Source organism: Heyndrickxia acidiproducens DSM 23148, assembly GCF_000374345.1.
Lineage (GTDB): Bacteria > Bacillota > Bacilli > Bacillales > Bacillaceae_C > Weizmannia > Weizmannia acidiproducens.
The window spans coordinates 1-45,275 of sequence record NZ_KB894002.1 but is presented as its reverse complement, the minus strand read 5'-3'; the positions used below and the strand labels follow the sequence as shown (position 1 = coordinate 45,275).

Sequence of the window (45,275 nt, the reverse complement as noted above, 5' to 3'; positions counted from 1 at the left end):
CATCAACAAGATTTGTACCCACTGTCTACTTTACGGAGCACAAAACAGGCATCGAATCATTGACGATCATATGGTAAAACGTGTGATTGAAGGGGAACTTTCGTGAAATGACAATGATTTAAATTTAAGTATTAAACTCATAGGGGAAGCCACAATAAAGCGCAAACTGGCTTCCCCCTTAATTGACAACAATTCCGTCAATTTCTGGACAAATAACACCGTCAATTTCCTGCCATTTTGGGGCGCCAGTAACACCCGAAACTTTTTGCAAAATCAACGAGTGCTTTGCCATAGTTTTTATACTGATAGTTTGGCAGTACCTCAAGTTTCCATAGCTCCAGAAACTTTTGAGGGGGGTCAAAATATAAATCATACTTGGCATCCCGTTCATACAGGCTCATCCTGGCTACCAGTTTATCGGCAAAATAAATGCCGTAAAATGGTGAATCACAATTATCTTCTATTATATTATCCTGTAAATCTTCGAGCATGGACAGTTCCTGCGCGCCGTACTCTTTGAACTGTTTAAATTCTTCAAGTGTTTTGTAGTTGATTTTCAATTTTTCCACTTTATATGGCATCACAATTCCCCCATCCCGTGTTCATGGCCCTTTTCGTTCGATCAATGCGCCTTGTCACCAAGTTGCTTATAAAAAACCTGTTGATACAATCATTATATAACAATCAGGTATGGAAATTAAAGAATTACGTGTAAGCGATCGCATAAAATGATTTTATGCGCTGTTTACCGCCTGCAGGGCTGGAAAACCGCTGCCGGTTGCAAGCGCCCTCTGCAGGATGGTAAAGGGTCTGGAACAGCAAAAACAGAGCAGGCTTTTTTTCTTTTTGAGGCAAAGATGCTATACTCAATGGGAAATCTATGACGACATAGAAAGGAAGAATCATTGGATGGAACTGGAAAACCTTTCAATTCCAGCAACGAATCGGTTTGCTTCCCTTTACTTAGAACAAAAACCCCCTGTAAAGGATTTTTTTCATTACGATATCATGGCCCCTTCTGTTTTTCGAAGAAGATTGGAAGATATACAGAAAAGAACGTTTAACCGGGAAAGACTTGCGGATTGTATAGAACAATATATGAAGAAATTCAGCATCACCCCGGAAGTGCGGCAGTCCCTGCAAAAACTCAGACAGCAGAATGCCGTGGTTGTAATCGGCGGCCAGCAGGCGGGGCTGTTAACTGGCCCGCTCTATACAATTCATAAACTGGTTTCAGTCATCCAGCTGGCGCAAAAGCAGGAGCAGGCTTTGCATTTACCGGTGGTGCCCGTATTTTGGATTGCCGGGGAAGATCATGACTACCTGGAAGTCAATCATGTCTATGTAGAGGAAGAAAGAAATTTATTGAAAGTAAGTTATGCAGAGGGACCGCTGCAGAAAAAAATGATTTCCGATACAAAACTTGATCCGGCCCATCTCAAAAAATGGATACATAAAGTGTTTGAACATTTTGGTGAAACCGCGCACACCAGGACAGTGCTGTCAAAACTGGATGCCATTGCAGACCGTGCGGAAAATATGACCGAAGCTTTTGCCATGACAGTTCATGAGCTTTTCCATGCTTACGGCGTCCTGCTGATTGATTCCGCTGATCCAAAGCTGCGGAAACTGGAAACCCCTTTTTTTGAAAAAATTATCGATCACTTCGATGAAATTACAGAAGCGGTGCACGCACAGCAGGAAGAAATCGCGCGCTACGAGTTTCCAAAAGCCATTGACATTTCCGCTGATGCATTGAATCTTTTCTATTACGATGGGCATGAGCGAATCTTATTGGAATATAACCGCGCAAAAAACGGTTTTTCAGGGAAAAATGGGCGTGTATTTTTCACGAAAGCGGAACTGCTTGCCTTATGCAGTTCCAAGCCGGAAGTGCTGAGCAACAATGTGGTTACCCGCCCGCTTATGCAGGAATGGCTGTTTCCGACGTTAGCCTTTATTGGCGGCCCCGGGGAAATTGCCTACTGGGGCGAATTGAAACAGGTGTTTGAACAGTTTGGTTTCAGCATGCCGCCCTTGGTGCCGCGCCTTAATATCACGCTTTTGGAACGTTCGGTACAAAGCGACATCGAAGAGCTGGCACTCGATACCGGGGCGGTTTTGAAGCGGGGGACAACTGAAGAACGGCAGCAATATTGGGATGCCATTAAAGATGACACGCTTGAGGGCCTGATCAGAGAAACAGAAACGATGCTATCCTCCCAGTATGACAAAATTCTTGCAGCCATCGGAAAAGGGCTGCAGCCGCTTGCCCGTAAAAATCTCAGCTTTCATCTCGGGCAGCTGGCATTTTTGGAAAGAAAAGCAAACGAAGAAATCAAGAGAAAGCATGATGTGATGCTTGAAAAATATGCGCGCATTGAACGCGCACTGCGGCCGGAGGGTACGCCGCAGGAACGGGTGTGGAATGTGTTTTATTTCATCAATCAATACGGCGGCGAATTTATCAATGCGCTGATGTCACTCGATTATACGTTTGACGGCACGCATAAACTGATCCGCATTTAACCGGCTTCTTTTTTCGAGCCGGTTTTTTTCGTGCTGGAAAGAAGGAGATTTCAAGCTTTGGGAGAATATAAAAATATAGGTGGTGAAAGGTGGGGGATTGTGGTAAATTATTAATATGAAGTGGGAGGTCGCAAAGGCTATGTTCATGGGAGAGTACCGTCACAACATTGATATCAAAGGCCGGCTGATTGTCCCGGCGAAATTCCGTGAACAGTTAGGCGACACCTTTGTCATCACCCGCGGGCTCGACCGCTGCGTTTTCGGCTATCCCATGGAAGAATGGAAACAAGTTGAAGAAAAATTAAAATCCCTCCCATTAACCAAAAAAGATGCCCGCGCATTTACAAGGTTCTTTTTCTCGGGGGCGACCGAATGCGAGCGGGACAAGCAGGGGCGCATTAATATCCCGGCGCCGCTTCTTCAGTACGCTCAGTTGGAAAAAGAATGTGTCGTGCTGGGGGTTTCCAATCGAATTGAGATTTGGAGCAAGGAATTGTGGGAAGAATATTTTTCAAAATCAGAGGACTCTTTTGCGGAGATCGCAGAGAATCTTATCGATTTTGATCTATAGCCATTTCGATTGGATAGGTGATACGTATGTTTGAACACACAACTGTCTTATTAAAAGAGACAGTCGACGGCTTAAACGTGCAGCCGGACGGCATTTATGCGGACTGTACGCTCGGCGGCGGCGGCCATAGTGAATACTTGCTTTCAAAATTATCGCACAAGGGCCATGTTTATGCTTTCGACCAGGATGAAACAGCAATCGCCCATGCAAAACAAAAATTACAGCGCTATGAAAACCAAATCACATTTATCAAAAGCAATTTCCGGTTTTTGAAAGAAGAATTGGAGAATCTGGGTGTAAATGGTGTTGACGGGGTTTTATACGATTTAGGGGTATCAAGCCCGCAGCTGGACACACCGGAACGCGGATTCAGCTACCATTATGACGCGCCACTTGATATGAGGATGGACCTGGATGCGGCTTTAACAGCGTACGATGTTGTGAATGAATGGCCGTATGAGGATTTGGTCCGCATCTTTTTCCGGTACGGGGAGGAGAAATTCTCCAAGCAGATTGCCCGCAAAATAGAGGCACACCGGAAAAAAGAACTGATTCAAACAACTGGCCAGCTTGCTGATATCATTAAAGAAGCGATACCGGCGCCGGCGCGAAGAAAGGGCGGCCATCCTGCCAAACGGGTTTTCCAGGCGATCCGTATAGCTGTCAATGACGAACTGGGCGCATTTGAGGATTCGCTGACGGCGGCCATTTCCCTGTTGAACCCGCATGGCAGAATCAGTGTCATTACGTTCCACTCATTGGAAGATCGGATCTGCAAAACGATTTTTAAAGAGAAAAGCCGTATGAAAGACCTGCCGCATGGGCTGCCGGTGATTCCGGAAGGTTATGAACCGGAGTTAAAATTAATCACGAGAAAACCAATTGTTCCAAGCGAGAAAGAGTTGGAAATCAACAACCGGTCAAGATCGGCCAAACTGCGCATCGCAGAAAAATGTTAAAAATTCAGGAGGAGGGAGCTTATTGAGTAATTTAGCCAGACAACCCAAAACATCTTCGGAAACGCAGACGCAGAAACAGGTTGAAGTTCAGCAGCAGCCTTTAAAAAGAAGAGCGCAGATCACTTTAGGGGAAAAAATCATCGCAAGTATTTTTGCCTTATTTGTCGTGTTTATGGCCGTCAAAATTATCTCAACGGAAGCTGCCATCTACAATGTCAATAAATCGATTGAAGATACGAAAACAACGATCAATAGCAAAAATAAAGCCGTCGATGATTTGAAAATGCAGGTAAGTGATTTAAGCCGGTATGACCGCATCTACAAAAAAGCCAAAGAACTTGGATTAAAGCTTGATGAAAATAATGTCAAGGTTGTTGAAAATAAATGAGATCCAAAAAACTGAATACAAATAAGGGGGCAGCGATATTATTTATAATATTCGGTCTGCTCTTTTTTATCTTAATCGTGCGTTTTTTAACCATTCAGATTACGGGTCAAGTGGATGGCAAAGTACTGGCTGCAAAAGCCGCACAAAAGTACATGCGGACCAATGTGATTGAAGCCAGCCGGGGAAATATTTACGACAGCCAGGGGGAAGTGATTGCCGAAAATGTGGTCTCCTACAAATTAGTGGCGATCTTAAGCCCGAAAGCAACGATTGACCCCAGCCATCCGAAGCATGTGACCCATCCCCGAAAAGCAGCTGAAGAATTGGCTAAATATATCGATATGCCGGAATCGCAAATTTACGATTTGCTGACCAGAAAAGGAAAGTACCAAGTCGAGTTTGGAAAAGCCGGGCAGGACATTTCCTATGATTTAAAAAACAAAATTGAAAAACTAAAGCTTCCCGGCATTACGTTCGAGGCCAGTTCCAAACGTGCCTATCCCAACGGCTCATTTGCCTCCCATCTGGTCGGCTATGCGCAAAAAAACGGCGACAATGGCCAGCTGCAAGGCAAGATGGGCATTGAACAAAGCTTGAATCGTGTCCTGCAGGGGAAAGATGGAAAAATCCGCTATGAAGGGGATTTTTGGGGGTATATTTTGCCAAATTCAAGCAATCAAGTAACAAAACCGAAAAATGGTGAAAATGTCTACCTCACGATTGATAAAAAAATCCAATCTTTTTTGGAAGACGCAATGAGCAAAGTACAGAAAGAATACAATCCGAAAAAGATGATCGTTGTCGTGGCCGATCCGAAAACAGGGAAGATCTTAGGGATGGGGCAGCGGCCGGACTTTGATCCCGAAACCAAAACAGGCCTGAATAATTCCTGGCATAATGAAGCGGTAGAGACGGCCTATGAACCGGGATCAACAATGAAAATTTTCACGTTGGCAGCAGCCGTCCAGGAAGGCGTTTTTAATCCGAATGCTACCTATAAATCCGGGGAGTTCCATGTTAAGAACGTCCCAAATCCGATTAAAGACCATAACGGCGGCGTTGGCTGGGGCAGGATTACCTTCCTTGAGGGCCTGCAGCGCTCGTCCAATGTCGCATTTGCCACGCTGCTTGATTCAATTAAACAGGATAAGTTTAAGCAGTATTTAAAAGCATTTGGTTTCGGGCAGCAGACAAAGATCGGCCTGCCAAATGAAGCTTCCGGGAAAATCCTCTATCAATATCCGGTCGAACGGTATACAACTACATTCGGCCAGGGCACGACCGTCACCGCCTTGCAGATGGTACAGGCGGCAACGGCAGTCGCCAATGACGGGAAAATGATGAAACCCTATGTGGTCGATAAAATTGTTCATCCCGCTACCGGGAAAGTAATCAAAGCCAAACCGGTTGTTGCGGGAAATCCGATTACAGCAGCAACCGCTAAAAAGGTACGTGATTATTTGCGGACGGTTGTGACAAACAAAAAAACAGGAACCGGCACCGCCTATAATATCCCGGGGTATTCTGTTACCGGCAAAACCGGTACCGCGCAAATCCCGAATCCAAACGGGAGCGGTTATTTATACGGGACAGACAATTATATTTTTTCTTTTTTGGGCATGGCGCCAAAGAATGATCCGAAGTTAATCGTCTATGCGGTTGTCCAGCAGCCGCATTTAAAAGCCGGCAAGCTCGGATCAGAACCGGTCAAGGAATTGTTCAACCCGGTGATGAAAAACAGCCTGCAGTACTTAAACATTAAACCGGGAAAAATGGAAACCGTAAAGGCAGCTACGCTTCCGGATTTAACCGGCACAGGCGTTTCAGAAGCGGCTGAAAAAGTAAAGGAATTGCAACTCACGCCGGTTGTATTGGGGGACGGCGATACTGTGCAAACACAGCTGCCGGCTAAAGAAAAGAAGATGCTGCAAAACGAAAAAGTGCTGCTCAAAACCAATGGATCCGAAACCGTCCCTGATTTTAAAGGCTGGGCAAAGCGTGATGTAATGAATGCAGCCAAACTGTTGGGGCTGAAACTGAACATGAACGGCGAAGGTTACGCAGTCTCGCAAAGCATCACCGCAAGATCGAAAGTAAAACCGGATCAAACGCTCACTGTGCAATTTAAAAAACCATAACGGAACAATCCATGGCAAGCCTGGAATTTCAGGGCTTGCCTTTTGTGTGCGCTGAAATAGTTGCCCGCTGCCAAATTCCCGGTCTGAAGCCGTTTCACCGCCGCGCGTCCCATAGAGGTACTATGTGGAAAAGTACAAGCATATAATCTGGCATACAGAAAAAATGTCCATTCTGGTATTGGCTTATTCAACGCTGCAGTAGATAAAAAGCTGATTACGGGGCTGAAAACATAGGCAGACAGTACGAGTGAGGAGGCGCGGTTTTGAAGCGTGTATCAAATGTAACGGTAAGAAAACGGCTTGTTTTTGTACTACTTTTCGGAATCGTGATATTCAGTATTATCGACGCCAGGTTGGGGTATGTACAATTTGCTTTAGGCGATATGCTGACAAACAGGGCAAAAGAACTTTGGAGCAGGAGCATTCCTTTTGAAGGGGAACGCGGGAAAATTGAGGATCGGAACGGGGTGGCAATTGCGTCCAATCAAAGCGCACCGACGATTTTTGTGCTCCCCAGACAGATCAAAGACCCGGCAGAAACGGCTGAAAAACTCGGGCTGGCGTTAGGTACCGACAAAGAAAAAATTTATAAGGAAATTACGAAAGCCACTTTGATTGTCAGGATCAAAGAAGGGAGAAAAATATCCAACGAAAAAGCGAATACTGTGCGTAATTTAAGATTGCCCGGCGTATATATTGCGGAGGATTCCAAACGATACTATCCGTTTGGGCGGTACTTATCCCATGTTCTCGGTTTTACCGGTTCAGATAACCAGGGCCTGACCGGTCTGGAACTGTATTATGATGATGTGCTGAGCGGAAAAAAAGGGGCGGTGGAGTTTTATACCGATGCGAAAGGCAAGCAGAAAATGTCGGATATGTCGGATGAATATGAAGCGCCGAAAGACGGCCTGGATTTAAAACTAACGGTCGATACAAAAGTACAAACGATTATTGAACGGGAATTGGACAATGCGGAAAAGAAATACCACCCTGATGGCTTGATTGCCATTGCCATGAATCCGAACACCGGTGAACTTCTCGGCATGTCAAGCCGGCCGACCTACCAGCCGGACAAATATAGAAATGTATCACAGGAAGTATATAACCGCAATCTCCCAATATGGAGCACATATGAGCCGGGGTCTACATTTAAAATCATTACGCTTGCGGCCGCACTTGAAGAAAAGAAAGTTGACTTGGAAAAAGATAAGTTTTACGATTCCGGCGCTGTGGAAGTCGGCGGGTCGACGCTGCATTGTTGGAAAAGGGGAGGCCATGGCAGTGAGACCTTCCTCGAAGTGGTTCAAAATTCCTGCAACCCGGGTTTTGTGGAATTAGGGGAAAGACTGGGGAAAAAGGCGCTATTTGATTATATCCACAATTTTGGCTTCGGAAAAAGGACCGGCGTCGATCTTTCGGGTGAAGCTTCCGGGATTTTGTTTAACCTGAACCGTGTCGGTCCGGTCGAATTGGCGACGACTGCTTTCGGGCAGGGGGTATCCGTGACGCCGATCCAGCAGGTAGCCGCAGTGTCGGCAGCAGTGAACGGCGGGATTCTATACAAACCGTATATTGCTAAGGAACTGGTGGATCCCTCAACAGGAGAAGTGGTGATGCGGAAGACGCCTGTTGCCAAGAAAAGGGTGATCTCGGAAAACACATCGAAACAAATCCGCTATGCGCTGGAAACGGTTGTTGCGCAGGGTACCGGTAAAAATGCCTATGTCGACGGTTACCGGGTCGGCGGAAAAACAGGGACTGCCCAGAAAGCAAAAAACGGGCGTTATTTGGAAAACAACTACGTGCTGTCTTTTATCGGGTTTGCGCCTGCCAACAATCCGAAAATTGTCGTTTATCTGGCTGTTGATAACCCGAAAAACACAGTCCAGTTCGGGGGCCAGGTCGCTGCGCCGATCGCCGGCACGATTATCGGCGACAGCCTGCGTGCGATGGGTGTAAAGCCAAGCAAGAATCAAATAGAAAAAGAAAAGAGTTATTTCGAAACACCTTCCGTCAAAGTCCCCAATTTAATCGGGCAGTCAAAAGATGAGATCGTCAACGGCTACTACGATTTTAAACTGGATATCAGCGGCAGCGGCAGCAAAGTCGTCAAACAGTCCCCGGAACCCGGCACAAAAGTCGAAGAGGGCTCGACGATCAGGCTACTGATGAAATAAGAAAAAACAACATCGTGCGCGCCCACTGCGATTGGAAAGGCTTATAGCGCGTGGACCTGTGGCAGTTCGAAATGATCTCGCCACCGGGCCCGCCCTTTGACTTTACTGACAGCAGGTTAGCCTGATACGATTTTTCCTGTCGCCGGCGCCTTTTTTTGGGGAGCTTTAAACACCATGAAAAAATGGAAAGGCTTTAGCGAAAACTTTTTTAAAATATCTCCTGTGCTTCATAGCTTAATGGGCTATTTTTATGTAAAATAGAAAGGGACTGTGTTAGAATGGCAACTTGAGTTACATTGCTTGCTGCAGGAAGGGTTGAAATGAAATGAAATTACATACATTAATACGCGCGCTGCCGTTTGCACATCTACCAAAAGAAAATCCTGAAATTAGCGGCCTCGCCCAGGATAACCGGCTTGTAACAGAAAACAGCCTGTTTATCTGCATCAAAGGCTGGACGGTTGACGGGCATGAATTTGCCAAAGATGCCGTTGCAAGAGGAGCTGCGGCTGTTTTGGCAGAAAAGCCGATGGAGCTCGGTGTTCCGGTCATTGTTGTAAAAGACACAAAACGGGCAATGGCGATTCTATCGGATGTTTTTTACGGCCAGCCTTCACGCCAATTGCATATGGTCGGCATTACCGGCACGAACGGGAAAACAACAACAAGCCATATTATTGAAAAAATCTACCGTGACGCGGGCAGATGCACCGGCCTGATCGGCACCATGTATATGAAAATCGGTGATGAAACCTTTAAAACCAAAAATACAACTCCGGACAGCTTAACCTTGCAAAAAACTTTCCATGAAATGGTGGAAAAACATGTAACAGACTGTGTCATGGAGGTATCTTCCCATGCGCTCATTCAGGGCAGGGTACATGGCTGTGATTACGATATTGCGGTATTTACAAATCTTACGCAGGACCATCTCGATTATCACAAGACAATGGCGGAATACCGGCGCGCCAAGAGTTTATTATTTTCGCAACTAGGCAATTCTTATAATCAAAACAAACCGAAATATGCCGTTTTAAATGCGGATGATCCGGCCTCAAAGGAATTTGAACAAGTGACGGCAGCGCCGGTCGTTACTTATGGGATTGATGCGCCTGCCGACTTCATGGCGAAAAATATTGACATGCATGCGCACGGTACCACTTTTACGCTTGTCACACCGTATGAAGAACAGGAAGTGAATCTGCAGCTGGTTGGAAAATTCAGCGTGTATAATGTGCTGGCTGCGGTTGCTGCGGGCTGTATCTCCAATGTTCCGCTTTCCTCGATTGTGAAATCAGTGGAAGAAATGGAAGGCGTCAGGGGCCGCTTTGAACTTGTAAAAGGCGGACAGGATTTTACGGTGATTGTGGATTATGCCCATACCCCTGACAGCCTTGAAAATGTATTGAAAACTGTACAGCAGTTCGCAAAGAAAAAAATCTTTGTTGTTGTCGGCTGCGGCGGGGACCGCGATAAAACAAAACGTCCGGTCATGGCAAAAATTGCCTGTCAATATGCAACCGATGCAATTTTTACATCGGATAATCCGCGCAGCGAAGACCCGCTTGAAATCCTGCGCGAAATGGAAGCAGGCGTAAAAGGATTGGCATATGATGTCATTCCCGACCGCAGGGAAGCGATTAAAACAGCTGTCAGCCGCGCGCAGAAAGGGGATGTTGTCATCATTGCCGGAAAAGGCCATGAGACTTATCAGATCATTGGTAGTGAAGTACATGATTTTGATGACAGAAAAGTAGCGCTGGACATGATAAAGGAGCGGTGAAGCCATTGTTATCTTACGGGGACGTCTATCGTCATTTCAGTCACATCCGCGGCGTAAAAGATTTGGAAATGCACTTTCAAACTGTCTGCATATTTGCTGATGAAAGGCAGCCGAAGGGATTATACATCCCGCTTGCCGGAAAAGCGGATATAAACCGGGCGATTGAAAACGGAGCAATTGCGGCGCTTTGGCAAAAAGATGTGCCGGTTCCCCGCAACATTCCCAATGATTTTCCGCTTTTTGCAGCGGATAATCTTGCCGGCGGATTTTTAAAGGTCATGCAGCATTATATAAATCAATTAGAAAGTAAGGATCGTGAAATGAAGACATCATTTATTTTTTATGCACCGGATGGCAAATCCGAACCTTATACATATGACTTGTCAGCAGCAAGTACGCGGCAGTTACTGGCTCGTGCTGCGCGCCAAATGGAAGGGAGGGGGCGGGCATGATGGAGCAGGTCATCTTTTTTACGACATTGATGGCATTTTTAATTTCCGTGCTGTTGTCCCCCATTTTTATCCCTTTTTTAAGAAGGCTGAAATTCGGGCAGAGTATTCGTGAAGAAGGGCCGAAATCCCACCAGAAAAAATCGGGGACGCCGACCATGGGCGGGGTTGTGATTTTGCTCTCGATTCTGGCCACGACACTTATAATGACCGGGAAATTTGCAGAGCCAACTGTGAAAACGTATTTGCTCCTGCTCGTTACATTCGGGTTTGGGCTATTGGGCTTTCTGGATGATTTCATCAAAGTGGTCATGAAAAGAAACCTGGGTCTGACTTCCAAGCAAAAGCTGCTCGGCCAGATTATTGTTTCGGTGATCTTTTACATGATTTTCAGACAGGCACATTTGTCCTCGGAAGTCTCCATTCCCTTTACAAACGATTCGGTTGATCTCGGCTGGTTTTATGTTGTGCTGATCATTTTCTGGCTTGTCGGGTTCTCCAATGCGGTGAACTTGACGGATGGGCTTGACGGCCTTGTCTCCGGCACAACAGCGATTGCTTTTGGCGCTTTTGCAATTCTGGCGTGGAACCAGTCACAATTTGATATTGCTTTATTCTCAGTCGCTGTCGTTGGTGCTGTGCTCGGCTTTCTTGTCTTTAATGCACACCCGGCAAAAGTGTTTATGGGCGACACCGGATCGCTCGCGCTCGGCGGTGCGATTGCAACGGTGTCGATTTTAACCAATCTGGAAATCCTTCTCATCATTATTGGCGGGGTTTTTGTCATTGAGACCTTGTCTGTCATACTGCAAGTGATATCATTTAAGACGACGGGCAAAAGGATTTTCCGAATGAGCCCGCTGCACCACCATTATGAACTGGCCGGCTGGTCCGAGTGGCGTGTCGTCGTGACATTCTGGGCAGTCGGCCTGCTGTGTGCGATCTTAGGAATCTATATCGAGGTGTGGATGTAAAAATGAAATTAGTAAATGAATACCAGCATAAAAAAGTATTGGTGCTCGGGTTGGCAAAAAGCGGGGTCAGTGCTGCCTCGCTTTTGCATAAACTCGGGGCTTTTGTGACGGTCAATGATTACAAGCCTCTGGAAGAAAATACACAAGCACAGGGGTTGTTGGAACAGGGGATTAAAGTGATTTGCGGCAGCCATCCGATTGAACTTCTGGATGAGGGGTTCGAGCTCATTGTGAAAAACCCGGGGATCCCGTATACGAACCCGTTAGTTGCCGGGGCGATTGCAAAAGGCATCCCGATCATTACCGAGATTGAACTGGCATATAAAATTGCAGAAAGTGAAATCGTCGGCATAACAGGGACAAACGGAAAAACCACGACAACGACATTGATTTATAAAATTTTTGAGGCGGACCGCAATCTTGATCCGTTAATCGCCGGAAATATTGGAACGGTAGCATCAGAAGTGGCGCAAAAAGCAAGGCCGGACCAGCAGATGATCGTGGAATTGTCTTCTTTTCAGCTGATGGGGGTCGAAACCTTCAGGCCGCATATTGCAATCATTACAAATATATATGAAGCCCATCTCGATTACCATGGTACAAAACAAGCCTATGCGAAAGCCAAATCAAATATTACCAGGAACCAGCTCGAATCGGATTATCTGATTTTAAACCATACCCAGCCTGAACTGTGGGATCTTGTTTCATTCACGAAAGCAAAAATTATTCCGTTTTCCACAAAAGAATATTTGCAAGACGGCTGCTCGGTAAAAGACGGCGTGATCACGTGGAAGGGCGAAAAAATAATCAGCCGCAGCGAGATCATGCTCCCGGGTGACCATAATCTCGAAAATATTTTGGCAGCTGTTGCGGCTTCGAAATTAATGGGAGCCGGCAATGAAGCCATCCGCGAAGTATTAACGACATTTAAGGGCGTGAAACACCGCACACAGTATATTGGTGAAATAAATGGGCGCAAGTTTTACAATGATTCAAAGGCAACCAATATCCTTGCCTGCGAAAGTGCGTTAAAAGCGTTTCATCAGCCTGTCATCCTCCTTGCCGGCGGACTTGACCGCGGGAACGGATTCGACGAGTTGATTCCAAGCCTCAAATATGTAAAAGCGTTGATCACTTTCGGAGAAACCGCGCCAAAATTGGAAAGCACCGCTAAAAAAGCGGGAATTGAAACGATTAAACGGGTTGAAAACGTTGAAAAGGCGGTTCTGCCAGCCTATGAATTATCGGAACCGGGAGATGTGGTGCTACTGTCGCCTGCCTGTGCCAGCTGGGACCAGTACAAATCTTTTGAAATTCGTGGTGATATTTTCATTGATGCCGTGCATAAGTTAAGGTAAGGGCTTGGCCAAGGGATCCTTATGTGCAAACATAAGGAAATCGATCAACTCATCGGGTTTTATAGATAGATGGGAGAAATGGACCTTTAAAGACCGGCTCTAATCATTCCTTTCTGAGGTGTTCACGGATGCCATCGAAAAAAACAAATCCCGACCTCTTGCTGATTATTATCACCTTATCATTATTGGCCATTGGCTTAATGATGGTGTACAGCGCAAGTGAAATTGTGGCCGAATACAAGTATAAAGATTCCTTCTACTTTTTAAAGCGCCAGCTGCTATTTGCCGGTCTCGGTGTCGTTGCGATGTTTATGATGTTGAGGGTGGATTACTGGATATGGCGGAGATGGGCAAAACCGATTTTAATCATTTGCTTTGTCCTGCTGATACTCGTATTAATCCCCGGCATCGGGCTGGAGCGGAACGGTTCGCGGAGCTGGATCGGCGTCGGCGCTTTCTCAATCCAGCCTTCCGAGTTTATAAAGATGGCTTTGATTGCTTTTTTGGCCAAGTTTTTATCGGAAAAGCAAAAGTACATTACAACGTTTAAAAAAGGGATGCTGCCGGCCCTGAGCCTTGTCTTTTGCGCATTTGCGATGATTATGCTGCAGCCGGATCTGGGGACAGGGACGGTTATGCTCGGTACCTGCATCATTATGATTTTTGTTTCAGGTGCGCGCATTGCCCATTTCGTGATGCTTGGCCTCGTCGGCTTGGCGGGGTTTGTCGGTTTAATTTTGTCTGCCCCATACAGAATGGACCGGATTACTTCGTTTTTGGATCCATGGTCCAGCCCGCTTGGAACCGGTTTTCAAATTATCCAGTCATTATACGCGATCGGGCCGGGCGGGCTGTTCGGCATGGGCCTTGGGGAAAGCAGACAGAAATTCTTTTACCTCCCCGAGCCGCAAAATGATTTTATTTTCGCAATCCTGTCAGAGGAACTCGGATTTATTGGCGGTACTTTTGTGCTGGTGTTATTCGCGCTTTTGCTGTGGCGCGGCATCCGGATTGCATTGGGGGCGCCTGATCTGTTTGGCAGCCTGCTGGCAGTCGGGATCATTTCGATGATTGCCATCCAGGTCATGATCAACATCAGCGTGGTGATCGGCCTGATTCCCGTTACCGGCATTACGCTCCCGTTTATCAGCTACGGCGGCTCATCGCTGACCCTGATGCTCGTTGCGGTCGGCATACTGCTGAATATCAGCAGGCATTCGCGGATTTAATGCATTATAAAAAGAATCCCTCTATTGATTAAAAGGGATTCTTTTTTTTAATACTACAGATTGGTAACATTTTATTAATAATCCTTTTACTGTATACCCATTGTAGTTTAAAATATAGTATTATAGAAAAATGAATGTTCCAAACATGATATTTTAAATTGTGGCATGTGACAGGAATGTATTTCAGTTTGAGGTGGAAAAAATGAGAATAATTGTAAGCGGCGGCGGAACCGGCGGGCATATATACCCTGCTTTGGCCTTGATTAGAACGATCATGCAGAAACACCCGGATACGGAATGCCTGTACATTGGAACCGAAAAAGGGCTGGAATCCAAACTCGTGCCGCGGGAAAACATCGCGTTCAAGTCAATCCATATTACGGGGTTTAAACGCTCCCTTTCGTTTGAAAATGTAAAAACGGTTGCCCGTTTTATAAAAGGGGTCAGCCGGTGTAAAAAAATGATCAGATCCTTCCAGCCTGATGTGGTAATCGGAACGGGCGGTTATGTGTGCGGGCCTGTTGTGTATGCTGCGGCAAAATTAAAAGTCCCGACCATTATTCATGAACAAAACAGCGTGCCGGGGTTAACGAATAAATTCTTAAGCAGGTATGTCAATAAAGTGGCGATATGCTTTGACTCGGCAAGGGAATTTTTCGATGAAAAAAAAGTTGTGCTGACCGGAAACCCGCGTGCATCTGAAGTGCTTGGGAAAAGCAATAGACAAGTACTGCAGACGTTCGGGCTGAAAGAGCAGCTGCCAACGGTCCTGATCTTCGGCGGCAGCCGGGGAGCCCGCCCGATCAATGAAGCTGTCGTGAAGTCGTTTACCCGTTTTGCACAAAAAAACTATCAGGTCATTTATGTAACGGGGGATGTCCACTACGAGGCAGTTGAAAAAGAAATTGCCCTGGTTGGTGAAAAAGAAAACGTGAAAGTTGTGCCGTTTATCCATAATATGCCTGAGGTGCTGCGTGCAGTTGACCTTGTTGTTTCAAGGGCGGGGGCTACCACACTTGCTGAACTGACAGCGCTTGGCATTCCAAGCATTTTGATCCCGAGCCCGTATGTGACAAACAATCACCAGGAAAAAAACGCCCGGGCGCTATCGGAAAAAGGGGCGGCATTCATGCTGTTGGAAAAAGACTTATCTTCAACCAAACTGATTGAAATGATCGACCGGATTTTATTGGATAAGGACCAAATGATTAAAATGAGAATCGCTTCCCGTAAGCTTGGCATTCCCGATGCATCAGGGCGGCTTTATGAAGTAATGGAAAATTTAACAGCGGTGTCCCATTGATGCCGTGTTGATGGCAAAAGGGGAGGGACTGTAGATGGCCCGGAAAGATAAAACCATTGTTTCAATAGAAGACCGGATCCCGAAATTGAAGCAGCAGCGCCGCCGCAAAACAAACCGGAGGCTGATCGGGCTGTTATCAACCTTCTTTATTCTTGTTGTACTGGTCATTTATCTTCAATCTCCGCTAAGCCGTGTGCATCAAATCAGAGTGGAGGGAAATGAAGCAGTCAGCAGTAAATGGATTATTAAGAAAAGCGGTATCACTACGGGTATGAATATCTGGAATATCCATAAAAATCAAGTGAAAAGAAAGATCGGAACAATCCCTGAAGTTGATACAGTAAAAGTAAGTGTCACCTTTCCAAATAATCTCACCATACATATTCGCGAACACCGGAAAATCGGCTACTTGCAGGAACAAAATCACTTTTTGCCGATCTTGGAGAATGGCCGTATTGTCAGCCGCCCGATTCGGAATATACCAGCGGATAGCGTCATTTTTACGAATTTCAAACAAAATCAAACTTTGCATGAGATGATCCGCCAGCTGCGGAGACTGCCCGGAAAAATTACCCAGTCGATTTCTGAAGTGCGGCATTCTCCTGCCAAAGTCGATGACAAGCTGGTTACCCTGTATATGAACAATGGTTTTGAAGTTAGGGCAAGCATTCCGACATTTGCCGAAAAAATGGCGCATTATCCTTCCATTATCAGCCAGCTTGACCCTGATAAGAAAGGCGTGATTGATCTGGAAGTCGGATCGTATTTCAAATCATACGATTCGCAAAGGTCTGGCAAGTAATCTTTTTAAATTTCGCTTTTCTCAATGTTCATCTTAGTGTAGACTTATATTGAAACCAAAAATTAGAATGAGATGTTTGAAACGTGCACCTTATTTTGCCTGTCCAAAGAATTTATAAAAAGTTCGAAATTAAAAAAGGGTATTTCATTCTTATGAAGAATACTTTCATTATATTATTCTATTGGTTCGGTAAAGCCGGTATTCGGCATGACGAAGGCGGCGATGGACGCCTTGGCATGGTGATTTGAAAATTAAAACGTTTGAGAGCGAATTTCTTTTTATCTTTTGGAAAAATAGATAGTTGATCGAAAGGCAGAGGGAGGTGCCGCAGTATGAACAACAATGAATTCTACGTGAGCCTTGACATCGGTACATCTACCACAAAAGTAATCATTGGCGAGATGGTCAATGATTCATTAAATATAATTGGGGTTGGAAATGTCAGATCGGAAGGCATTAAAAAAGGTTCAATTGTGGATATAGATGAAACCGTACGATCAATCAAAAGAGCAATTGAACAAGCCGAAAGAATGGTTGGCATGGAGATCGGCCAGGTGATTGTCGGAATTGCCAGCAATCATGTTATGCTGCAGCCATGCCATGGAGTAGTGGCTGTACAAAGCGAGAACCGTGAAATTACGGACGGTGACGTGCAAAGGGTAATGGATGCCGCACAGGTACTGTCTATCCCGCCGGAAAAAGAAATTGTAAACGTGATACCGAAGCAATTTATTGTGGACGGGCTGGATGAAATCAATGATCCGCGCGGGATGATTGGTGTCAGACTGGAAATGGAAGGCATTATTGTAACAACTTCCAAGACAATCTTACATAACACACTGCGCTGCGTTGAACGGGCCGGCCTGTCCATCACCGAAATTGTTCTGCAGCCATTGGCGGCCGGGGCGATTGCCCTCTCAAAAGACGAGATGGAACTTGGCACGGTATTAATTGATATCGGCGGCGGCTCGACAACATTAGCAGTTTTCGAGAACGGGCATATCCAGTCAACCAGTGTTTTGCCGATCGGCGGTGACCATATCACAAAAGATTTGTCGATTGTACTCAGAACTTCAACAGAAGATGCGGAAAAAATAAAAATCAAACACGGGCATGCTTACAGCCGGGATGCGCTGGAAGATGAAGTTTTCAGCGTGCAGATTATTGGCAGCGACCAGAAAGAACAATTTAACCAATTACAAATTTCTGATATCATTGAAGCTAGATTAGAAGAAATGTTTATGTTTGTCCAGCAGGAGCTGAAAAACAGCGGTATTCGTGATCTGCCGGGAGGGATCGTTTTAACCGGCGGCACCGCAAATATGCCCGGTGTGTTGGAACTGGCGCAAAGCGTATTCCAAAACCGTGTGAGGGTGGCGATTCCGGATTATATCGGTGTCCGTGAACCCCAGTATACAACAGCGGTAGGATTAATTACGTATGCTTACAAACATGCACGCCTGCAGGGAAGAAATGTTAGTGCTGCTGCTGCAGGACTGGAATACGAAGAAGCACAACCTGTAAAAAATTCCCAGCCGAAACCGAAACAGAAAGCAAAACAGGAAGAAAAAATTTCGACGAAAATGAAAAAATTCTTTGGTTTGTTTTTTGAGTAGCCAATGTAGAAAATGGGTTTACGATCACGATTGTTCTCTCCCATTTACATGAGGCCCGGAGTGTTTTGGTGATATGTATTACGAAATAGGAGGATTAGTGAATGTTGGAGTTCGATACAAATTTAGACTCTTTAGCAACCATAAAAGTGATTGGCGTAGGCGGAGGCGGCAACAATGCCGTAAACCGCATGATTGAGCATGATTTACAAGGTGTTGAATTTATTGCGGTAAATACCGATTCGCAGGCATTAAACCTTTCAAAAGCCGAGATTAAAATGCAGATCGGCGCAAAATTAACGAGGGGCCTTGGCGCCGGCGCAAATCCTGAAGTAGGGAAAAAAGCAGCCGAAGAGAGCAAGGAACAGATTGAAGAGGCCTTAAAGGGCGCAGATATGGTCTTTGTGACAGCCGGAATGGGCGGTGGTACAGGCACAGGGGCAGCCCCTGTCATTGCGCAGATTGCCAAAGAACTTGGCGCTTTAACCGTCGGCGTTGTCACCAGGCCGTTTACTTTTGAAGGGAGAAAACGCGCAACACAAGCAACAGGCGGCATTAACGCGATGAAAGAAGCTGTTGATACTTTAATTGTCATCCCGAATGACCGGCTGCTTGAAATTGTTGATAAGAGCACACCAATGCTTGAAGCATTCCGTGAAGCGGACAATGTGCTCCGCCAGGGGGTCCAGGGGATTTCCGACCTGATTGCAGTACCTGGTTTGATTAATCTTGACTTTGCAGACGTAAAAACGATTATGACCAATAAAGGCTCCGCATTGATGGGAATCGGGATTGCATCCGGGGAAAGCCGTGCAGCAGAAGCTGCCAAAAAAGCAATCTCCTCGCCGCTCCTTGAAACCTCGATCGATGGTGCGCAGGGCGTTTTGATGAATATTACGGGCAGCTCTAATCTGAGCCTTTATGAGGTTCAGGAAGCAGCCGATATCGTTGCCTCTGCATCAGACCAGGAAGTCAACATGATCTTTGGTTCTGTTATTAATGAGAACTTGAAAGATGAGATTGTTGTGACAGTGATTGCAACAGGCTTTAATGAGGAAGTACAGGTGAAACAGCCGCGCCCGCAGTTTGGACAGTCCAAACCGGCAATGCATGCGAACAAGGAAAAGCCGAAGCGGGAAGAAACACCGCAGCCTGAACCGAACCGCACCACACAGTACAGCGAAGATGCTTTGGATATTCCGACATTCCTCAGAAACCGCAATCGCAGAAACTAAAAAAATATATATAAAATGAACTTAGTTTTCACATCAGGGCCAAGCATCGATTTGCATGGCTGCTACTTTTTACAGTTGGCAACAGAGCAGCAGTGTTTAGTCATTTTATATAGAACGGTAATGTTTAATCATACCCTAAAACTTCTTTTCAGCGTTTTGTTGAAAAGGAGTTTATTTTTTTGCAAAAATATTCTTCCTGTATCCAAAAGTTGTTAGACAAATTTCGAATAAATAATAGAAAAGTTCTATTTTTTTACTTACAGGAACTGACACACTTTTACCGGGGAGGTACGCTATACTAGCGATACACGATTGAATGGCAGGAAAAAGCAGGGATTTGCTTTGTTGTTCCCGCTGCCTTGCCATCATTGACGTTTTTTACGGGGGGATGCGATTGGTTGTATATATGGACATCATCTGGCTGTTGAATTTTCTTGTCGACAGCCTGCTTTTGTGGCTGACAAGCATCGCCCTGAAACGTCCGGCACGCATGTGGCGGATGCTGTTAGGCGGTTTGATCGGCTCCTGCCTGATCCTGATGAGTTTCACCTCTTCATTATCTTATTACGCAGGCAATCCATTTATGAAACTGGCTTTTTCAATTGCCATGATATTTGTTGTTTTTGGGTTCAAAAGATGGCGCTATTTTTTTTCCAATCTATTAACTTTTTACTTTGTCACTTTTTTAATGGGCGGCATTTTAATCGGTGCCCATTATTTTATTCAATTTGATTATCAAATGGAGGCGAATGTGCTGCTCGCCAGTATCAGAGGCTTTGGAGATCCGATCAGCTGGGCCTTTATTATTATCGGAATCCCGGCTGCATGGGTTTTTTCTAAGCAAAGAATCAACGGGCTTGAGATGGCAAAAATCCAATATGAGCAGCTTGCCGATGTGGAAATTGAAATTGAGGGCTGTACCCTTTCCTTAAAAGGGCTGGTCGACAGCGGCAACCATTTATACGACCCGCTTTCAAAAATGCCGGTCATGATTGTGTCAATCCAGGCGGTCCGGGAACGGCTTCCGGAAGAAATTGCTGCATTGGCGGAAGATCCTGACAGGTTTATGGATGGCAGCATACATCTGCTGGATGAATGGAGCGGGCGCGTCCGTTTCGTACCGGCAAAAATGGTCGGCAAATCTTCAGCGCTGCTTATTGCTTACAAGCCGGATGCCATCCGCATTTCCAATTCAAACGGCACATGGCAGGTGAAAAAAGCGCTCGTTTCATTTACTGCACAGGTTTTATCGAGTGATGACGCTTTTGATTGTATTATCCATCCGAAAATGATGGCGGAGGCTCCGGCAGTATCTGCCTGAAAACAATTTATGGAGGAGGAAAACTGTGAAACATTTACGAATTAAATTTTCTTATTTCTGGTACAAACTCCTGTACAAACTCGGGTTGAAGGCGGATGAAATCTATTATATTGGCGGAAATGAAGCCTTGCCGCCGCCGTTGTCAAAAGAAGAGGAAGCGATCCTGCTGAAAAAACTGCCAAGCGGCGATAAAGCGGCAAGATCGCTATTGATCGAAAGAAATTTGCGGCTCGTCGTATATATCGCCCGTAAATTTGAGAATACCGGCATCAATATCGAGGATCTGATCAGCATTGGCACAATCGGACTGATCAAAGCCGTCAATACTTTCAATCCGGAAAAAAAGATCAAACTGGCAACCTATGCTTCGCGTTGCATTGAAAACGAAATTTTAATGTTTTTAAGGCGGAATAATAAGCTGCGTTCCGAAGTCTCTTTCGATGAACCCTTAAATATTGACTGGGACGGCAATGAACTGCTGCTTTCGGATGTGCTCGGGACGGACGATGATATCATCACAAAAGATTTGGAAGCCAGTGTCGATAAAAAATTATTATACAGCGCGCTGCATCAGCTTTCCGACCGTGAAAAACAAATTATGGAGTTGCGTTTCGGGCTGCGGGGGGAGGAAGAGAAGACCCAAAAGGATGTTGCAGATATGCTTGGCATTTCGCAATCCTATATTTCCCGGCTTGAAAAGAGAATTATTAAAAGATTGCGCAAAGAGTTCAACAAAATGGTATAGGGATAAAATTTTATGACAGCGGGACACCAGACACGGCAATGTTTTTTGAGTTTCCAACTTATTTCCGGCTTTCTGTAAGTGCATAAATTTCCCTCCCGGGGAGATACTGTTTTTTGAACAGCAGCTCCTGATTCCTGATAGGAGGGAAAGACTTGAAGCGTAACAAAGTGGAAATTTGTGGTGTTGATACCTCCAAACTCCCCGTATTGAAAAATGAGGAGATGAGGGAACTTTTAAAACAAATGCATGCCGGTGATACTGATGCGAGAGAAAAGCTGGTGAATGGCAATCTGCGGCTTGTATTAAGTGTGATTCAACGCTTTAATAACCGCGGGGAATATGTGGACGACCTTTTCCAAGTCGGCTGCATCGGTCTCATGAAATCCATTGATAACTTTGATTTAAACCAAAATGTCCGCTTTTCTACTTATGCCGTTCCGATGATTATCGGGGAAATACGGCGGTATTTGCGGGATAATAACCCGATCAGAGTTTCCCGTTCATTAAGGGATATTGCCTATAAAGCCCTGCAGGTCCGGGAAAAACTGATGAGCGCCACTTCAAAAGAACCGACAACAGATGAAATCGCCAAAGAGCTGGATGTTCCGCACGAAGATATTGTTTTTGCACTGGATGCGATTCAGGATCCGGTGTCGCTGTTTGAACCGATTTACAACGACGGTGGCGATCCGATTTATGTAATGGACCAGGTCAGCGACGAAAAAAATAAAGATATTCACTGGATTGAAGAAATTGCTTTGCAGGAAGGGCTGCGGCGTTTAAATGAACGCGAGAAAATGATCATCCGGAAACGGTTTTTCCAGGGCAAAACGCAAATGGAAGTAGCCGATGAAATCGGCATTTCCCAAGCCCAGGTCTCCCGCCTCGAAAAAGCTGCCATTAAACAAATGAATAAGAATATCCAATAAAAGAAGGGATTTGCTGGAATTGGCGGCAAATCCCTTCTTTTCAATTGGCAATTCAATCGTAAAACCGGAAGATGCCGCATAAACATGTATTAAGCAGCAGAAGGTTTTTGAGGGGGAATTCTTATGGTTCGAATATCCGATTTTCAAATCAAAGATGTAGTCAGTATTTCCGATGGGAGAAAACTGGGAAATGTTGAAGACATTGATATTAATCTCGACACAGGTACGATTGAAAGCATTATTGTCGGCGGCGTCTCTGGAAAAATGTTCGGCCTGTTTGGGAAAGATGAGGAAGTGGTCATCCCCTGGTCGAATATCGTAAAAATCGGTGCCGATGTTATATTGGTACGTTTCAAAGATACTTCCTACTTACAGCAGCAGCTGCAGGAACCCAAAAAATAAAGTGAAACTTCCATCAGTGGGGGTTTCCCTTCATCCCCCGCTGATTAGAAAAGGAACAGTTGGTTAAGCAGGCGGAAAAAATTGCCTGCACGGTGTTAGGGCAAATTGCAAAAAAAAACGGCGTTCGCCGTTTTTTGATTACTTGTACACTTTTATTTTTACGATTTTAACGCCCCAATTGATGGCTTTTTTCTTGCTTGAAATGAAGACATCAATTTTTTTGCCTTTAACTGCCCCTCCGGTATCACCGGCAACCGCCGTTCCGTAACCCGGAACATAAACTTTGGAACCAAGCCGAATGACTTTCGGGTCAACCGCAATCACTTTGGCAGCAGGATGCTTTCTTAAGTTTATCCCGGTAGCCGTAATGCCGCTGCCTGAGTTTGCCGTATAGGCTGTCGCTTTTACCGTAATGGTCCGGTAAGCGCTGGACGAAGAAGATGTCTTCACATTTTTTGAACTGCTCTGTAATTTGAGTTTTTGATGGACTCTGATGAGATTTGACCTGAGATGGTTCCAGGATTTCAATTGCGCCACTGTAACATGATATTTACGGGCAATTTTATATAAGGAATCGCCTGATTTCACGGTGTAAGTTCTTGTGGCCGCAAATGTTGCCTGGCTCAGACCAAGCGATAAGAGACAGACCGCAACAAATGATAACCAAACTTTTTTCAATGTAAACCCTCTTTGTTATGTAATTTTGATATTACTAGAGTAACAGGAAAATATAACAGAAAGGTAACAGACAAATATAAATTATATTACAAGCCATTATTCCAGGAGAGATGCGAACCGCAACTATCATAATTTTACAAATAAGTTGTGGATTCAGGGGAAGTCTGATATAAATGAAATGAAGTGATCAAGGAATTCCGGGCCATTGGTGAAAATAGGTAGATGACAGCGGCGTAAAACGTTATAATAGAACAAACAGAAATTTACGCAATTCGTCAGGAGCGGTCAAAATTGGGCGAACCATTAAAAAGAGCGGAGAATCAATATTACACGATTGAAGGCTGGCAGAAGACGAGCGGGCTTGTTGCCGGGTTTTCAACAAAACATGGCGGAGTCAGCAGAAAATTCGACGGAAATTTCAATCTCGCTTTTCATGTTCAGGATGATGTGGAATTTGTCCAAAGAAACCGGCAGATCCTTGCAGACCGGCTTGGCTTTCCGCTATCAGGCTGGGCAGGGGCGGAGCAGACCCATGAAGACCATGTGCAAAAAGTTTCCCGTCTTGACCGGGGGAAAGGCGCGCGCGAATACGAAACCAGTTTTCCGCATACAGATGGTTTATACACAGATGAAAAAGGCGTGCTTCTGGTTCTGGCATTTGCCGATTGTGTGCCGATTTTCTATTATGCGCCGAAGTTTGGACGGGTTGGGATCGCGCATGCCGGCTGGAAAGGAACGACGCTGGGAATTGCTGCTAAAATGGTTGAAAAGTGGGGGAATGATGGCATACCGAAAGAGGACATTCAGATTGTCATCGGCCCATCGATATGCGGAACATGTTATATAGTTGATGAACGCGTGATCCGGGCGGCCCGGCGCTGGACTGTAAAGGAAACAGAACTGCCTTATGTTGAGACAACTCCGGGCCAGTACGCATTGGATTTAAAAGCGTTAAATAAACTGATACTGAAACAGACGGGCATCGCGGACGGGCAAATCCGCGTGACCGGTCTATGTACAAGCTGCCGGGAGGAGGACTTTTTTTCGCACCGCCGTGACCGCGGCCATACCGGCAGAATGCTTGGCTTTATTGGTATAAAGGAGTAAACGGATCAATGAAAGTTTCAGAAAACCTTGCAATCATTCATGACAAAATTGAAAAGGCCTGTGCACGTGCCGGAAGAAAACGTGAAGAGGTCCAAATTATTGCGGTAACCAAATATGTCACCATTGCGCGTGCACAGGAAGCATTGGATGCCGGCATCCGCCACCTCGGTGAAAACCGGGACGACAGTATGCTGGCAAAGTATGAAGCGCTGGGGGACAAGCCGGTCTGGCATTTTATCGGGACACTGCAAAAGAAAAAAGTAAAAAACATTATCGATAAAGTGAGCTACATCCATTCTTTGGACCGCCTCAGCCTTGCCGAAGAAATTGAAAAAAGAGCGGCAAAAGCTGATCTGAAAATAAAATGCTTGATCCAGGTCAATGTCTCGGGGGAAGAATCAAAGCATGGCATCGCACCTGGGGAAACGCTTGAATTTGTCCGCAGCTTGAAGAATTTCGGGCATATAGAAGTTGTGGGGTTAATGACAATGGCGCCGTTAACCCATGACGAAAAGATCATCAGAGATACGTTTCGTGGGCTGAAGCAGCTCAAACAGCAGATCGAGTCGCTTGGGCTTGAATATGCGCCTTGCCATGAATTGTCGATGGGCATGTCCAATGATTATGAAATCGCTGTTGAAGAAGGCGCTACATTTGTCAGAATCGGTACAGCACTCGTCGGGAACACGTTAAAATAAGCGGAGGTGTAAAGTATGGGGCTGAAAACGAAATTCAAGTCATTTTTTTTGCTTGATGATGAATATGAAGACAGAGAACAAGAAATGATGGAAAAAGAGTATGAACCGGAACCGGAATCGCAAGCGCAAAAACAAATCAGGGGACCGCGCCAGAACGTGGTCAGTTTGCAAAGCGTCCAAAAATCTTCCAAAGTCATCCTTGTCGAACCAAGGGTATATGCCGACGCACAGGAAATCGCCGACCATTTAAAAAACCGCCGGGCCGTGGTCGTAAACCTGCAAAGCATGCCGCATGACCAGGCAAAACGAATTGTTGACTTTTTAAGCGGGACAGTGTATGCAATTGCGGGCGACATCCAAAGGGTTGGCAACAATATTTTTCTGTGTACGCCGGATAATGTGGAAGTATCCGGCAAAATTTCAGAATTTCTGCAGGAACAGGATTTCAATGATACGAGGTGGTCATAGCCGCAATGGATTTCATACTGATGATTTTATTGCTTTTACTAAGAATATATTCTTACATTCTCCTGATTTATATTTTTATGTCCTGGTTCAACATCAGAGATACGCAGATCGGGCGCCTTTTCGGACAGCTCTGTGAACCCTATCTGGAGCCGTTTCGCCGCGTTATTCCGCCGCTTGGGATGATTGATATCTCCCCAATTGTTGCCTTTATCGTACTGGATCTGGCAAGGGCAGGAATCAGGCAGATTTTCGCCTGGCTGATGTAGTTGCAGGACAGGGATCAAACTTTATCTCACCTTTACGGGCAGTAAGACTCCCACCTCAAGATTCAAGGTACGAAGAAGGATAGGCGGGAGATCAAACTGCCCAATCCAGCTGCGGCTCCTATCGACTAGCGTACTTCTGGTCTCTTCCCTGCGATAAGTCAACATCGGTTCGTAAAAAACCACTCACCGTGTTTCCTTTATCTCAGTCAGAGCCCTTCCAGTCCGTACGTCGATGAACAGCCGCCTCCGCTTTATAAAGTAAAGGTCCGATTGGTTAGGCCTGCAGGATGCGGGTCGCAGGAGGCGTTGCAACAGGACGCCTGAGTTCTTAGCCTTTGTTCATTTTCTTATCAGTGAGGATGAAGGAAAACCCCCACTGATGGAAGTTTCACTTTATTTTTCAAAAAAGGAACAAATGCTGTTCCTTTTTTTATTGAAGGGGTACGAATATGGATAGCATTTATCAGCATTTTCGCCCGGATGAAAGGGAATTTATCGACCAGGTGCTAAATTGGAAGCAATATGTGGAAGATACTTATGCGCCGAAATTGACTGACTTTCTTGACCCGGGAATGCAGTCGATTGCAGCCGCTATTATCGGAACCCGTAACGGGATCAAAATCAGCACGTTCGGGGGGCATCCGCAGAGCGAACGCAAACGGATGCTGTTGTATCCGGAATATTTCACACCGGAAATTTCTGATTATAACATCTCGCTCTATGAAATCAATTATCCGGCCAAATTTGTGACAATTGAGCATCGCCATGTACTTGGCTCGTTAATGTCTTTAGGGTTGAAACGCGAAAAATTCGGGGATATTCTCATCCGGGATGCCCGTATCCAATTCTTTTTGGAACAGGAAATGGCCCGTTTTGTAAAAATGGAGTTTCAACAAATTGGAAAAACGCCGATAAAATTAAAAGAAACCGCTTTGGAAGAAGCGATTCCTGTTGAAGAAGAATGGCAGGAAAAACCGGCAACTGCCGGATCACTGCGGCTTGATGCAATCTTGTCTTCGATCTATCCCATTTCCAGGCAGAAGGCACAATTGCTGATCGGGCACGGTCTTGTAAAGGTAAACTGGAAAACGGTGGAAGATCCTGCCTTCCAGTGCCGGGAGGGGGATTATTTTTCGGCGCGGGGATACGGCCGGAGCAGACTGATCCGTGTCGAAGGAAAAACAAAAAAGGAAAAATGGCGAATTGTGGCAGGTATTTTAAAATAATTTGATTCTTTAGCAGGAATTTCCCAAAATATCGTCGAATTCCAGTATAATAACAATGTGGGCTATAAGCATGCAATCTGAAAAAGGGCAAATTGAATTGGAGGTGGCTACATGCCTTTAACGCCGTTAGATATACATAATAAGGAGTTTAGCAAAGGTTTCCGTGGCTATGATGAAGACGAAGTAAACGAATTTCTTGACCAGCTGATAAAAGATTACGAACTGATCATCCGCGAAAAAAAGGATCTGGAAGATAAGCTGGCATCTTTGAATGAACGCCTGGGCCATTTTTCTACCATTGAAGAAACTTTGAATAAATCAATTGTGGTTGCACAGGAAGCGGCTGAAGAAGTCAAAGGCAATGCGCAGAAAGAAGCTAAACTGATTATTCGCGAGGCGGAGAAAAACGCCGACAGAATTGTCAACGAGGCACTGTCGAAGGCCAGAAAAATTGCCTTGGAGATCGAAGAATTAAAGAAACAGTCCAAAGTATTCAGGACACGCTTTAAAATGCTGATCGAAGCCCAGCTTGACCTGATTGATAACGGTGACTGGGACCAGCTGATGGAGTTTGACGTTGATGCGACAAATCTTGACTTGGAAGAAGAAACAAATAAAGCTTGACGAATATGAAAGTAATCACATATAATGAATTACATTAAATCGTTTTTCCTATATTTGAAAAACAATGACAGGGCAGTAGAGTTACGGCATCTTTCCAAGCGAACCGGGGACAGTGGAAGCCCGGCAAAGAACCTGACTTGAATATCCCCCTTGAGTTCTTGCCTTGAACGCCGGACGGCTAGTAGATAAAAGCGGGCCATTCACGTTACGAATGTCGAGCGGACATAGCCGATATGTCTACTAGGGTGGTACCGCGGGAAAACCTTCTCGTCCCTTTTTTTAGGGATGGGGAGGTTTTTTTTAATATTTTTGGGCAAGGCTGGGAGGATAGTCAGAGTAGAAAATTCAAAATAGTATTTTATCGTAAGGAGGATAAATATGGATTATAAAGATACGCTTCTAATGCCAAAAACAGACTTTCCGATGCGCGGAAATCTGCCGAAAAAAGAACCTGATATCCAGGCGAAATGGGAAGAAATGAACATTTATGAAAAGGTGATGAAACACACAGAAGGCAGGCCGCTGTTTGTCCTTCATGACGGGCCGCCTTATGCAAACGGTGATCTCCACATGGGGCATGCCTTAAATAAAACCTTAAAAGACATCATTAACCGCTTTAAATCGATGTCCGGTTACCATGCGCCTTACGTTCCGGGCTGGGATACGCACGGACTCCCGATTGAACAGCAGTTGACTAAGAAGGGTGTCAAGCGGAAAGAAATGAGCGTCGCCGAGTTCAGAAAACTTTGCGCCGAATATGCCCACCAGCAGGTTGACCGCCAAAGAAAAGAATTTAAACGTTTAGGCGTACGCGGCGACTGGGACCATCCTTATTTGACATTAAAGCCGGAATATGAAGCGGAGCAAATTAAAGTATTCGGTGAAATGGCGAAAAAAGGTTATATCTACAAAGGGAAAAAACCGGTTTACTGGTCTCCGTCAAGTGAATCCGCGCTTGCCGAAGCCGAAATTGAATATAAAGACGTCAAATCGCCGTCCATTTATGTTGCTTTTGATGTCAAAGACGGGAAAGGCGTTCTCGATACCGATACGAAAATTGTCATTTGGACCACAACCCCGTGGACAATTCCAGCAAACTTGGGGATTGCCGTTAATCCGGATATCAACTATGCAGTTGCCAAAGTGGACGGACAAAAGTATTTGGTAGCGGAAGCCTTGCTGGAAGAAGTCAGCGCCGAATTGGAATGGGAAAATCCGCAAATTGTCCAAACGATTCCGGGGAAAGATCTGGAATATATTGTGGCAAAACATCCGCTTTACGGCCGTGATTCCTTAGTGATGCTTGGGGATCATGTTACAACCGACAGTGGTACCGGCTGTGTTCACACGGCACCGGGACATGGGGAAGATGACTTTATTATCGGACAGAAATACGGACTTGACGTGCTCTGCCCGGTTAATGACAAAGGGGTAATGACAGAAGAAGCCCCGGGATTTGAAGGCTTGTTTTACGAAAAAGCGAATAAGTCGATCGGCGAAGCACTCGAAAAAGCAGGCGCACTTTTGAAATTGAAATTTTTAAAGCACTCCTATCCGCATGACTGGCGCACGAAAAAACCAGTCATTTTCCGGGCAACTGCCCAATGGTTTGCTTCCATTGAAATGTTCAGGGGTGAGATTTTAGACGCCATTAAAGATGTGAAGTGGACGCCGGTTTGGGGTGAAACCAGGCTTTACAATATGATCCGGGACCGCGGCGACTGGTGTATTTCAAGGCAGCGCGCATGGGGCGTACCGATTCCTGTTTTCTACGCGGAAAACGGTGAAGCAATCATTACCGAAGAAACGATCCGGCATGTGTCCGATTTGTTCCGTGCACACGGCTCTAACGTCTGGTTTGAACGGGAAGCGAAGGATCTCCTCCCGGAAGGATTCACGCATCCGGGCAGCCCGAACGGCAAATTTACGAAGGAAAATGACATCATGGACGTCTGGTTTGATTCCGGTTCATCACATCAAGGCGTGTTAGTCGGCCGCAAAGGATTAAAACGGCCTGCCGACTTGTACCTTGAAGGATCTGACCAATACCGCGGCTGGTTTAACTCATCATTGATTACGAGTGTCGCCGTTACCGGGCGGGCGCCATATGACGGCGTGTTAAGCCACGGCTTCGTACTGGATGGCGAAGGCCGCAAAATGAGCAAATCAATTGGCAATGTCATTTTGCCGGATAAAGTGGTTAACCAATTGGGTGCCGATATTATCCGCTTATGGGTGGCTTCCGTTGATTATCAGGCGGACGTCCGCGTTTCCAATGATATTTTAAAACAAGTCTCTGAAGTTTACCGGAAAATCCGCAATACCTTCCGTTTCATGCTCGGAAACTTAAATGATTTCGATCCGGCAAAAAATAAAGTTGCCTACCAGGATTTACGCGAAGTCGACCAATTCATGCTCATTAAGCTGAATAAACTGGTAAAAGAAGTCCGTGAAGCTTACGAAAAATACGAATTCGCAACGATTTACCATGCTGTCAACAATTTCTGCGCGGTTGATCTCAGTTCGTTTTATATGGATTTTGCAAAAGACGTTTTATATATTGAGCTGAAAGACAATGCGGAACGCCGTGCGATGCAATCTGTCCTGTATGAATGCCTTGTCGCCTTAACGAAACTTTTGGCGCCGATTTTGCCGCATACAGCCGATGAAGTCTGGCAGTACGTCCCAGGTGCCGCAGAAGAGAGCGTGCAGTTAACCGACATGCCGGAATATGTCGATTATCCGAATGCGGCTGAATTGGAAGAAAAATGGCAAGCCTTTATGGCGTTGCGCGATGATGTACTGAAAGCTTTGGAAGTTGCGCGTAATGAAAAAGTGATCGGGAAATCGTTAACAGCGAAAGTTACACTGTATGTCAATGATGATACCCGTAAACTGCTCGACAGCATTTCCGAAAGTAAAAAACAATTGTTCATCGTCTCCGGTTTTGAAGTGGCAGGTTCTGTTGAAGATGCCCCGGAAAATGCGCTGAAATTGGAACATGGTGCCATTGTAGTTGAAAAAGCTGAAGGCGAAACATGCGAACGCTGCTGGGTTGTCACGCCGGAAGTCGGCCATGATCATGACCATCCGACCCTTTGCCCGCGCTGTGCTGCTGTCGTTAAACAATTGAACGCACAGGTTTGATCCAGCTTTAATGAATAAGCCAATGCTGCATATCTCTTCAGGTATGTGGTGTTGGCTTTTTTATATGAAGATCCGAATTGTATGAATTTGTTACTTCTAGAAATCGTTTTTTCACAAGTTCATCAAAAACTCGGGGATGCTAAAAGCAAGAAAATTCAAGGGGAGGCGTTAAGAAGTGAGTCATCATCAAGATATTGAAGCTTTTTTGCAATCCTTGAAAACAGAATTAAGCAGTTACGAAGCCAAGCATGAACTTGTCCAAACCCTTATCCGTGAAGAATTGGAAGACATTGAAACAGCACTCTCTAAATGCCGGTCCGGCAGCTTCGGCGAATGCCAGGCGACCGGTGCCGCGCTTCCTGCCGAGTGGCTGCAGGAAGTCCCGACCCTGCAGACACCCGGCGACTGGCAGAAAATATGGGCTTACGGAAAAGTATGCGTCCCTTTTGACTACCGTCTCCATTAAACGATTCTTTTCACCATCCCCTGTTTATGCTAAAATCAGGAAGAAAACACGAAAAAATTCTGCGGCAAAAATGAAGCGAAGCAGGCCGTAATGGATTGCAAGGGGCGGAGGAAAAGCGATTGTTTATTTTATATTATGCGGTTGCACTTGTTATTGTTGGAATTGACCAGCTTGCCAAGTGGCTTGTACTGAAACGGATGTACTTAGGGGAGAGCATAGAAGTGATTCCGGATTTCTTTTTTATCACCTCCACACGCAATACAGGCGCAGCGTTCAGCATATTGGAAGGAAAAATGTGGCTGTTCTACGTGATTACTGTGATCGTCATTGCGGCGATTATTTATTACATACAAAAATATGCAAAAGGAAAAAATCTGCTCGGCATCAGCCTCGGGCTCATTTTAGGCGGGGCTTGCGGCAATTTTATTGACCGTTTGTTCCGGGGCGAGGTGGTCGATTTTGTCCATCTGCGTTTTGGCAGCTACGATTTTGCTGTTTTTAATGTTGCCGATTCAAGCCTGACGATCGGCGTCGTGCTTTTATTTATTTTTATGCTATTAGATGAACGAAAAATGAAGGAGAAAAAACATGGATAAGATGGATCACACCATTCTTGAAGAAGAAAAAAATGAACGTCTGGATAAATTGGTTTCATCCTTTAAGGAAGAATGGTCAAGATCACAAGTTCAGCAATGGATGAAAGAAGGGCTTGTTACGGTTAACGGCAAACCGGGAAAAGCCAATTACAAATGTGTGCCGGGAGATCTCGTTGAAGTGGCAGTTCCCGAGCCTGAAACGCCGGATATCAAGCCGGAAGACCTGGATCTTGACATTTATTACGAGGATGCCGATGTGCTTGTCGTGAACAAGCCAAAAGGCATGGTTGTCCACCCGTCTTACGGGCATCTGACAGGGACGCTGGTGAACGGCCTCATGTACCACTGCAAGGACTTATCGGGCATAAATGGTGTACTGCGCCCGGGGATTGTCCACCGCATCGACAAAGATACATCGGGGCTTTTGATGGTGGCAAAAAATGATTTGGCACATGAAAAACTGGCAAAGCAATTGAACGATAAAACGGTCACACGCAAATATTATGCGCTCGTCCATGGCGAAATTCCCCATGAAGCCGGTACGGTTGATGCGCCGATCGCAAGGGACCCCGTTGACCGGAAACGCATGGCGGTTGTTGACGGCGGAAAACACGCGGTCACCCATTTTCGCGTTCTCGAACATTTTCATCAGTATACATTCATTGAATGCCAGCTGGAAACGGGGCGGACCCACCAAATCCGTGTCCACATGAAATATATCGGCTATCCGCTTGCCGGCGACCCGAAATACGGCCCGAGAAAAACGATTGACTTTGGCGGCCAGGTGCTCCACGCCGGCGTACTTGGGTTTAACCATCCGCGCACCAATGAATACCTTGAGTTTGAGGCGCCGCTTCCGGACGATTATCGGGCGTTATTGCAACAATTACGATTAGAGTCGTGAAAAAATGATTGACAAACCGTTTGAAAAAGTTTAAGGTAAAAATAACTTCATAAGCCTTTTAACGCAGTCCTGTGAGGCTGGCAAGGGAACGATATATAATTTAAAAAAGCCTTCCTGCCAACTCCCGGCGGAAGGCTTTCATTTTCAAGAGGTGACAACATGGCCCAAAAAGCAATTGTTATGGATGAAATGATGATCCGCAGGGCATTGACGCGGATCGCCCATGAAATTATTGAACGGAACAAAGGCATTGAGGATACAATGCTTGTCGGGATTAAAACACGCGGCATTTTTTTGGCAGAACGCCTTGCTGCCAGGATTGAACAAATTGAAGGGCGTGCAATTGAAGTCGGCGAACTGGATATTACGCTGTACCGCGATGATTTAAGCAAAAAAACGAATGACGGTGAACCGGAAGTGAACGGTGAAAAACTGCCGTCAAGCATCACCAATAAAAAAGTCATTCTGGTGGATGATGTTTTGTACACCGGCAGGACCGTGCGCGCGGCAATGGACGCGCTGATGGACAGCGGCAGGCCGAGCCGGATCCAGCTGGCGGTATTGGTCGACCGCGGTCACCGCGAGCTGCCGATCCGTGCCGATTTTATCGGGAAAAACATCCCGACAAGCCAGACGGAACGAATTGAAGTAAAATTGACCGATGTTGACGGCCTTGACCAGGTCACAATCAACGAATAAAACGCGGCATGCAAGGAAGGAAACGGCCCCTTTTGTGTTTTTGCGCGGCAAAGCGGGCCATTTTATAAACAAATAAATCAGAACACCTTTTAACAGAAAGTCCAGAGAGGCTTGAAAGGGTGCTGCGGATTGGCTTTATGCAGCCATGCCGCAAAGAAACACGCACCCTGCTTGAGACTGCAGGGTGTTTTTTTGTGAAAAGCTGCATGTTGTTGTCCCGCATTTCCCGATTGCTTAAAAAATAAGGAGGATGTTAAAAAATGAAACATTTCCTGACCATTTCCGATTTGACGAATGGAGAAATTCTTGAACTGCTGGAGGAAGCGGACGCGTTCGCAAAAGGGGAACAATGGCAAACACCGGAACCCGTTTTTGCGGCCAATTTGTTTTACGAACCGAGCACGCGCACAAAATGCAGCTTTGAAGTCGCGGAACGGCGGCTCGGCCTCGAGCTCCTTCCGTTTGAAATCGGGGCATCCAGCGTGCTCAAGGGTGAGACGCTTTATGATACGGTAAAAACATTGCAGTCCATCGGCGTTAAGCTTGCGGTCATCCGCCACGAGGAAGATGAATATTACAAAAAACTTACTGGAAACATCGGCTTGTCAATTGTCAATGCCGGCGATGGCAGCGGCCAGCACCCGTCACAGTGCCTGCTTGATTTGCTGACGATCCAGCAGGAATTCGGCACCTTTCGCGGCTTAAACGTCTGCATCATTGGCGATATTGTCCATAGCCGTGTCGCCCGCTCAAATGCCTGCGCCTTGAAAAGACTCGGCGCGGCGGTGAAATGTTCAGGACCTGTTGAGTGGTATGATCCAACCATGCAGCTTGATTACGTCGATATTGATGATGGGGTAAAGCAAGCAGATGTCATCATGCTGCTGCGGATTCAGCATGAGCGCCATAAAGAAACGGAGCACTTGTCAAAAGAAGCGTACCATCGCGCCTATGGATTGACGGTTGAAAGGGCTCAGGCCATGAAACCGGGCAGCATTATTATGCATCCGGCGCCGGTCAACCGCGATGTTGAAATCGCAAGCGAACTGGTTGAATGCCGCCGTTCGCGGATTTTTAAGCAAATGGAAAACGGGGTATTTGCGCGGATGGCGATTTTAAAAGCAGTTTTACAAAAAGAAAAGGTGGTTTGCTGATATGGATTGGCTGATTAAAGGCGGCTTTTTATTAGATGAAAATGGCGAACAAGTTCAGAAAGATATTCGCATTAAGCAGGATAAAATAGCAGAGATTGGTACGGGGCTGGCACCTGAAGGGGAAAATGTGTTTGAAGCATACGGCATGGCCGTTTTCCCCGGGTTTGTCGATCTGCATGTGCATTTAAGGGAACCGGGATTTGAGCACAAAGAAACAATCCGCACCGGGACAATGGCAGCGGCAAAGGGAGGCTTTACGACGGTTGCTGCGATGCCGAATACAAATCCTGTGGCCGACCGTCCGGAACGTCTGGCGGCCCTTCAGGAAAAAATACAAATGGATGCGAAAGTGCGCGTGCTGCCGTATGCTGCGATCACACTTGATGAAAAAGGCGGGGAACTGGCGGATTTTGCCGGGTTGAAAGCCGCGGGGGCATTTGCTTTTACGGACGACGGCGTGGGTGTGCAGGAAGCGGATCAAATGCTTCAGGCGATGACCCGGGCAAAAGCGCTGGATATGGCAGTGGTTGCCCATTGCGAGGACAACTCGCTGATCCACGGCGGCTGTGTGCACGATGGGAAATTTGCAAAAGCCCACGGGTTAAAGGGGATCCCGTCCATTTGCGAATCCGTACAAATTGCACGTGATGTGCTGCTGGCTGAAGCAACCGGCTGCCATTATCATGTTTGCCATATCAGCACGAAAGAATCGGTCCGGGTTGTCCGCGATGCAAAAAGAGCGGGTATTCCGGTGACGGCAGAAGTGACACCGCACCACCTGCTTTTGTGTGAAGACGATATGCCGGGATTGGATACAAACTGGAAAATGAATCCGCCGCTGAGGGCAAAAGAAGACCGGGACGTTTTAATTGCAGGTCTCTTAGACGGGACGATTGATTTTATTGCAACTGACCATGCCCCGCATGCGGCAGATGAAAAAGCAAAGGACATCTCGAAAGCGCCATTTGGCATTACCGGATTTGAAACGGCTTTTCCGCTGCTCTACACCCGCTTCGTTGAGACCGGGATTTTTACCCTCAGGCAGCTTGTTTCCTGGATGACGGAAAAACCGGCGCAAGCTTTTCGTCTGCCGTTCGGTGTGCTTCAGACAGGCGCAGCTGCTGACATCACCGCAATCGATCTAAAGGAACGGAAAAAAATTGATAAGCACGCCTTTTTATCAAAAGGAAAAAATACCCCGTTTGACGGCTGGGAGTGCGCCGGCTGGCCGGGTGCAACATGGGCGAACGGAGAATTGGTTTGGGAAAAGGAGTTGGCAGTCAAGTGAAACGGCAATTCATTTTGGAAGATGGTACAGTTTTTAAGGGAAAGGGATTTGGCAGTGTAAAAGCGTCTTTTGGGGAAGTTGTTTTTACAACAGGCATGACCGGCTATCAGGAAACATTAACAGACCCATCCTTTTACGGGCAGATTGTGACATTTACCTATCCATTAATCGGAAATTACGGCATCAACTGGAACGATTATGAATCGTCGCTGCCATTTGTGCGCGGGGTTGTGGTTAAAGAAGCAGCTGAATTTCCATCCAATTGGAGAAGCACATTATCACTCGACGAATTTCTAAAGGAAAAAGGGATTCCCGGAATTGCAGGGATCGATACGCGAAAGTTGACACGGAAAATCCGCGCATACGGAACATTGCGGGGGGCAATTTGTGCGGAAGACGTTGACACAGAATCAGTTGTTGCCAGGCTGAAGGGGCTTCCGGCGTTAAGCGATGCGGTTGCGCAAGTTTCCACGAAAACGCGTTATGAAATGAAAGGCCCCGGCAAGCATATTGTGCTCATCGATTTCGGGGCGAAAAAAAGTATTTTAACAGAATTGACGAAACGAAACTGCCGCGTCACCGTGATGCCTTATCATGCAACGGCGGCCGATATTTTATCGCTGCAGCCGGACGGGGTCATGCTGTCTAACGGCCCGGGCAACCCGAAAGATGTAAAAGGAGCCGTGCAAATGGTAAAAGGCCTGATCGGAAAAGTGCCGCTGTTTGGCATCTGCTTAGGCCACCAGCTGTTTGCCCTCGCCTGCGGTGCTGACACGTTTAAATTAAAATTCGGCCATCGCGGCGCCAATCATCCTGTCCAGGACATCCGCACAGGCAAAACCGTGATTACATCGCAAAACCATGGCTACGCAGTCGATGAAAAATCGCTTGCAGGCACAGGACTGATGGTGACGGAACGGGCATTAAACGATGGCACGGTGGAGGGGCTGGCCCATACTCAATACCCTGCTTTTACGGTTCAGTACCATCCGGAAGCATCACCGGGCCCGCATGATTCCAATCCATTATTCGACCAGTTTTTAAACATGATTGACCAGCATCAAAAGGAGGACCAACAATATGCCAAAACGCACTGATATCAAAAAAATCCTTGTCATCGGTTCCGGCCCGATCGTCATCGGCCAGGCCGCAGAATTTGACTATGCCGGAACACAGGCCTGCCTTGCCCTTAAAGAAGAAGGCTATAAAGTCGTTTTGGTTAACTCCAACCCGGCAACGATCATGACCGATACGGAAATGGCAGATAAAGTGTATATCGAACCGTTAACAGCTGAATTTGTCGGCCGCATCATCTGCAAAGAACGACCGGATGCCCTCTTGCCGACGCTCGGCGGCCAAACCGGTTTGAACATTGCGATGGAACTCGCCAAGTCCGGGATTCTCAACCAATACGGTGTCGAAGTGCTCGGCACAAAGCTGACTGCAATCGAACAGGCGGAAGACCGGGAAGCATTCCGCGACCTGATGGGAAAACTCCATGAACCGGTGCCGGAAAGCATGATTGTCCATTCACTCAAAGAAGCTTACCAATTTATCCGCAAAGAAGGTTATCCGGTCATCGTACGTCCTGCCTATACCCTGGGCGGAACAGGCGGCGGCATCTGCCACAACGAGGAAGAACTAATTGAAACGGTCACTAACGGCCTGCGCCAAAGCCCTGTCCACCAATGTTTATTGGAAAAAAGCATTGCCGGCTTTAAAGAGGTTGAATACGAAGTGATGCGCGACAGTGAAGACCACACGATTGTTGTATGTAATATGGAAAATATCGACCCTGTCGGCGTTCATACCGGCGACTCGATTGTTGTTGCGCCGAGCCAGACATTAAGCGATAAAGAATATCAGATGCTCCGCAACGTTTCCTTAAAAATTATTCGCGCGCTCGGGATCGAAGGCGGCTGTAATGTCCAGCTTGCCCTTGACCCGAACAGCTTTGACTACTATGTCATTGAAGTCAATCCGCGCGTCAGCCGCTCATCCGCGCTCGCCTCAAAGGCAACCGGCTACCCGATCGCCAAACTGTCAGCCAAAATCGCAGTCGGACTGACGCTTGCCGAAATGAAGAACCCTGTGACCGGCACATCTTACGCAAATTTTGAACCAGCGCTTGATTATGTTGTAACAAAAATTCCGCGCTTTCCGTTTGATAAATTTGAGCAGGCTTACCGTACGCTCGGCACACAGATGAAAGCAACCGGCGAAGTCATGGCAATCGGCCGCAGTTTTGAAGAATCGCTGTTAAAAGCAGCGCGCTCGCTGGAAGTCGGCCTTCGCCATTTGGATCTTGAAAACGGGGCAGAGATAAGCATGGGCAAAATTGAAAAACGGATCCGCACTGCCGGTGATGAACGTCTTTTTTACCTCGCTGAAGCGTTAAGGCGCGGCGTTTCCATCGGGCAATTGCATGACTGGAGCCAGATTGACCTGTTCTTCCTTTACAAACTTAGGAAAATGATCCGCTTTGAACAAGATTTGCAGGCTTCACCGTGGGATCCCGGGGTTACAAAGGCCGCCAAAGAAATGGGATTTGCCGATACCGCCATCGCCCGGCTGTGGAAAACGGAAGAAGAAAAAGTGTATACCTGGCGCAAACAGCACGGGATTGTGCCGGTGTATAAAATGGTTGACACATGTGCCGGCGAATTTGCCTCAGAGACACCCTATTTTTACGGCACCTATGAAGAAGAGAATGAATCCATCGTTACGAATAAAAAAAGCATCATCGTCCTCGGTTCCGGACCGATCCGCATCGGCCAGGGGATCGAGTTTGATTACGCCACGGTTCACGCTGTCTGGGCAATTCAGGAAGCAGGCTATGAAGCAATCATTATCAACAACAACCCGGAAACGGTCTCAACTGATTTCAGCATTTCCGATAAACTGTATTTTGAACCGCTCACGATTGAAGATGTCATGCATATTATCGATTTGGAGCAGCCGGAAGGGGTCGTTGTCCAGTTCGGCGGCCAGACGGCGATCAACCTGGCAGAAAGCCTGTCTGAACGCGGTGTGCGCATTCTCGGCACCTCGCTTGAAAATTTGGAACGCGCAGAAGACCGCGATCAGTTCGAACAAGTTTTAAATCAACTTGGAATCAAGCGGCCGCTCGGTAAAACGGGCACATCGGTAGAAGAAGCCGTTGCGATCGCCAAGAAAATTGGTTATCCGGTTTTGGTGCGCCCGTCATTTGTCCTCGGCGGCCGCGCGATGGAAATCGTCTACCACGAAGATGATTTGCGGCAGTATATGAAAACGGCCGTAAAGGTGAGCCCGAACCAGCCCGTACTGGTCGACCGCTATGTGACCGGAAATGAATTTGAAGTCGATGTCATTGCCGACGGAAAAGATGTGCTGATTCCAGGGATCGTCGAACATATTGAACGTGCAGGCGTCCACTCCGGCGATTCGATTGCCGTCTACCCGCCGCGCCGGTTAACGGAAGAGTTAAAAGCTGAAATCGTTGAAACTTGCGAAAAGCTCGCAGCCGGGCTCGAAATTAAAGGCTTGATGAATATCCAGTTTATTGTTTCACACAATGAACTCTACGTCATCGAAGTCAATCCGCGTTCAAGCCGGACGGTGCCATTCTTAAGCAAAATCACGGATGTTCCAATGGCAAAACTGGCAACAAAAGTGATTTTAGGAGAATCACTTGATCACCTTGGGTACGGTACAGGGTTGCGGCCGGAAAAACAGGAAGTATTCATAAAGGTACCAGTCTTCTCATTTGCTAAACTGAAAAGGGTTGAACCAACACTCGGGCCGGAAATGAAATCAACCGGCGAGGTGATGGGCCGTGATAGGACATTTGAAAAAGCTTTGTATAAAGGTTTTGCCGCAGCAGGCATACAGTTAAGGCAAAATGGCAGCATTCTATTTACGATCGCGGATAAAGATAAGCAGGAAGCACTCTCACTCGCAAAACGTTTTACGGATATTGGTTTTACCTTAAAAGCGACTGCGGGTACGGCTGCATTGATGAAAGAAAACGGGCTGGCAGTCGAAGAAGTGGACAAAATCGGAAGCGACGGGCATACGGTGCTCGACTCAATCCGCAACGGCAGCGTCCAATTTGTTCTCAATACGATGACAAAGGGCCAGCAGTACGAACGGGACGGCTTTCAAATTCGCCGCGAAGCAGTGGAAAGCGGAATCCCTTGTCTAACCTCGCTTGATACAGCAGCCGCACTCCTATCGATTTTAGAATCGATGAGCTTTTCAATCCGTCCGATTGCGACGCAAGAAAAGCAGGGGGTATTCGCATGATGCAGGAATACATGAAAATAAAAAAGCACAGCAGGATTGCAAAAGACATTTACGAAATGGTGCTGGCAGGTGAACTGGCCCGTCAAGTCGCCCGTCCCGGCCAATTTATCCATATCCGGATTGGCAGCGGCATTGACCCGCTGCTGCGGCGGCCGATCAGCATTGCATCGGTAGACAGCGGCCAAAGTGAAATTTCCATTTTATACCGCGCACAGGGGAAAGGCACGAAAATGATGGCGGCATTACCGGCCGGGGCCAGTCTGGATGTGCTCGGCCCCTTAGGCAACGGCTTTCCGGTTGACGCATTAAGAGCAGGGCAAAAAGCATTGCTGGTCGGCGGCGGCATCGGTGTCCCGCCCCTGTATGAATTGTCAAAGCAGCTGACGGCAAGCGGCGTGGAAGTCCATCATGTGCTCGGATTTGAATCAGCGGCAAATGCTTTTTATATCGATGAATTTTCGGCGCTTGCCCCGACTTTTGTTGCGACAGTTGACGGTTCGCTTGGTACAAAAGGCTTTGTGACCGATATTTTAGCCGGAGATGACTGGGCATTTGACTGCATCTATGCATGCGGCCCGGCTGCCATGCTGCAAGCTTTGGAAGCGGCGTATCCGGGACGGCGCGGATTTTTTTCGCTCGAAGAACGGATGGCGTGCGGGATCGGTGCCTGTTATGCATGTGTCTGCCGCCCGAAAAATGACCCGGCCGGCAGCACGTCCAAGAAAGTATGCAGCGACGGCCCGGTTTTTGAGATGGGGGAGGTGGTCATATGACAGACTTGCGCGTAGAGCTGCCGGGGCTCTCTTTGAAAAACCCAATTATGCCGGCATCAGGCTGCTTCGGTTTTGGCCGCGAATATAGCCAGTGGTACGATTTAAGCGAACTCGGCGCCATCATGATCAAAGCAACAACAAAAGAACCGCGCTTTGGAAATGCAGTGCCGCGGATTGCAGAAACGGATGCCGGGATGCTGAATGCGATCGGCCTGCAAAACCCGGGCCTTGAAAAAGTGCTGGCAGAAGAGCTTCCATTTCTTGAAGGGTTCGATGTACCGATTATCGCAAATGTTGCCGGTTCAACCACTGAAGATTATGTGTATGTGTCAGAGCATATTTCAGAAGCGCCAAATGTCCATGCACTTGAATTGAATATTTCCTGTCCAAACGTAAAATCGGGCGGCATCACATTCGGGACTGATCCGGATATGGCTTTCGAACTGACCCGCAAGGTAAAAGCAGTTTCCAAGGTGCCGGTTTATGTGAAGCTCTCCCCTAATGTCACGGATATTGTGGCCATTGCGAGGGCAGTGGAAGCGGGCGGTGCGGATGGGTTGACGATGATCAATACGCTGATTGGCATGAAGCTTGACCTCAAAACCGGGCGCCCGGTTCTCGCCAATGAAACGGGCGGATTATCAGGCCCGGCAATCAAACCGGTTGCGATCCGGATGATTTATCAGGTGAGCCAGTCTGTTGAAATTCCAATTATTGGCATGGGCGGCATCCAAACGGCTGAAGATGTGATAGAATTTCTTTATGCCGGCGCAAGTGCGGTCGCAATCGGCACCGCCAATTTTATTGACCCATTCGTTTGCCCGTGCATCATCAAAGAGCTGCCGGAAATGATGGAACAGCTGGGTGCCGAAAAAATATCTGATCTCGTCGGAAGGAGCCATAATCTGTATGTTTAAACCGATCATTGCCCTTGATTTCCCGTCATGGGACGAAACCCGTGCTTTTTTACAGGGATTTTACGGTGAACCTCTTTACGTAAAAGTGGGAATGGAATTATTTTACCAGACCGGTCCCGGCCTTATTGCATCCCTGAAAGAAATGGGGCACGACATTTTTCTTGATTTAAAACTGCATGATATCCCCAATACGGTCGGAAAGGCAATGAAAGGCCTGGCCCGGCTTGATGCAGACATGGTCAATGTCCATGCCGCCGGTGGATCCGAGATGATGAAAGCAGCAGCGGAAGGACTTGAAGCGGGCACTCCTGCAGGGAAAAACCGCCCTGTACTTCTTGCCGTAACGCAGCTGACAAGTACATCAGAAGTACAGATGCAAAAAGAGCAGGGTATTTTAAAACCGCTGCGTGATTCCGTGCTCAATTATGCTGCGCTTGCCCATGAGTCAGGCCTCGATGGTGTTGTCTGCTCGGCGCTCGAAGCACGGGATATCACGGACCGGATCGGCGCGGACTTTTTAAAAGTGACGCCAGGCATCCGCCTGGCCGGGGACGATGTGTCCGACCAAAAGCGCGTCGTCACACCGCAGAAAGCACGCGAACTCGGCGCTACCGCGATTGTCGTCGGGCGCTCGATCACACAGGCAGCTGATCCGTACGCCGCTTATTTAAAAGTCAAAGAACAATGGGGGAACGCATAATGGAAACATACATAGCCGGACAGTTACTGGAGATCGAAGCTGTCTTTTTAAAACCGAACGAACCTTTTACCTGGTCTTCGGGCATCAAATCGCCAATCTACTGTGACAACCGCATTACCTTGTCATACCCGAACCTGCGGAAAGAAATCGCGATCGGGCTGAAAAAGCTGATTGAAGCGCATTTTCCAGATGCAGAGATTATTGCCGGAACAGCGACTGCAGGCATTGCACACGCCGCTTTTGTCAGCGATCTGATGAATTTGCCCATGTGCTATGTGCGCTCAAGTGCGAAAAAGCATGGCAAGGGCAACCAAATCGAAGGCCGGGTGGCAGCCGGGCAAAAAGTTGTTGTTGTCGAAGATCTTATTTCTACAGGCGGAAGTGTGCTGACCGTTGTGCACGCTTTGCAGGAAGCCGGCTTGGAAGTGCTTGGCGTTGTATCCATTTTTACATACGAACTGCCGGCAGGGATTGAGAATTTTAAGCGGGAAGGAATCCAGGCTTATTCCCTATCCAATTACTCTGCGCTTTTGCAGGTGGGCGTGAAAAAAGCTTTGATCAGGGAAGAAGATTTAGAGACGCTGCAAGAATGGCGGAAGGATCCGGAGAAGTGGGAACCTGCAAAAACAACAGAATAGAGACCATTAAAAAGCGGCATGCTGGCCTTTTACGTGCAGAGCATGCCGCTTTTTCAATTTGAAACATTTTTAATTAGACAAAAGGGAGAGGAACGAGCTTCCCTTTGTCCAATTAGAAGCCCCAATTAGACAAAAGTGGGAGCACCCTTTTCCAGGTTCCAAAGATACTTTTGATCATTTTCGGAGAGTGTCATCCGGCGATTCAGCGATTTCAAAAGAAATAGCTCGCATGGCGTTGTCCGTTCCTTAAAAAGCATCTTTCACATCATTTCTAAAATTCAGACTACAACCCCATTATAAAACATCTTTAGTATAATAGACATATCAATCTATCCAGGTGAGCGTATGAAAAAATTCAGTATTGAGTATTGTGATGACCCTTTACAACTGTCATCCGGACTTGCTGTAATCGGGTTTCTTCTCGAACAGTTGACACTGGTTTCAAGACTTAACAATGCCAAATCGGAAACGATCAAGACTAAATCTTGGCTATTCTAATGGGGATATCGCGAAGTCTTATATTGGCCTGCTTTGCCTTGGCAAGAAAGATTTCAGTGAAATTGAAGCGTTTCGCGGCGACCCTGAATTCCGCGCTTCCTTGGGTCTGGAGAGGATCCCTTCACCGGCTGTTTTGGAACACCGGTTAGATGAAGCGGCTTTATCCGCAGAATGGAGACAGATCATCCTTGATGAATCTCTTCACCTGATACATCAGACAGATGCGTTTATCAGACCGGTAACGATAAAAGGCAACAGTTTCATACCAGTGGACATTGCAAAGCCGTTTACATTTATTGGCAGGGAAAAATACTGCCTTAACTTTGAACAGGAAGCGGGCATGCTAATCCGGGCTGCAGAGCAATTGGCATCTGGACAGTTTCTTTGGCGGATGGAGGTAACTGAGGAAAATTGTAAAATTACGGCAAAACTGCTGGCCCGTCAAATCGATTTTATTATAAAACAGCCACTGCCGGACGCGGACACATGGGTTGAAACCGCCCGGAAACATGGCCTCTGCTGTGTTGAACGGGAAGGAAGAAAGGTATACCTTGGATCCGTTGCGGAAACGATCACTGCAGCCGGGGCGCAAAAAGTTGTCTATAAAGTTTTTAAAATCATTGAAACAACCATTGATAAAAACGGACAAATATTGCTGATGCCCAATTATGAAGCTGAATTGTACATGACCTCGCTGGATATTTCTCCGGCAGCTGTACTGGAACTTTACAACGAACATCTGAAAGTTTGTAAATCGTTTAAACGTGAATTTATGTCTGATCTTGGCTTCAAACAGCTGCCCTCCGGAAATAAAAAAACAAATGAGCTTGTTTTGCTTTTCGGCGTTTTTGCTTATAACCTGCTCCGTTTCATCAGCTACGGAAATAAGCGTATGAAAAGAATCCGGGATGTGATCCGGGAATTGCCAAAGCTGTCCATTTCAGAAGAATATGAGGAGTGAATCTTTGAATTACCCGCCACTTAGGCTATCGCCTTGAAGTGGGGGATTCCTGCGAACACCAGTGCAACCACTAGTTATTGAGCAGGCTCCACCCGTAGTCCCTACGGTGAGAATTCATATCTTGTACGTTACTCTGCCATGCACCCTACTTTAGCTTGGTTTTCGCAACTTCGGTATACATGGTGTAGGCGATTGAACGTTGAAGATTTTACGTGACAGACGTTTTTCCTGTCACAACCTCATATCTTCAGTTTTCAAAGAACAACTTACAA

Annotated in this window: 40 protein-coding genes, 1 pseudogene and 1 other annotated feature; of the genes and pseudogenes, 39 read left to right on the top strand and 2 right to left on the bottom strand. The window is 46.6% G+C overall.

The window, feature by feature from the left end:
- Positions 1-254: 254 nt before the first annotated feature.
- A pseudogene (locus C232_RS0111075) lies at positions 255-581 on the bottom strand (GNAT family N-acetyltransferase); the annotation flags it as partial.
- 328 nt (positions 582-909) lie between these two features.
- Between C232_RS0111075 and bshC the strand changes: the two are divergent.
- From bshC to C232_RS0110970, 19 genes are all read left to right on the top strand, one after another.
- Entirely contained in the window at positions 910-2,529 is a 1,620-nt protein-coding gene (bshC, locus tag C232_RS0111065) for a bacillithiol biosynthesis cysteine-adding enzyme BshC (RefSeq protein WP_018664087.1), read from the top strand.
- A gap of 139 nt (positions 2,530-2,668) precedes the next feature.
- Complete coding sequence (gene mraZ, locus C232_RS0111060) at positions 2,669-3,100, top strand: division/cell wall cluster transcriptional repressor MraZ (protein WP_018664086.1); 432 nt, start codon at positions 2,669-2,671, stop codon at positions 3,098-3,100.
- Positions 3,101-3,126: 26 nt separating this feature from the next.
- Complete coding sequence (rsmH, locus tag C232_RS0111055) at positions 3,127-4,059, top strand: 16S rRNA (cytosine(1402)-N(4))-methyltransferase RsmH (RefSeq protein ID WP_018664085.1); 933 nt, start codon at positions 3,127-3,129, stop codon at positions 4,057-4,059.
- 22 nt (positions 4,060-4,081) lie between these two features.
- Positions 4,082-4,447 (top strand): cell division protein FtsL, encoded by a 366-nt coding sequence (ftsL, locus tag C232_RS0111050; RefSeq protein ID WP_018664084.1) that lies wholly within the window; start codon positions 4,082-4,084, stop codon positions 4,445-4,447.
- Positions 4,444-6,585 carry a penicillin-binding protein gene (locus C232_RS0111045; RefSeq protein WP_018664083.1) on the top strand — a complete coding sequence of 714 codons (2,142 nt, stop codon included), beginning with the start codon at positions 4,444-4,446 and terminating at the stop codon, positions 6,583-6,585. The genes ftsL and C232_RS0111045 overlap by 4 nt, the downstream gene beginning before the upstream one ends.
- 263 nt (positions 6,586-6,848) lie before the next feature.
- Entirely contained in the window at positions 6,849-8,765 is a 1,917-nt protein-coding gene (locus C232_RS0111040; RefSeq protein ID WP_018664082.1) for a stage V sporulation protein D, read from the top strand.
- A 325-nt stretch (positions 8,766-9,090) separates the two neighbouring features.
- Entirely contained in the window at positions 9,091-10,548 is a 1,458-nt protein-coding gene (locus tag C232_RS0111035) for a UDP-N-acetylmuramoyl-L-alanyl-D-glutamate--2,6-diaminopimelate ligase (protein ID WP_018664081.1), read from the top strand.
- Positions 10,549-10,553: 5 nt separating this feature from the next.
- Positions 10,554-11,000, top strand: coding sequence for a hypothetical protein (locus C232_RS0111030; RefSeq protein WP_018664080.1), 447 nt, complete (start codon positions 10,554-10,556; stop codon positions 10,998-11,000).
- Complete coding sequence (gene mraY, locus C232_RS0111025; RefSeq protein ID WP_026314583.1) at positions 10,997-11,971, top strand: phospho-N-acetylmuramoyl-pentapeptide-transferase; 975 nt, start codon at positions 10,997-10,999, stop codon at positions 11,969-11,971. The genes C232_RS0111030 and mraY overlap by 4 nt, the downstream gene beginning before the upstream one ends.
- Positions 11,972-11,973: 2 nt before the next feature.
- Positions 11,974-13,329, top strand: a complete 1,356-nt coding sequence (murD, locus tag C232_RS0111020; RefSeq protein WP_018664078.1) for a UDP-N-acetylmuramoyl-L-alanine--D-glutamate ligase — start codon at positions 11,974-11,976, stop codon at positions 13,327-13,329.
- A gap of 128 nt (positions 13,330-13,457) precedes the next feature.
- Positions 13,458-14,558, top strand: a complete 1,101-nt coding sequence (spoVE, locus tag C232_RS0111015) for a stage V sporulation protein E (protein ID WP_018664077.1) — start codon at positions 13,458-13,460, stop codon at positions 14,556-14,558.
- Positions 14,559-14,760: 202 nt separating this feature from the next.
- Positions 14,761-15,861 (top strand): undecaprenyldiphospho-muramoylpentapeptide beta-N-acetylglucosaminyltransferase, encoded by a 1,101-nt coding sequence (gene murG / locus C232_RS0111010; RefSeq protein ID WP_018664076.1) that lies wholly within the window; start codon positions 14,761-14,763, stop codon positions 15,859-15,861.
- A gap of 34 nt (positions 15,862-15,895) precedes the next feature.
- Positions 15,896-16,663, top strand: coding sequence for a cell division protein FtsQ/DivIB (locus C232_RS0111005; RefSeq protein WP_018664075.1), 768 nt, complete (start codon positions 15,896-15,898; stop codon positions 16,661-16,663).
- A gap of 332 nt (positions 16,664-16,995) precedes the next feature.
- Entirely contained in the window at positions 16,996-18,279 is a 1,284-nt protein-coding gene (ftsA, locus tag C232_RS0110995) for a cell division protein FtsA (protein WP_018664073.1), read from the top strand.
- 101 nt (positions 18,280-18,380) lie between these two features.
- Positions 18,381-19,511 (top strand): cell division protein FtsZ, encoded by a 1,131-nt coding sequence (ftsZ, locus tag C232_RS0110990; RefSeq protein ID WP_018664072.1) that lies wholly within the window; start codon positions 18,381-18,383, stop codon positions 19,509-19,511.
- Positions 19,512-19,899: 388 nt separating this feature from the next.
- Positions 19,900-20,832: a sigma-E processing peptidase SpoIIGA gene (spoIIGA, locus tag C232_RS0110985; RefSeq protein ID WP_081622758.1), complete on the top strand. Its 933-nt coding sequence runs from the start codon at positions 19,900-19,902 to the stop codon at positions 20,830-20,832.
- A gap of 25 nt (positions 20,833-20,857) precedes the next feature.
- A complete protein-coding gene (sigE, locus tag C232_RS0110980; RefSeq protein ID WP_018664070.1) occupies positions 20,858-21,577 on the top strand; it encodes an RNA polymerase sporulation sigma factor SigE in 720 nt (239 codons plus the stop codon).
- A 152-nt stretch (positions 21,578-21,729) separates the two neighbouring features.
- Positions 21,730-22,506 (top strand): RNA polymerase sporulation sigma factor SigG, encoded by a 777-nt coding sequence (gene sigG / locus C232_RS0110975; RefSeq protein ID WP_018664069.1) that lies wholly within the window; start codon positions 21,730-21,732, stop codon positions 22,504-22,506.
- Positions 22,507-22,629: 123 nt separating this feature from the next.
- The gene (locus C232_RS0110970) at positions 22,630-22,908 is read left to right on the top strand and encodes a YlmC/YmxH family sporulation protein (protein ID WP_018664068.1); all 279 of its coding nucleotides are present in this window, start codon (positions 22,630-22,632) and stop codon (positions 22,906-22,908) included.
- 138 nt (positions 22,909-23,046) lie between these two features.
- On the opposite strand, the gene C232_RS0110965 is transcribed toward C232_RS0110970, so the two are convergent.
- The gene (locus C232_RS0110965) at positions 23,047-23,586 is read right to left on the bottom strand and encodes a 3D domain-containing protein (RefSeq protein ID WP_018664067.1); all 540 of its coding nucleotides are present in this window, start codon (positions 23,584-23,586) and stop codon (positions 23,047-23,049) included.
- 291 nt (positions 23,587-23,877) lie between these two features.
- Between C232_RS0110965 and pgeF the strand changes: the two genes are divergently transcribed.
- From pgeF to C232_RS18555, 20 genes are all read left to right on the top strand, one after another.
- The gene (gene pgeF, locus C232_RS0110960; protein ID WP_018664066.1) at positions 23,878-24,693 is read left to right on the top strand and encodes a peptidoglycan editing factor PgeF; all 816 of its coding nucleotides are present in this window, start codon (positions 23,878-23,880) and stop codon (positions 24,691-24,693) included.
- 8 nt (positions 24,694-24,701) lie between these two features.
- Positions 24,702-25,391 carry a YggS family pyridoxal phosphate-dependent enzyme gene (locus C232_RS0110955; RefSeq protein WP_018664065.1) on the top strand — a complete coding sequence of 230 codons (690 nt, stop codon included), beginning with the start codon at positions 24,702-24,704 and terminating at the stop codon, positions 25,389-25,391.
- A gap of 15 nt (positions 25,392-25,406) precedes the next feature.
- A complete protein-coding gene (locus C232_RS0110950; protein WP_018664064.1) occupies positions 25,407-25,859 on the top strand; it encodes a cell division protein SepF in 453 nt (150 codons plus the stop codon).
- Positions 25,860-25,864: 5 nt separating this feature from the next.
- The gene (locus C232_RS0110945) at positions 25,865-26,125 is read left to right on the top strand and encodes a YggT family protein (protein ID WP_018664063.1); all 261 of its coding nucleotides are present in this window, start codon (positions 25,865-25,867) and stop codon (positions 26,123-26,125) included.
- Positions 26,126-26,574: 449 nt separating this feature from the next.
- Positions 26,575-27,351, top strand: coding sequence for a YlmH family RNA-binding protein (locus tag C232_RS0110940; RefSeq protein ID WP_018664062.1), 777 nt, complete (start codon positions 26,575-26,577; stop codon positions 27,349-27,351).
- Between the two features lie 111 nt (positions 27,352-27,462).
- Positions 27,463-27,975: a DivIVA domain-containing protein gene (locus C232_RS0110935; RefSeq protein ID WP_018664061.1), complete on the top strand. Its 513-nt coding sequence runs from the start codon at positions 27,463-27,465 to the stop codon at positions 27,973-27,975.
- A 55-nt stretch (positions 27,976-28,030) separates the two neighbouring features.
- Positions 28,031-28,253, top strand: a binding site (T-box leader).
- 100 nt (positions 28,254-28,353) lie between these two features.
- Positions 28,354-31,122 carry an isoleucine--tRNA ligase gene (gene ileS / locus C232_RS0110930; protein WP_018664059.1) on the top strand — a complete coding sequence of 923 codons (2,769 nt, stop codon included), beginning with the start codon at positions 28,354-28,356 and terminating at the stop codon, positions 31,120-31,122.
- 175 nt (positions 31,123-31,297) lie between these two features.
- Positions 31,298-31,588, top strand: coding sequence for a hypothetical protein (locus C232_RS0110925; protein ID WP_018664058.1), 291 nt, complete (start codon positions 31,298-31,300; stop codon positions 31,586-31,588).
- 119 nt (positions 31,589-31,707) lie between these two features.
- Positions 31,708-32,184: a signal peptidase II gene (gene lspA / locus C232_RS0110920; protein ID WP_018664057.1), complete on the top strand. Its 477-nt coding sequence runs from the start codon at positions 31,708-31,710 to the stop codon at positions 32,182-32,184.
- Positions 32,177-33,088 carry an RluA family pseudouridine synthase gene (locus C232_RS0110915; RefSeq protein ID WP_018664056.1) on the top strand — a complete coding sequence of 304 codons (912 nt, stop codon included), beginning with the start codon at positions 32,177-32,179 and terminating at the stop codon, positions 33,086-33,088. Before lspA ends, C232_RS0110915 begins: the two co-directional genes overlap by 8 nt.
- A gap of 159 nt (positions 33,089-33,247) precedes the next feature.
- Positions 33,248-33,787 carry a bifunctional pyr operon transcriptional regulator/uracil phosphoribosyltransferase PyrR gene (gene pyrR / locus C232_RS0110910; RefSeq protein ID WP_018664055.1) on the top strand — a complete coding sequence of 180 codons (540 nt, stop codon included), beginning with the start codon at positions 33,248-33,250 and terminating at the stop codon, positions 33,785-33,787.
- Between the two features lie 260 nt (positions 33,788-34,047).
- Positions 34,048-34,941 carry an aspartate carbamoyltransferase catalytic subunit gene (locus tag C232_RS0110900; protein WP_018664053.1) on the top strand — a complete coding sequence of 298 codons (894 nt, stop codon included), beginning with the start codon at positions 34,048-34,050 and terminating at the stop codon, positions 34,939-34,941.
- Between the two features lies 1 nt (position 34,942).
- Positions 34,943-36,229, top strand: coding sequence for a dihydroorotase (locus tag C232_RS0110895; protein ID WP_018664052.1), 1,287 nt, complete (start codon positions 34,943-34,945; stop codon positions 36,227-36,229).
- Positions 36,226-37,326 (top strand): glutamine-hydrolyzing carbamoyl-phosphate synthase small subunit, encoded by a 1,101-nt coding sequence (gene carA / locus C232_RS0110890; RefSeq protein ID WP_018664051.1) that lies wholly within the window; start codon positions 36,226-36,228, stop codon positions 37,324-37,326. Before C232_RS0110895 ends, carA begins: the two co-directional genes overlap by 4 nt.
- Complete coding sequence (gene carB, locus C232_RS0110885; protein WP_018664050.1) at positions 37,310-40,516, top strand: carbamoyl-phosphate synthase large subunit; 3,207 nt, start codon at positions 37,310-37,312, stop codon at positions 40,514-40,516. The genes carA and carB overlap by 17 nt, the downstream gene beginning before the upstream one ends.
- Positions 40,513-41,289, top strand: a complete 777-nt coding sequence (locus C232_RS0110880) for a dihydroorotate dehydrogenase electron transfer subunit (protein WP_018664049.1) — start codon at positions 40,513-40,515, stop codon at positions 41,287-41,289. The genes carB and C232_RS0110880 overlap by 4 nt, the downstream gene beginning before the upstream one ends.
- Positions 41,286-42,206 (top strand): dihydroorotate dehydrogenase, encoded by a 921-nt coding sequence (locus C232_RS0110875; protein WP_018664048.1) that lies wholly within the window; start codon positions 41,286-41,288, stop codon positions 42,204-42,206. Before C232_RS0110880 ends, C232_RS0110875 begins: the two co-directional genes overlap by 4 nt.
- Entirely contained in the window at positions 42,199-42,906 is a 708-nt protein-coding gene (gene pyrF / locus C232_RS0110870) for an orotidine-5'-phosphate decarboxylase (protein ID WP_018664047.1), read from the top strand. Before C232_RS0110875 ends, pyrF begins: the two co-directional genes overlap by 8 nt.
- Positions 42,906-43,544: an orotate phosphoribosyltransferase gene (gene pyrE / locus C232_RS0110865; protein ID WP_018664046.1), complete on the top strand. Its 639-nt coding sequence runs from the start codon at positions 42,906-42,908 to the stop codon at positions 43,542-43,544. The genes pyrF and pyrE overlap by 1 nt, the downstream gene beginning before the upstream one ends.
- A gap of 454 nt (positions 43,545-43,998) precedes the next feature.
- Positions 43,999-45,003: a hypothetical protein gene (locus tag C232_RS18555; protein ID WP_018664045.1), complete on the top strand. Its 1,005-nt coding sequence runs from the start codon at positions 43,999-44,001 to the stop codon at positions 45,001-45,003.
- Positions 45,004-45,275: the final 272 nt, after the last annotated feature.

What these genes read in the sequence shown, in the direction of transcription:
- bshC (WP_018664087.1), top strand. Translation starts at nt 910, where the DNA reads ATGGAACTGGAAAACCTTTCAATTCCAGCAACGAATCGGTTTGCTTCC.
- mraZ (WP_018664086.1), top strand. Translation starts at nt 2,669, where the DNA reads ATGTTCATGGGAGAGTACCGTCACAACATTGATATCAAAGGCCGGCTG.
- rsmH (WP_018664085.1), top strand. Translation starts at nt 3,127, where the DNA reads ATGTTTGAACACACAACTGTCTTATTAAAAGAGACAGTCGACGGCTTA.
- C232_RS0111045 (WP_018664083.1), top strand. Translation starts at nt 4,444, where the DNA reads ATGAGATCCAAAAAACTGAATACAAATAAGGGGGCAGCGATATTATTT.
- C232_RS0111035 (WP_018664081.1), top strand. Translation starts at nt 9,091, where the DNA reads ATGAAATTACATACATTAATACGCGCGCTGCCGTTTGCACATCTACCA.
- mraY (WP_026314583.1), top strand. Translation starts at nt 10,997, where the DNA reads ATGATGGAGCAGGTCATCTTTTTTACGACATTGATGGCATTTTTAATT.
- murD (WP_018664078.1), top strand. Translation starts at nt 11,974, where the DNA reads ATGAAATTAGTAAATGAATACCAGCATAAAAAAGTATTGGTGCTCGGG.
- spoVE (WP_018664077.1), top strand. Translation starts at nt 13,458, where the DNA reads ATGCCATCGAAAAAAACAAATCCCGACCTCTTGCTGATTATTATCACC.
- murG (WP_018664076.1), top strand. Translation starts at nt 14,761, where the DNA reads ATGAGAATAATTGTAAGCGGCGGCGGAACCGGCGGGCATATATACCCT.
- C232_RS0111005 (WP_018664075.1), top strand. Translation starts at nt 15,896, where the DNA reads ATGGCCCGGAAAGATAAAACCATTGTTTCAATAGAAGACCGGATCCCG.
- ftsA (WP_018664073.1), top strand. Translation starts at nt 16,996, where the DNA reads ATGAACAACAATGAATTCTACGTGAGCCTTGACATCGGTACATCTACC.
- ftsZ (WP_018664072.1), top strand. Translation starts at nt 18,381, where the DNA reads ATGTTGGAGTTCGATACAAATTTAGACTCTTTAGCAACCATAAAAGTG.
- spoIIGA (WP_081622758.1), top strand. Translation starts at nt 19,900, where the DNA reads ATGCGATTGGTTGTATATATGGACATCATCTGGCTGTTGAATTTTCTT.
- C232_RS0110970 (WP_018664068.1), top strand. Translation starts at nt 22,630, where the DNA reads ATGGTTCGAATATCCGATTTTCAAATCAAAGATGTAGTCAGTATTTCC.
- C232_RS0110955 (WP_018664065.1), top strand. Translation starts at nt 24,702, where the DNA reads ATGAAAGTTTCAGAAAACCTTGCAATCATTCATGACAAAATTGAAAAG.
- C232_RS0110950 (WP_018664064.1), top strand. Translation starts at nt 25,407, where the DNA reads ATGGGGCTGAAAACGAAATTCAAGTCATTTTTTTTGCTTGATGATGAA.
- C232_RS0110945 (WP_018664063.1), top strand. Translation starts at nt 25,865, where the DNA reads ATGGATTTCATACTGATGATTTTATTGCTTTTACTAAGAATATATTCT.
- C232_RS0110940 (WP_018664062.1), top strand. Translation starts at nt 26,575, where the DNA reads ATGGATAGCATTTATCAGCATTTTCGCCCGGATGAAAGGGAATTTATC.
- C232_RS0110935 (WP_018664061.1), top strand. Translation starts at nt 27,463, where the DNA reads ATGCCTTTAACGCCGTTAGATATACATAATAAGGAGTTTAGCAAAGGT.
- ileS (WP_018664059.1), top strand. Translation starts at nt 28,354, where the DNA reads ATGGATTATAAAGATACGCTTCTAATGCCAAAAACAGACTTTCCGATG.
- C232_RS0110915 (WP_018664056.1), top strand. Translation starts at nt 32,177, where the DNA reads ATGGATAAGATGGATCACACCATTCTTGAAGAAGAAAAAAATGAACGT.
- pyrR (WP_018664055.1), top strand. Translation starts at nt 33,248, where the DNA reads ATGGCCCAAAAAGCAATTGTTATGGATGAAATGATGATCCGCAGGGCA.
- C232_RS0110900 (WP_018664053.1), top strand. Translation starts at nt 34,048, where the DNA reads ATGAAACATTTCCTGACCATTTCCGATTTGACGAATGGAGAAATTCTT.
- C232_RS0110895 (WP_018664052.1), top strand. Translation starts at nt 34,943, where the DNA reads ATGGATTGGCTGATTAAAGGCGGCTTTTTATTAGATGAAAATGGCGAA.
- carB (WP_018664050.1), top strand. Translation starts at nt 37,310, where the DNA reads ATGCCAAAACGCACTGATATCAAAAAAATCCTTGTCATCGGTTCCGGC.
- C232_RS0110880 (WP_018664049.1), top strand. Translation starts at nt 40,513, where the DNA reads ATGATGCAGGAATACATGAAAATAAAAAAGCACAGCAGGATTGCAAAA.
- C232_RS0110875 (WP_018664048.1), top strand. Translation starts at nt 41,286, where the DNA reads ATGACAGACTTGCGCGTAGAGCTGCCGGGGCTCTCTTTGAAAAACCCA.
- pyrF (WP_018664047.1), top strand. Translation starts at nt 42,199, where the DNA reads ATGTTTAAACCGATCATTGCCCTTGATTTCCCGTCATGGGACGAAACC.
- pyrE (WP_018664046.1), top strand. Translation starts at nt 42,906, where the DNA reads ATGGAAACATACATAGCCGGACAGTTACTGGAGATCGAAGCTGTCTTT.
- C232_RS18555 (WP_018664045.1), top strand. Translation starts at nt 43,999, where the DNA reads ATGCCAAATCGGAAACGATCAAGACTAAATCTTGGCTATTCTAATGGG.